The organism is Mangrovicoccus algicola (assembly GCF_014903745.1).
GTDB classification, from domain to species: Bacteria; Pseudomonadota; Alphaproteobacteria; order Rhodobacterales; family Rhodobacteraceae; genus Mangrovicoccus; species Mangrovicoccus algicola.
On the sequence record NZ_JACVXA010000021.1, the window covers coordinates 1 to 56571 of the forward strand.

Here is a 56571-nt window from a genome sequence, read left to right on the forward strand (position 1 = left end):
TTCCCGTGAGGGGTGAAAACGGATCTATCAGGCATCTCGGAGCCTCCTCTGCTGGCGCACCGGCGCGGGCCGGCGCCCCGATCTCCAGGGTTTCACGATGGCGGCGCCGCGGATCGGCGCCGCCGGAAGGTCAGACAAGCCCGACCGCGGTCAGGAAGGTCTTCAGCGTGGCCTGCTGGGTGTCGGTCAGCGGCCAGGCGGAGGGCGGGCGCGTGCCGCCGCAATCCGTTCCGGTGGCGATCAGCGCGGCCTTCACCCCGGTGACATTGGTGCCGTTGAGTTCCTCGGCACGGATGTCCTCGAAGGATTTCATCTCCGCGATCAGACGGTTCGCCGCGGCGTAATCGCCCGCATCCAGCGCCTTGTGGATGGCGACGGACCGTTCCGGCCAGACATTGATCAGCCCCGAGGTGAAGCCGCGCGCCCCGACGGCATAGAGCGGCGGCGCCCAGACCTCGGCCAGACCGCCGACCCAGACGATCGAGGGATCGCAGGCGGCGATGGCATCGGCCAGTTTCAGCGGGTTGGGCGTCGCCCATTTCACGCCCTTGACGCCGGGCAGGTCGCACAGCGCCTTGATTTTCTGCGTGCCGATCGCGTCATTGCGCAGATACAGCATGATCGGCAGCCCGCCGGAGGCCTCGTGCACCGCCCGGACGTAATCGACCGTGCCGCGCGGGCTGACGAAGGGATCCGGCGGCTGGTGGATCATCAGCGCCGAGGCGCCCGCATCGGCCGAAGCCTTCGCCAGGCGGCAGGCATCGCGAATGCCGCGGCCCACGCCCGCCAGAACCGGCGCGCGGCCGTCCACCATGCGGCAGACCTCTGCCGCCATGGTGCAGGCCTCGTCGGTGGTCAGCGCGTAGAATTCGCCCGTGTTGCCGTTGACCACGGGGATATGCACCCCGGCCTCCAGCGCGCGGTCGATGATCGGCTGAAGTTTCGCCGGAGCGATGTCCCCGGCCTCGTCATAGGGGGTGACGAGAATGCCCGAGATGCCGGTCAGCGCCTTGTCGAGATCGAATGCCATGTCCGGCCTCCTCAGAAGATGTCCGGCTCGCCCGCCACGCGGCCGAAATCGGATTGCAGGTAATCGAAGTCGCAGCCCTTGTCGGCCTGGGTCACGTGACGCGAGAACATCCAGCCCCAGCCGCGTTCGTATTTCGGCTCGGGCGGGGTCCAGGCCGCCTTGCGCGCGGCGATCTCCTCCTCGGGGACCAGCATGTCGAGCCTGCGGTTCGGAACGTCAAGGCGCACGATGTCGCCGGTCTTCACCAGCGCCAGCGGCCCGCCGACGAAGCTTTCGGGGGCGACATGCAGCACGCAGGCGCCGTAGGACGTCCCCGACATGCGCGCGTCGGAAATCCGCAGCATGTCGCGATGGCCCTGCCTGATCAGCGCCTTGGGGATCGGAAGCATGCCCCATTCCGGCATGCCCGGCCCGCCCAGCGGACCGGCATTGCGCAGGATCATGACATGGTCCGGCGTGACCTCCAGATCCTCGTCATCGACGGCCTTCTTCATCTCGGGATAGCTGTCGAAAACCAGCGCCGGGCCTTCATGCACGTAGTATTTCGGATCGCAGGCGGCGGGCTTGATCACCGCGCCGTCGGGGCACAGGTTGCCGCGCAGCACCGCCAGGGACCCCTCGTGATAGACCGGGTTCGACAGCGGCCGGATGACATCGTCGTTATAGACCTTGGCATCGGCGATGTTCTCGCCCAGCGTGCGGCCGTTCACGCCGATGCAGGTGGTGTCGAGCTTCTCCTCGATCTCCTTCATCAGCGCGCGCAGACCGCCGGCGAAGTAGAAATCCTCCATCAGGTAGCCCTTGCCCGAGGGGCGGACATTGGCGATCAGCGGCGTCGTGCGTCCCAGCGCATCGAGGTCGTCGAGGCTCAGATCGACCCCCGCGCGCCGCGCCATGGCGATCAGGTGGACGACGGCATTGGTCGAGCAGCCGGTCGCCATCGCCACGATGGCGGCATTCTGCACCGCCGCGGGGGTGATGATGCGGTCGGGGGTCAGGTCCTCCCAGACCATGTCGACGATGCGGCGGCCGCAATCGGCGCCCATGCGCTGATGCCCCGAATCCACGGCCGGGATCGAGGAGGCGCCGGGCAGGGTCAGCCCCATCGCGTCGGTGATCGCGGTCATGGTGGAGGCGGTGCCCATCGTCATGCAGACGCCGGGGCTGCGGGCGATGCCGCCCTGGATGCCCACCCATTCCTCGTCGGTGATGTTGCCAGCGCGGCGTTCATCCCAGTATTTCCAGGCATCCGACCCCGATCCCAGCCGGTTGCCCGCGTAATTGCCCGCCAGCATCGGCCCGGCCGGCAGGTAGATGAAGGGAATGCCCGCGCTGATCGCGCCCATCACCAGCCCGGGCGTGGTCTTGTCGCAGCCCCCCATCAGCACCACGCCGTCGAACGGGTGGGACCGGATCATCTCCTCGCATTCCATGGCCAGCATGTTGCGGTAGATCATCGAGGTGGGCTTGGTGAAACTCTCGTCGACGCTGAGCGAGGGCATCTCCAGCGCGAAGCCCCCCGCCTGGAACACGCCGCGTTTCACGTCCTTGGCACGTTCGCGGAAATGGCTGTGGCAGGAATTGATCTCGGACCAGGTGTTGAGAATGCCGATGACCGGCTTGTCCTTGAAATCCGCCTCCGAATAGCCGAGCTGCATCAGCCGCGACCGATGGCCGAAGCTGCGCAGATCATCGGGGGCGAACCAGCGCGCACTGCGCAGGCCGCCGGGATCCTTGCGATCCGCATCTTTCATGGAACACCCTCCCTTGGCGCGTCTGTCTTGCCATGATGTATGCGCTTCCATTTTCAAAGGTCAATGCGGTTTCCGCCGAACCATAGGATTTTTAAGCGCCGAAAATTCGAATCTTGACAGGTAAGACCGCGCCGTGATGATGTCCGTTGTATGCGCATTCATTGCGCTGCGGGAATGGTGAGGGGCCGTTCCGGCACTCGGGACATCCGGCCGCCCCGAGCGGTCAAAGGGAGGAAAGACATGACATTCAACCGCAGAACCCTGCTGGCTGCAGTTTCCGCCGCCGCGATTCTGGGCCAGCCTTTCGCCGCAGCGGCCGCCGATCTGCCGCGCAACATCCGCATGGTGATCGGATCCACCTCCACCGGCGGGGACACCTACCAGTCGGCGTCGATCGTGGCCGAAGCGCTGTCGGAAAAACTGGACGTGAACATCAAGGTGGATGCCGTGGGCGCCGTGAACGGGCTCAAGGCGCTGGAGCGCGACAGCCGCGGAACCACGATCATGCTGTTCCATGATTTCGCCTACCTGGCCGAGCTTTACGGCGGCAAGGGCTTCGTCAACCCGTTCGAGGAATTCAAGGTCGGCGCCACCATCGCGACCAATCCCGGCAATGCCTACCTGGTCGGCGCGAATTCGCCCTACCAGACCATGGAGGACATCCTGACCGCCGCCGCCGAAGGGGAGCGCGTGCGCGTGGCCATCCAGCCCGGCGGCGTCTCGGAAATCGGGTTCTCGGCGATGAAGAACGCCGCCAAGGTCCGGGCCCCCGGCTCGGAGGAAAACATCGTCGCGGTCAATACGGGCTCCCAGTCCGACAAGAACCAGGCGATGTGGGACGGGCTTGCCGATGTCATCAACGGCTCGATCCAGGCCAACGAGCAGTTCACCCAGCTCGACGGCGATGACCAGAAGGCGATGCGCTTCGTCTGGATCACCGCCTCGCCCGAGACGCTCCAGCAAGCGCCGGAGGCCGGCATGGGCCAGCTGACCCGCGACGACATGATGGACTATGCCAGTCCGGAAACCTCCGTCACGCTTGACGGCGACCAGGACTTCACCTTCGACAAGGAATTCTTCCTGATCTACAACAAGGACATGGACGAGGCCATGATCGAGGCCATCGACCAGGCCCTGGCCGAGATCTACCAGGACGGCGCCATCCAGGAGAAGCAGACCGCCGCGTTCTTCACGCCCAACTTCCGCCCCACCGCCGAGGCGGCCGAGCACCTGGAAGAGAAGCGCGAGACCTACAAGAAGGTCATCTCGGAAATCTCCGGCTGATCCCGGCATCATTGCGGGTCCCTGCCCCCGGCGGGCGGGGACCCGTGCCGCGCCGCGCCAGCGGGCCGTGCCGCCGCGCACCGCCCGGCCCCCTGCCCTGCCATGTTCCGGACCGAAGGAGACCGCCATGGGCAACCTCACCCATGTGACCATCAATTTCGACACCTCGCACCTGATCTTCCCGACGCTGATCGGCTGCATCCTGGGCCTTCTCGGCCTCGCCATCGCGATCCGCGACCGCCGGGCCATCGCCGCATCGGGGGCCCATTGGCGCGACATCCTGGGGCGCATGGACAAGCCGCGCTTCTTCGGAACGCTGGCCCTGACGATCGCCTATTTCTCGGCGATGGTGCCGGTCGGGGACATCTGGCCGAATACCGGCATGGGATTCCTGCTGTGCTCCATCCCGCTGGTCGCGGGCTCGGGGCTGCTGTTCATGCGCGAGCGCAGTTTGCGGAAGGCCGTGCCCCTGATGATCGTCGCGGTGGCCGCGCCGGTGCTGGTCTGGTGGCTCTTCACCGACCTCTTCTTCCTGACCCTGCCCTGAGACCCGGGACCCCCGCCCATGGACATCCTCGCCTTCATCTCCCCGCTTTTCGTGCTGCTGGTCATCGGCGGCACGCTGGTGGGCATCATCTTCGGCGCCATTCCCGGCATGACGGCCACGATGGCCGTCGCCGTCTGCCTGCCGGTCACCTACTCGCTGGGGCTGGAGAACGGCCTGGCGCTGCTTCTCGGCCTCTATGTCGGGGGCATCTCCGGCGGGCTGGTCCCCGCCATCCTGCTGGGCATCCCCGGCACGCCCTCCTCGATCACCACGACGCTGGACGGCTATCCCATGGCCCGTGCCGGGCATGGCGAGAAGGCGCTGCGGATCGGCATCTGCGCCTCGCTGGTAGGCGGGCTGGTCTCCCTGCTGATCCTCGACCTCTTCGCCCCCACGCTGGCGGATTTCGCCATCAAGTTCTCCTATGTCGAGAAATTCCTGATCATCCTGTTCGCCCTGTCGGTCATGGCCGCGCTCAGCTCGGACCTGCTGCTGGGCATCTTCTCGGGCTTTCTGGGCATCTTCATCTCGCTGATCGGCACCTATGACGTGACCAAGGGCGGCAATGGCGAATGGCGGCTGATCCCGCCGGGCACCAGCTACTGGCTGGAATCGGGCTTCTCGCTGCTGCCGGTGCTGATCGGGCTGTTCGGCCTCGCCGCCATCCTCGACGAGGCGGAGACCGGCATGAAGGCCGGGATGAGCCAGAAGGATGTCGATATCGGCAAGCATGAACGCTTCTCGCTGTCGATCTTCCGCGGCCAGTGGGTCAACCTGATCCGCTCCAGCTGCATCGGCACCTTCGTCGGCATCCTCCCAGGGGTCGGCGGCTCGGCGGCCTCGATCCTGAGCTATTCCAACGCCAAGACCTTCTCGCGCCACCCCGAACGCTTCGGCAAGGGCGAACCGGCCGGGGTCATGGCCTCGGAGGCGGGCAATAACGGGCTGACGGGGGGGGCGCTGGTGCCGCTGCTGTCGCTGGGCATTCCCGGGGATTCGACCACCGCGCTGCTGATCGGGGCCTTCACGCTGCAGGGCATCCAGGTCGGGCCGCTGTTCATCGGCAACAACCCCGTGACCTGGGACGCGATGATCTTCGCCATGCTGATCGCGAACCTGGCGATGTTCGTGCTGATGTATTTCGCCATCCGCTATTTCGCGATGGTGGTGACGATCCCCAAGCACATCCTGTTCCCGGTCATCCTGATGATGTGCGTGATCGGCGCCTATACCATCAATTACGGCATCATGTTCGATGTCTGGACGCTGCTGATCTTCGGCGTCTTCGGCTGGCTGATGACCAAGATCCGGCTGGAGGTCGCGCCCTTCATCATCGGCTTCATCCTCGGCCCCTCCGCCGAAGTCTACTTCGTCAAGACGCTGGAAAGCTTCGGCGACCTGACGGTGTTCTTCACGAAAAGCTGGATCGCGGTGCTTCTGTGGGTGCTGATCGCCCTCTCGGTCGGCGGTTCTGCCTATCTGCAGACCCGGAAGGGAAAATCCGCGCCCTGAGCCGCATCCCCCGACGCCCTGCCCCTTGCGGGGCGCTGCCGGGGCTGGAATATGACAGGCCATGACCGAGACCGGCAAAGACAGCAAACCCAGACGCGGCCGCCCCCCCGAAGGCGGGCCCGTCACCATGGCGACGATCGGCAAGCTGGCCGGGGTCAGCCAGGTGACGGTGTCGCGCGCGCTGTCGAACCCCGAAAAGGTCTCGGCCGCGGCGATGGAACGGATCCAGGAGGCGATCCGCGTCACCGGCTTCGTGCCCAATGCGCTGGCCGGCGCGCTGGCCTCTCGCAAGAGCTGCCTGATCACCGCGCTGGTGCCCTCCATCACGAATGTGGTCTATTCCAGCCTCCTGCACGGCTTTTCCGAGATCATGCGCGCCGAGGGCTACCAGCTGATGGTGTCCGAAACCGGGTTCAGCCCGGAAACCGAGGAGGCGCTGATCTTCACGCACCTGTCGCGCCGTCCCGACGGGATCCTGCTGACCGGCATCCATCACAGCGCGACGGCGCGGCGCATGCTGCTGGGCGCGGGCATCCCGGTGGTCGAATTCTGGGACATCACCGAAAGCCCGATCGATTGCTGCGTCGGGTTTTCCCATACCGAAAGCGGGCGGCACACGGCCGAAATGGCGCATGGCTGGGGCTATCGCCGGGCCGCCACCGTCGCCGCCGGGGACCAACGCGCGCTGCGCCGCCGCGACGGGTTCCGCAACCGGTTCGCCGAGCTTTCGGGACATGCCGACATCCCTGCCATCACCGGCGAGGCAGGCCCGGCCTCGCTGCAAAGCGGCCGCGCCGCGCTGGCCGCGCTGATCGAGGATCACGGTTTTTCCGGCGGGGTGATCCAGTGCAGTTCCGACCAGTCGGCGCTCGGCATCCTGACCGAGGCGCGGATCCGCGGGCTTCGCGTGCCGCAGGACGTGGCCGTGATCGGCTTCGGCGACCAGGATTACGCCGCCTTCACCGATCCGCCGCTGACCACGGTCAAGGTGGATCGCGACCGGCTGGGCCGCGCGGCGGCACGCGCGATGCTGACCCGGTTCCGCGGCGAGAGCGACCCCGATCGCGTCACGGATATCGGCTTCGAGCTGCTGCGCCGCGCCTCGGCCTGATGGCCGGACAGGACAAGTTTCAAACAAATTGACAACCTGGCCCTGCCTGCGCAGGATCGGCCCGAGCCGGGAGGCGCCGCGCCCCCGGGCAGGGAGAGAGAACATGACACGCAGGGCGCATGTCGCGCTCGTCACCTGTTTCAACGGGGACGAGACGGTCAATTACGAAGCCACCCGCGCCCAGGCGCGCCGCCAGATCGCGGCCGGCAACGACCTGATGGTCTGCGGCACCAATGGCGATTTCACCGCGCTGACCCATGACGAGAAGATCCGGCTATGCGCCGCCATCGCGGAGGAGGCCGGGGACAAGGTGCGGGTGATCGCCAATATCGGCTGTCCCGCCACGTTCGAGACATTGCAGCTGGCGCGCGCCGTGGACGGGCTGGGGCTGCACGGGATCGCCGCGATCACCCCCTATTTCATCGCCTGCACCCAGGCCGGGCTGATCCGCCATTTCAGCAGCCTCGCCGATGCGGTCACGACGCCGGTCTATCTCTACGACATCCCGGCACGCACCCAGAACCACATAGAGCCCGCCACCGCGCGGCATCTGGCGGGTCACGGCAATATCGCGGGGATCAAGGATTCCGGCGGCACCGAGGCGACGGTCCTGGACTATCTGCAGGTCGCCCGCGACATGCCGGGATTCGAGGTCTATTGCGCCCCGGACCACCTGGTCCTGTGGGGGCTGCAGGAAGGCTGTGCGGGGGTGGTCTCGGGGCTGGGCAACGTGGCGCCGGAGCTGCTGGCGCGGATCGTCTCGGCCTTCAACGCCGGCGACACGGCCGCCGCGCAGGAGGCGCAGCGCGTCTTTGCCGGGCTGCGCGCCGATCTCTACGCGCTCGGATTCCCGCCCGCGATGGTGAAACGCGCCCTGTTCCTGGCCGATCCCTCGGTGGGACTGTCGCGTCAGCCCGCCCTGCTGCCCGATCCGCAGCAGGATGCCGCCATCGCCGCGATCCTGGCGGCGCGCGGACTGGACTGAGCGCGCGGCCCGCGCCGCGGGGTCACGCCTCCGGCGGCATGCGCAGATCCAGGAGCCCGCCGCCGAAGAGCCGGTCGCGCGACCCTTCCAGGTGGCGGCGCATCCTGTCGCGCGCGGCCTGCGCGTCCCCGGCCTCCAGCGCCGCGAAGATCGCCGCATGTTCGGCCAGCACCTGCTCCAGCCCCTGCCGGCCGTCGCTCATCAGCGCGGCCCCATGCATCTTCATGCCCACATGGACATGCTCGCGCAGCGCGGTCAGCGTCGCCTCGAAATACTGGTTGTTGGCGCCCCGCGCGATGGCGGCGTGAAACAGGAAATCGGCATCCTCGCGATGCTCCAGCGAGCCGGTCGCGTCGCGAAGCCGCTGCAGCGCAATGCCCGCCTCCTCCAGCAGGGCCGCATTGCGCCGTGCCGCGGCCAGCCCGGCCGCTTCGGTCTCCAGCGTGATGCGGAATTCATAGCAGCGCTGGACATCGGCCAGGGTTTCCACGCGCGCGAAGCCCAGCGGCCCCGACGGAACGGCGCGCACGAAACTGCCCGCCCCCTGCCGGGAATGCACCAGCCCTTCGGCACGCAGGCGCTCCAGCGCGGCGCGCAGGACCGGACGCGAGACGCCGAATTCCGCGGCCAGCTGGATCTCCGGGGGCAGGCGCGAGGCGGCGGGATATTCGCCAGCGGCGATCCCGGCCCTCAAAGCCTGATAGACCCGCTCCGCCAGCGGTGCCCGGGACCTGCCCGTTCCCTCCGATGCCATGCTCATCCTGCCACCCGTTGCCTCTCCGGCTTAGACCGCGGGCGCCGCGCTGACAAGCTGGCACCCCGCCGCGCCGCGGGGCTCAGTGGCGGCTGGTATCGATCGGCAGGACGCTGGCCTGCTTGACCCGTTCGGTGGCGAATTGCGCGATGATCGCCCGCACCGGCAACGCGTCGCGGATCGCCTGCGCTGCCAGATCGAAACCGGCAATGTCGCGCACCACGAGGCGCAGAAGGTAATGCGTGGGCCCGGCAAGGCGATAGGCGTCCATCACTTCGGGCACCGCCGCGACCACCCGGGCGAACCGTTCCTGCCACGCGGCCGAGGCGTCCGGCGCCTCCACGGTGGCAAAGACGGTCAGGGCGAAGCCCATCGCCTCCGGGTCGACCACCGCGACATGCGCCCGGATCACGCCCCTTGCCTTCAGCTTCTGCACGCGCTTCCAGCACGGCGTCTGGCTGAGGCCCACCTCGGCGGCCAGCCGCCCGACAGGTATGGTCGCATCGGCCATCAGCCGGGCGACGATCTTGCGGTCGATCAGGTCGAATTCCATCGCAGCGTTCCTCCGCAGCCTGGTCACGGATCGAGCCTAGCACAAAAAACGATAAACTCTATCGTCTTTATCGGGTAAGGCGATATTCTGCTGGCACCCGCGCGCCGATCCCGTATTCTCCGCAGCGGACATGATCACGCAGAAGACGAAATACGCGCTCAAGGCGCTGATGGTGCTGGGCGATGCCGGCAAGGAGGCGCTGACGATCGAGCAGATCGCGCAGCGCTCCGGCGCGCCCAAGCGGTTTCTCGAACATATCCTGATCGAATTGCGCAAGGCGGGCTATCTGGCGGCGCGGCGCGGCCGGTCCGGGGGCTATCACCTGATCCGCGATCCGCGCAGCATCGCGCTCGGCGCGCTGTTGCAGCAGATTGACGGCCCCATTGCCCCCCTTCCCTGCCTGTCGCGCCGGTCCTACCAGCCCTGCGAGGATTGCGCCGACGAGGAAAGCTGCCGGTTGCGCCGGATCTTCGGGCAGGTCTTCTACAGCTACCTGGTGCTGATCGATTCCCTGACCCTCGATGACCTGCTGCAGCGTCCGGCCGCGGCGGAGGCGCTGGACCTGCAATCCCTGCCCGGCGGGGAATGACGTTCTCCGGCGGGGGCGAAGAACGGCGAATCCATTCCCTCGCGAAAAGACGACAATCACGGTAGATATTAACGTGTCGGCAGGGCGAAACCCGCCCGCCCCCTGCAAAGGAGACACGTGATGACCGCAAGACCGCCTGCCTCCCCCACCGGGTCCGCCCCCCGGATCTGGTCCCTGAGGCTGATCGACCGCCGCACCGGACGGCCCCATCGCTGCGGCGACGCCATCCTGACCGTGCTGGCGCGCGATCCGCGCATTGCCGCCGCCGAGATGCTGGAAGGGCGCAGCCTGCGCGACTGGCACGTCGAGATGCAGCCGCTCTGATCCGACCCGGGCCGCGACCCGGACCCGTTTTCCGACCACACCACACCCGGTTCCCCCGGGCGGCACGCCGCCGCCCGGCAGCCCCCCATGCACCCTTGGGAGACCCGAGATGAAAAAGCTTTTCCGCAACTGGCGCCCCCTGCGCCGCGACTGGGCCGCGCTGTGGCTTCTCGCCGGGACGGCGGGACTGGCGGGGCCGGGCCTGCGCGCCGAGGAGATCCTCAATGTCTCCTACGATCCGACCCGCGAATTCTACCGCGACTACAACGCCCTTTTCGCGGATTGGTACGAGGCGCAGGCCGATGATCCCGTTCGCGTCGAGCAGAGCCATGGCGGATCCGGCGCCCAGGCCCGCGCGGTGATCGACGGGCTGGAGGCCCAGGTCGTGACCCTGGCGCTGGCACCCGATATCGATGCCATCGCCGCGGCCACCGGCAAGATCCCCCCGGACTGGCAGGCGCGCCTGCCCCATGGCGCGGCCCCCTACAGCTCGACCATCGTCTTCCTGGTGCGCGAGGGCAATCCCGAGGGCATCCGCGACTGGCCCGACCTGATCCGCGACGGGGTGGAGGTGATCACCCCCAATCCCAAGACCTCCGGCGGAGCGCGCTGGAACGTCATGGCGGCCTGGGCCTGGGCGATGGACCGTCCCGGCGCCACCGAGGCCCAGGCAGAGGCCTATCTGAAGGCGCTCTTCGCCCATGTGCCCGTCCTGGACACCGGCGCGCGCGGGGCGACGACCACCTTCGCGCAGCGCGGCGTCGGCGACGTGCTGCTGGCCTGGGAGAACGAGGCGCTGCTGAGCCTCGCGGAACTGGGCGAGGACCGGTTCGACATCGTGCTGCCCTCGGTCTCCATCCGGGCCGAACCGCCCGTCGCGCTGGTCGAGGGAAACATCGGCTCCGAAGCGCAGCGCGCCGCCGCCACGGCCTATCTGGAGCATCTCTACAGTCCCGAAGCCCAGGCCATCGCGCTGCGCCACCATTTCCGCGCATGGGACACGTCGCTGGCCGATCCCGCGGATCTGGAGCAGTTCCCCGAGATCGGGATGCGGTCGATCGAGGAGTTCGGCGGCTGGGCCAGCGTGCAGCCGGCGTTCTTCGGCCCCGGCGGCGTGATCGACCGCATCCAGGGGGAATAGGCCATGGCCCTTCTGCTGCGCCGCACCTCGCCCCTGCCCGGTTTCCATGCCGGGCTGGCCATCTCCCTGGGCGCGCTGGGGCTGATCGTGATGCTGCCGCTGGCGGCCCTGCTCGGCCGCGGCGTGGCGATGGGGCCGGAGGCCCTGATCGGCCACCTGGCGCAGCCGCGGGTCATTGCCGCGCTATGGCTGTCCTTCCGCGCCGCGATCGGCGCGGCGGCCGTCTCGGGCCTGCTGGGGCTGATCCTGGCCTGGGTGCTGGTGCGCTACCGCTTTCCCGGGCGGCGCCTGCTCGATGCGGCGATGGATCTGCCCTTCGCCCTGCCCACGGCGGTGGCCGGGATCGCGCTGACGGCGCTCTATGCCCCCACCGGCGCGTTCGGCCGCGTGCTGGAGCCCCTGGGCCTGCGCATCGCCTATGCCGAGGCGGGCATCTGGCTGGCGCTGGTCTTCGTCGGCCTGCCCTTCGTCGTGCGCAGCCTGCAGCCGGTCATCGCCGATCTCGACCCGGGCCAGGAAGAAGCCTCCGCCACGCTGGGGGCCTCGCGCCTGCGCACGCTGCGCCACGTGGTGCTGCCGGTTCTGACCCCCGCGCTGACCACCGGCATGGCGCTGGCGCTGGCGCGCGGGGCCGGGGAATACGGCTCGGTGATCTTCATCGCCGGAAACCTGCCGAACCTCACCGAGATCGCGCCGCTGCTGATCGTGATCCGGCTGGAGGAATACGACTACGACGCCGCCGCCGCGATCGGCCTGGCCATGCTGGCCATCGCCTTCGTGCTGCTTCTTGCCATCAACGCGGCCCAGAGCTGGAGCCGCAGGAGGACCGGCCATGCGTGACCCCCTTACCGAACCCCGCCCCCCGGGGACCGACCTGCCCCCCGGCGGCGGCTTCGTCATCGCCACTGCCTGCGGGCTGCCCGGCATCCTCGGCGCCCTGGCCCTGTGGGGGGCGGGCGCGCCGCTTGCGGCAGTGCTGCTGGCCTGGCTGGGACTGCCGCCCCTGGTGATGGCGCTGGCGCTGAGCCTGTCGCGCCCGCCCCGGCCGCCCCGGAAAGCGCCCCGCCCGGCCGGAGGCCTGCATGTCTGACATCCTCCCGGCCGTCTGCGCCCCCGCCATCCGGGCCGGACACCCCCGCCCGGGCCCCGGCCCCGCAAGCGGACCGCCCGCGATGCGCCGCGCGCTGATCCTGGGTGCGGCCGCCGTGGCGGCCGTTCTGCTGGCCGCGCCGCTGGCGGTGATCCTGGCCTCGGCTCTGGCGGAAGGCCCCCGCGCCGCGCTGGCCGCCCTGGCAGAGCCCGCCGCGCGTTCGGCGATCGGCCTGACGCTGCTGGTCGCGGCGATCGTGATGCCGGTGAACCTGGTGGTCGGCATCGCCGCCGCCTGGACCGTCGCGCGGTTCGATTTCCGCGGCAAGGCGGCCCTCCTGGCCCTGATCGAGCTGCCCTTCTCCGTCTCGCCGGTGGTGGTGGGCCTGGCGCTGGTGCTGCTTTACGGATCGGGCGGCATTCTGGCCCCCGTGCTTGCTCCGCTGGGAGTGAAGATCGTCTTCGCCCTGCCCGCGATCGTGCTGGCGACGCTGTTCATCACCTTTCCCTTCATCGCCCGCGCGCTGATCCCGCTGATGCAGGAGCAGGGCGCCGCGGAGGAGGAGGCCGCGCTGACGCTGGGCGCCGGTCCGCTGCGCATGTTCCTGACCGTGACCCTGCCCAACATCCGCTGGACGCTGTTGCAGGCGGTCCTGCTGTGCAATGCCCGCGCGATGGGCGAATTCGGGGCGGTGGCGGTGGTCTCGGGAAAGATCCGGGGCCAGACCGCGACGATGCCGATCATGATCGAGATGCTCTATAACGAGTACCTCTCCACCGCCGCCTTCGCGATGTCCGGTCTGCTGGCGGCGCTGGCCCTGGTCACCCTGGCGCTGAAGGCGCGGCTGGAAGACGTGCGTCCCGGCGCCGCGGCCGCGCGCGGCCATCCCTGACCACCTCCCGCCCCCACCCTGAAAGGAAACCCGAGATGCAGATCGAGATCGACGGCCTTACCAAGGCCTATGACGGCACGCAGGCGCTGGCCCCGGCGCAGCTGACTGTCCCATCCGGGGTGCTGATGGCGCTCCTGGGGCCGTCGGGATCGGGCAAGACCACCCTGCTGCGGCTGATCGCGGGGCTGGAAACCCCCTCGGCGGGACGGCTGTTCTTCGACGGCGCGGAGGCGACCGGGCTCTCCGTCCAGGCGCGGCGCAGCGGGTTCGTCTTCCAGAACTACGCGCTGTTCCGCCATATGAACGTGGCGCGCAATGTCGGCTACGGGCTGGCCGCGCGACCCCGCCGCGACCGCCCGTCCCGGGCCGAGATCGCCGCCAGGGTGGACAGCCTCCTGACGCTGGTCCGGCTGGACGGGTTCGCAGAGCGCTTTCCCGACCAGCTTTCAGGCGGCCAGCGCCAGCGCGTCGCCTTTGCCCGCGCCCTTGCGATCGAACCGCGGCTGCTGCTTCTGGACGAACCCTTCGGCGCCCTTGATGCCGCGGTGCGGCGCGAGCTGCGCACGGGCCTGCGCCGGATCCATGATGAAACGGGGCTGACGACGATCTTCGTCACCCATGACCAGCAGGAGGCGATGGAGGTGGCCGATCAGGTCGCGGTCATGTCGACGGGCCGGATCGAGCAGGTCGGCCGGCCGGAGGACTTGCGCAACCATCCGCGCACGCCCTTCGTGAGGTCGTTCCTGGCGGCTGGCTAGATCATCGGGGAAAAAGGGAGCGCGGTGACCCAGGGAGGAGGAGGGGCCACCGCGCAATTCCCGAGGCTCAGGGAGGAGGAGGAGCCTTCGGAAACCTGTCGCGCATCGCTGCGCTGTGAGAGGGATATGCGTGTCTGCGCCGGGAATCGCAACACACGCCTCATCACAGCCGCGTTGCGTCTGGCGCATGGCTCCGCGCGGATGCCGCGCTATCCGAACCGGGCCAGTTCCTCGCGCTCGCGCACCAGCATCAGGTTCAGCGCCTCCGGCGAAAACGGTTTCATCAGGCCGGGACCGACGCTGAGATCACGGGCCCGGGCCATCAGGCCGGCCGCCACGACATTCGCCCCGTTCACGGCGGTCGCGAAACGCAGCCGCATCGGCCTGTCCAGCGCCGCGAGGGTGCCCAGCACCACGTCGAACCGGCTGTCGAAGAGATCCGCATCGATGAGAAGCAGGAGGGGATCCCCGGCGGCCCGCAGGCTCCGGGTCATCGTGTCCCCGTCGGAGAAGACCGCGCAGTTCCAGCCATGGGCCTCGCCGAAGGCCACCAGCACCGCGGCCACGCCGCTATCGGGTTCGGTTATCACCAAACAGGGCCGTTCGCTGGATCGGGATCCGCCGGGACGCCCTGCGAAGTCCTTGCCTCGAAGAAGCATGACAATTCCGTCTTTCCGGGATCCCGAAAGGCACCCCTGAACGCCGAAAATACCACCCCCGCCCCGGAACGGTCAATGTCATTTCCGGGAAAAGACACCGGTAAGCTTTGGTAATTAAACTACTTTCGCCGAAAACGTGCAGGTCTCACTCCAGCCGGTCCAGCGCGGCTGTCAGGGCGCGTTCGTGGATCGGCTTCGACAGGATCGTGTTGCCGCGGAATTCCTCGGGCAGCTGGGCCGCGCCGTAGCCGCTGGCGAAGACGACGGTCCCCCCCGCCTCCTCGACGCGGCGGGCAATCTCGAAACTCGTTTCGCCATGACCCAGATTCACATCGAGAATGGCAAGGCCGATTTCCTTGCGCTCCAGCAGTTCCGCCGCCGAACGAAGCGTAAACGCCGTCGAGACATCGGAAAATCCGTTCTCCGACAGCATGTCCGCCATGTCGATGGCAACCAGAACCTCGTCGTCGAGGCAGAGTACGGCACGGTCCTTCACGTCAGACCGGGCTCGGAGCAATCCGTGTGGCATTGTCGTAGGGCATCTCGATGGTGCATGTAAGTCCTGTGTCATTCCAGTCGAACGCGATCCGGCCCTCCAAGGTTCCCTCGATCATTGCATGGATCAAAGTGGTTCCGAAACCGTTACCGTCGGGTGGTTCGACCCCGCCTTTGGTGGTCTCTGTCCAGACCAGGCGCAGCTGGTCGCCCTCCCCGTCATCGACCCGCATCCAGCGGATATCCAGGTGTTCGCCCTTCTCCGAAAGCGCGCCGTATTTCGCCGCATTCGTGGCCAGCTCGTGCACGGTCAGGCCGATCGCCAGGCTCGCGCGGGCATTCAGGCGCAGATCCGGCCCGTGGGTGGAGATCGTCTCCGCGCCGTAGACATCGTGCAGCTCCGGGCGGAGCAATTCGGTGATCCGCGTCGACTGCCAGTTCTCGGCGGTCAGCAGCCCGTGGGTGCGCGCCATGGAGTCGATCCGCTCCGACAGGGTGCGCAGCACGAGCTGGGGATCGCGGCGGTCGCGCTTGGCCCGGTTTATCAGCGCCTTGACGTTGGCCAGCATGTTTTTCACGCGGTGCTGCAGTTCCAGCATGATGCGGCGCAGCTGGTCCTCGGTGGCGCGCAATTCGGATATGTCGCGCACATTGCAGCCGATCGAGTTGATGCGACCCTCGTCGGTAACCGGGTAGAAATCGACGATCCAGGATCGCACCCCCCCGTCGCCGGAGAGCGGCGGCGCCTCCATCTCCATGCCGATGACCGATGTGCCGTCCCTGGCGACACGCTCCAGCGCCGCGCCGACTTCCTCGGGGGCCTGGGGGAAGACCGTTTCCAGCCGCGCGCCGACATGGGCCTCTGCGGGGATCCCCGTCAGTTGCGCCAGCGTGTGATTCACGCGCAGGAAACGATGTTCGAGATCGAAGAGCGCCATGCCGATGGGACTTGCCCGGTACAGTTCCTCGACCTCCTGGAGCCTGCGCTGCGCCTCCTCGCGGGCGGTGACGGCCTCGGAGGCGTAGCTGCGCAGGTCGGTCACGTCGACCAGGGTGAAGACCACGCCCGAGGCGGATCCGGTCTCGTGGCGGCTGGGCGCGATGCGGGCGATCAGGTTGTGGGACCCGTCATGGGTGGACAGCTCCATCTCGTCGAGCTGCCCGGTCAGCAGCGCCGCGCGACACCCTTCCAGCAGATCGTCCGTGGGGACCATCGCGGCGATGTCCTCCAGCGGCCGGCCGAGGTCGCTATCGGCAAAGCGGAAGAAATCGAGCGCCCGCGGCGTGAAGCGGCGCAGGTTCAGCGCGTCGTCGAGAAAGACGGTCGGCAGCCCGGTGGATTCCAGGAACCCCGCCAGGTCGCCGTTCACCGCATTGAGCTGGGCGATGTTGGTCTGCAGCTCCTCGTTGATCGTCGAGAGCTCCTCGTTGGAGGATTGCAGCTCCTCGTTCATCGACATCATTTCCTCGTTGGAGCTTTTCAGTTCCTCGTTCGAGGTCTCGAGTTCCTCCACGGTGCTGCGGATGGTCTGGCGCGCATCGTCCAATTCGCTTTCCAGCGACCGGACATAGCCGTCATCCCAGCCGCCCCCGGCGGGGGTGAGGATCACGGTCTCGGCATCGCCCGCGCCCGCATGGTCGAACAGCAGGTACTTCTCGCCGGAAGGAAGGCGCCGCGCGGTCAGCACCATGCGCCGCAGCTCGCCGCGGATCTCGGCCGTCACCTCGACGCTGGCCGGGTCCGCAGGCTCGCCATCGAGATGGTTGAGCACGCGCCGCACGGCGCTGGCCAGGCTTTCCACGGCCAGCGACACCAGATCATATCGCTGCTCGCCGGAGGGAACCCGCAGGTAATCCTCCGCCCCCGGCGAGGCATAGCTGACCGCGTTGGACGAATTCAGGACCACATAGGGCGGCACATGGCGTTCCAGGATCGCGCGTTCGACCATCGCCCGCGGGGTGGCGCCGCTCAGCGGCGGGGTCATGTCGCTGCCCATGCGCGGCAGACCCTGCGACAGGCGCCCCATCGGCAGGTCAAGCGGCCGGGACAGCTGGTTGTCGCGGCGGAAGATGCGGGTGGTGGGCTCGAATTCCTCGAACCGTTCGGCCACCCCGGTCGGGTTCTCCGACAGGCCCAGCATCAGGAAACCGCCGGGGTTCAGCGCGTAATGGAACACGCTGGCGGCGATCTTCTGCAGCTTGGGCTCGAAATAGATCGTCAGGTTGCGGCAGGAGACCAGGTCGAGCTTGGAAAAGGGCGGGTCCTTGATCAGGCTCTGATAGGAAAACCGCACCATGTTGCGCAGCGCCTTGCCGACCTCGTACCCCTCGGCGGTCGGCACGAAATAGCTTTGAAGGTAATTCGGCGGCACCTCGTCGATGATCGAGGCCGGATAGACCCCGCGCCGCGCCTGGGCCAGCGCCTCGTCGTCGATATCCGTGCCGAAGATCACCACCTGCGGATGGGCGCTGACGCGGGAGAGTTCCTCGCTCAGCAGCATCGCCATCGTGTAGGCTTCCTGGCCCGAGGAACAGCCCGGCACCCAGATGCGCACCTCTTCGTCGCGGCCGCGCCCCTTGAGGATCTGCGGCAGCACGGCGGTGCGCAGCCGGTCCCAGGCCTCCGGGTCGCGGAAGAAGCCCGTGACGTTGATCAGCACGTCATGGATCAGGCGGCGGGCCTCGTCGCGATCCTGGATCAGCCGCTTCACGTAATCCGTGGGCGAGGTGATGCCCAGCACCGACATGCGCAGGCTCAGCCGCCGCATCAGGGTCGAGTGCTTGTAATGGGTGAAGTCATGCCCGGTGTGATAGCGGACATGCTTGAACACCTTGTCGATGAATTCGCGGTCGCTTTCGATCGCCGGTTCCAGGCCGGACTTGCGGTCGAAGAAATCGGCCAGCGCGTCGACCATCTCCTCGGTGCGCAGGATCAGGTCGACCGCGCCGGTGGCAATGGCGCTCTTGGGCATGCCGTCATAGCGCGACTGGCCGGGATCCTGGGCGAAGACCAGCCCGCCCGCCGCCTTGATCGCCTTGATCCCGTTCGACCCGTCGCTGCCGGTGCCCGACAGGACGATGCCCACGGCACGGTCGCCGCGGTCGCGCGCCAGGCTCTCGAAGAAGACATCGATGGGACGGCGCTGGCCGCGCGGACTGTCGAACCCCGCCAGCCGCAGGATGCCGTCCTCGATGGTCAGCGCCTGCCCGGGCGGGATCAGGTAGATGTTGCCCGGCTCGACCTCCATGTCCTGGGTGATGGTCTGGACCGGCGTCTCGGTGCGCTTGCGCAGCAGGTCCTGCAGCAGGCTCTCGTGATCGGGGTCGAGATGCTGCACCAGAACCATGGCGATGCGGTGCCCCACCTGCAGGCGGGAGAAGAGATCTTGGAAGGCCTCGAGCCCGCCGGCCGAGGCGCCGACCCCCACGATCACGGTCCGGGCATCCCGGTCTTCTGCTTGCCCTGCCGTGCTGCCGTCCATACCATCCATCCGTGAAGGCCCAATCCTGCCAACTAGAAGCGTATCTAAGCCAATGTCCATCACCCGCAAGTCACATGCGTTCATTCTGTCCGTCCGGATACCCCTGACCCTGGCCGACACGCGGCAACCCGACGCGCCGCTGGTCCTGGCCAACCCCGCCTTCGAGGAGCTGACCGGCTATCCCCTTGAAGAGGTGGAGGGCCATAACTGCCGGTTCCTGCAAGGCGGCATTCCCCAGCCCGAGGCCCGGTCCGAGATCCGCGCCGCCATCGAGGAGGAGCGCGAGGTGCAGGTGATGCTGAAGAACCGCCATCGCGACGGCACCGTCTTCGACAACCTGCTTTTCATGTATCCCCTGGGCGAGGGCCTGTTCCTTGGCTCCCAGTTCCGCATGCCCGCCACGGCCCGCATCGACAGCACGATCGCGCGCCACCAGGAAATCGTCGGCGTCGCCAATGCGCTGGCCGAGGAGATGGCGGGGCAGAGGCTGAAGATCAACCGCACCTCCTCCGATGCCGTGGCGCAGACGGTGCGTGCCTGGATGGCCAAGGGCTACTGACGGCCGCCGGAAGGGAACCATCGTCCCGCCCGGACGCGTTGTCCCGGCAGACCGCCGCAGGATCCCGCAGAAAGGCCGTCCCGCATGATCCCCACCTGGCTCACCCTCCTTGCATTGCTGTCCCTCGCGACGGGCCTGGCCAGTGCCGCGGCAATGCTGCGGCGATTGCGCGCGCATCCGCCGCGCATGAAGGTGATGGCGGCGGTGTGGCCGCTTTGCTGTCTCTTCGCCGGACCGCTCGTGCTGTGGTTCCATGCCCGCCACGGACAGGGGCACGCGGATGACGCGACGCCCTTCCCGGCCGTGGTCGCCAAGGGAACGCTCCATTGCGGGGCGGGCTGCACGCTGGGCGATATCCTGGCCGAGACCCTGGCGCTTCTGGTTCCCGCCGTGCTGGTGCCCTTCGGCTGGCCGGGCCTATTCGGCGCGCGCATCTTCGCCGTCTGGGGGCTGGATTTCGTCTTCGCCTTCGCGATCGGGCTGGCCTTCCAGTACTACGCCATCGCGCCGATGCGCGGGCTCGGCGCGACCGCCGGCATCCGGGCCGCGCTGAAGGCGGATGCCGCCTCGCTGACCGCCTGGCAGATCGGCATGTACGGCACCATGGCCGTCGCGCATTTCGCCGTCTTCCCGGCCGTGGCGCCGGGGGCGGAGGTCGGCGCGGCCGACCCCCTGTTCTGGTTCGCCATGCAGATCGCGATGGTCGCCGGGTTCTGCACCGCCTTCCCCGTCAATGCCTGGCTGATCTCGCGGGGGATCAAGGAACGGATGTAGCCGCCCGCATCGCCTGCCGCCGCGCGACGCGGGCGCGGATCGCCTCCAGGTCCGTGACCGGCGTCGCCGCGAAAAGCTGCCGCGTATAGGCATGCCGCGGATCGGCAAACACCGCCTCGCGGCTGCCCTGCTCCACCACCTCGCCCTTGTTCATCACCATCACCTCGTCCGCGAGGAAGCGCACCACGCTGAGGTCATGCGAGATGAACACGTAGGTCAGCCCGAACTCTTCCTGCAGCTCGCCCAAGAGGTTCAGCACCTGCGCCTGCACCGACAGGTCCAGCGCCGAGACGGGTTCGTCCAGCACCAGCAGTTTCGGTTTGAGCATGATGGCCCGCGCGATGGCGATCCGCTGCCTCTGCCCGCCCGAGAACATGTGCGGATAGCGGTTGAAATGCTCGGACCCCAGCCCGACCCGTTTCAGCATCGCCTCCGCCCGGTCCTGCCGCTCGGAGGCGGGCATGTCGGTGTTCAGCATCAGCGGCTCCATCAGCACGTCGCCGACCTTCTGGCGCGGGTTGAGGCTGCCATAGGGGTTCTGGAACACCATCTGCACCTTGGAGCGCAGATCGCGCGAGATCCGGCCCCTGCCGATGGCGACCAGCTGGCCGTCGATCTTCAGCGTGCCGCCCGTGGCCGGGTCGATCAGCGCGATGATCCGCGCCAGCGTCGACTTGCCCGAGCCGGACTCGCCAACGATGGCCAGGGTCTTTCCCTGCTCCACCGCGAAACTCGCGCCCTTCACGGCGCGCAGCAGCTTGGTCTTGCCGAACATGCCCGAGGAGATGACGTAATCCTGGGTCAGGGCCTCGCCCTCGACGACGATGGTCATTGGGGCATCTCCTCGATCAGGAAGTCCGACACGGTGGGCAGCCTGCCATCCACCGCATTCTCGGGCAGCGCCGACAAGAGCGCGCGGGTATAGGGATGCTGCGGCGCCTCGAACAGCGACAGCACATCGGCCTCCTCCATGCGGCGGCCCTTGTACTGCACCACGACGCGATCGGCGGTTTCGGCGACGACACCCATGTCATGGGTGATCAGGATCAGCCCCATCCCCTGCTCTTCCTGCAGGCGCATGAGCAGATCCAGGATCTGCTTCTGGATCGTCACGTCCAGCGCGGTCGTGGGCTCGTCGGCGATCAGCAGCCGGGGATTGGTGGCGATGGCCATGGCGATCATCACGCGCTGGCACTGGCCGCCCGACATCTGGTGCGGATAGCTTTTCAGGCGCCGCTCGGGTTCGGGGATGCCCACGGCCTCGAACAGCTCCAGCGCGCGTTTCTTCGCCTCGCGCGATGACAGCCCGGCATTCAGCCGCAGCACCTCCTCGATCTGGAACCCCGCCGTGTAGGACGGGTTCAGCGAGGCGATGGGTTCCTGGAAGATCATGGTGATCTCGCGCCCGATCAGGCGGCGGCGCTCGGCCGCGCCCATCTTCAGCATGTCGCGCCCGTCGAAACTCATCTCGTCGGCCGTGACCGTCGCCGTATCGGGCAGGAGCCCCATGACGGCCAGCATCGAGACCGACTTGCCCGAGCCGGATTCCCCGACGATGGCCAGCACCTCGCGGGCATCGACATGCACATCGATGCCGTCGACGGCGGTGAAGCTGCCCGTCGAGGTGGCGAAGCGGACGGTGAGGTTGCGGATGGTCAGCAAGGACATGGTCTCAGCTCCGCTTCAGCTTGGGATCGAGCGCGTCGCGCAGCCCGTCGCCCATCAGGTTGATCGCCAGCACCGAGACGAGGATCGCGAGGCCCGGCAGCGTCACCACCCACCAGGCGCGCAGGATGAATTCCCGCGCCTCGGCCAGCATCGTGCCCCATTCGGGCGCCGGCGGCTGCGCCCCCATGCCGAGGAAGCCGAGCGCCGCGGAATCGAGCACCGCCGCCGAGAAGGACAGCGTCGCCTGCACGATCAGGGGCGCCAGGCAGTTGGGCAGGATGGTGCGGAACATCAGCCGCGCCCGGCCCGCCCCCGCCACCTGCGCGGCGACCACGTATTCGCGGTTCTTCTCGGCCATGACGGCGGCGCGGGTCAGCCGGGCGAAATGCGGCTGGTAGACGATGGCAATGGCGATCATCGCATTGGTCAGCCCCGGCCCCAGCACCGCGACCAGCACCAGTGCCAGCAGGAGCGAGGGGAAGGCGAGGATCACGTCCATGATCCGCATCAGCACGGCATCGACCCAGGACCCGAAGAAGCCGGCAAGAAGGCCGATCAGGATGCCGCCGAACAGCGCGATGGAGACCACGACGATGCCGATGAACAGCGAGTAGCGCGCGCCGAAGATCAGCCGGCTGAGGATGTCGCGGCCGACCGCATCGGTGCCCAGAAGGTAGTCGGCGCTGCCTTCCGCGGTCCAGGCCGGCGGCACCAGCAGCGCGTCGCGATATTGCATGATCGGATCATGCGGCGCCAGCAGCGGCGCGAAGACCGCGGTGGCGACCAGCAGCGCGAAGACGATCAGCCCGGCCACGGCGCCGCGGTTCTGGCGGAAATAGAACCAGAACTCGGCGGCCATCCGGCGGCGGATCGTCCAGGAGGACAGGCGTTGGGGGGTCATGTCGGTCATTTGTGCCGGATCCTCGGATTGATCAGCCCGTAGGTCAGGTCGACGATCAGGTTCACCACCATCACGATGGCCGCGATCATCAGCAGGCCCGATTGCACCACCGGGTAGTCGCGCCGCGAGATGCTGTCGATCATCCACTTGCCGATGCCCGGCCAGGAGAAGATCGTCTCGGTCAGGATGGCGCCCGCCATCAGCACGCCGACCTGCAGGCCGATCGTGGTGATCACCGGGATCATCGCGTTCCTCAGCGCATGGACGGAGACGACGCGGCCGCGGGTCAGGCCCTTGGCGCGGGCGGTGCGCACGTAATCCTCGCCCATCACCTCGAGCATGGCGGACCGCGTCTGCCGCGCGATCACGGCCAGTGGAATGGTGGCCAGCACCACCGAGGGCAGGATCAGATGCGACACGGCGGAGGCAAAGGCGCCCTCCTGCCCCGACAGCAGGCTGTCGATCAGCATGAAGCCGGTGACATCGTCGAAATAATAGAGAAGCGAGATCCGCCCCGAGACCGGCGTCCAGCCCAGCGTGCCCGAGAAGAAGATGATCAGCAGCAGCCCCCACCAGAAGATCGGCATGGAGAAGCCCACCAGCGCCCCGGTCATCGAGATCTGGTCGAACAGGGATCCGCGCCGGATCGCGGCGATCACCCCCACCGGCACGCCGATCAGCGTGGCGATCAGGATGGCGCAGACGGCAAGTTCCACCGTGGCGGGAAACAGCGCCATGAACTCGTCGAAGACCGGACGCTTGGTCACCAGCGAGGTCCCCAGATCACCCTGGAAGAGCCCGCCGAGGAAATCGAGATACTGCACCAGGAACGGCCTGTCATAGCCCAGCTGCGCCGACAGCTCGGCATGGCGTTCCGGAGAGATCCCCCTTTCGCCGGCCATCAGAAGGACCGGGTCGCCGGGCAGCACCCGCACGAAGCCGAAGGCCACGACGGTGATGCCGATGAATGTGGGGATCAGGTAAAGCAGCTTTGCGAGAAGAAATCGGAGCATGCGCCCTCCATGCAAGCGGGCGCGTCCGAGGACGCGCCCGTGACTGGGTCAGGAAACCGGATTTACTCGGCGATGTCGACGGTTTCGAAGGTGAAATCGCCCAGCGGGCTCATCACGAAGCCTTCGACATCCGCCCGCATCGGGACATACTGGGTCGAATGCGCGATGGTTGCCCAGGGTGCCTGGTCCTTGAAGACGACCTGCGCCTCCTCGTAGAGCTTCGTGCGCTCGGCCTGGTCGGATTCCTGCTTGGCGCGGGTGATCAGGTCGGAGAACTGGTCGTCGCACCATTGCGCGCGGTTGGAGCCGCCATCGCCGGTGGCCGCGCAGCTCAGCAGCACCGCGAGGAAGTTGTCGGGATCGCCGTTATCGCCGGTCCAGCCCAGGATCACCGCGCCCTCGCGCGACGGATCGGTGGAGCGCTGCAGGTACTCGCCCCATTCATAGGAGACGATTTCCACATTCACGCCGATCTCGGCGAAATCCGCCTGCATCAGCTCGGCCGTGCGCCGCGCATTGGGCATGTAGGGACGCTGCACCGGCATCGCCCAGATCTCCATCTCCAGCCCCTCGACGCCTTCCTCGGCCAGCATCGCCTTGGCGGCCTCGGGATCATAGGCGTCATCCTCGATCGCGTCGTTATAGGACCACATGGTCGGCGGGATCGGGTTCTTGGCCACCTCGCCCGCGCCCTGGAACACGGAATCGATGATCGCCTGCTTGTTCATCGCCATGTTCAGCGCCTTGCGCACCCGCGGATTGTCGAAGGGCGCGACGGTGGTGTTATAGGCCAGGTAGGCGACGTTCAGCCCGGGCTGGCTGTCCAGCTTCAGGTTCTCGTCGGCGCGGATGTCCTCCAGGTCGGCGGGGGACGGATAGGGCATCAGGTGGCATTCGCCGGCCTTCAGCTTCTGCAGGCGCACCGAGGCATCCGGCGTGATCGCGAAGATCAGGTCGTCGATCTTGGGCGCCTCGCCGTAGAAATCGGCATTCTTCTTGTAGCGGATCACGGCATCCGGCTGGTAGGCCACGAAGCTGAACGGCCCGGTGCCGATGGGCGCGTTGTTGAATTCGGCCATGCGGTCCGCCTCGGCCAGGGTGTCGGCATATTCGGCGGAGACGATCGAGGCGAAGGGCATGGCGAGATTGGCCATGAACGGCGCCTCGGGGCGGGTCAGGGTGAATTTCACCGTCAGCTCGTCGATCTTCTCGATCGAGGCGATCAGGTCGCCCATCTCCATCGCCGAGAAATATTCATAGCTGATCCCGGGCAGATAGCCGTGCCAGGGGTTGTCGGCATTGCCCTGCCGGTCGAAGGAGAAGATCACGTCATCGGCGTTGAACTCGCGCGAGGGCGTGAAGGCGTCGTTGGACTGCCACTTGACCCCTTCGCGCAGGTGGAAGGTGATCTCCGTCCCGTCTTCGGACACGTCCCAGCTTTCGGCCAGGCCGGGCACGACCTCGGTGGTGCCCTTCTTGAACTCCACGAGCCGCGAGAAGATCGGATGCGCCGAGGCATCGAAGGTGGTGCCCGCCGTATAGGGGGCCGGGTCGAACCCTTCGGGCGAGGCTTCGGAACAATAGATGAAGGTCTTGGCGGCTGCCGGGGCGGCGGCGGCAAGCGCCAGCGCGGACACCGCGGCAAGGCGGCGGACAAAGCGGGGCATGGATGATCCTTTCACTCGCTGTTGGGGCGGGACACAGGCCCGGTCTTCCGGATGGACCGGCTGGTTCTGTTTCCCCCTGACGGTTTGTGTCCCGAATCCTGACCGGCTGGTCAATCTTTGTCGCAGCGTCAGAGGCGGAAAACACCGGCGCCGGGATCGATCCGCGCCGCGGCCGGCGCAAAACCGGGCGGGTCGCGCCCCGGACGGGCCCGCCCCCGGCCCCGGCGGGTTTCCGCCCGCCCCGCCCCCGGCGAGAAAGCCGCAGGGCGAACTGGCCGATGGGGGGAGGCGAAGCGCCCGAAGAGACTATATAAGGTATCCGCGCAGCCGCCGCAGCGCTTCCCTTACCGCAATTCCTGGAACGGACCCCCCGACCCGCATGGAGATCGTCGCCCTTACCGCCATAACTGCAGGCCTCTTTCTGGTGGTCGGCGTGTCCGAACCCCTGTCGGAGCGGCTGAGACTGCCCTTCAGCGTCATCCTGGCCATCGTCGGCATCCTGATCGGCCTGGGATCGGCCCTGTTCCTGCGATGGAACTTCGCCAACGAGCTGAACTTCATCGCCGAGAACCTGACCGATCTGCCGATCCGGGCGAATTCCTTCCTCTACATCTTCCTGCCGACGCTGATCTTCCAGGTGACGCTGGGCATGGACATCCGGCGGATCCTCGATGACTGGGTGCCGATCGTGCTGCTGGCGGTGGTGGCGGTGGTCATCTCCACGCTGTTCATCGGCGGCGCGCTGCACGGGCTGGGCATCACCTCGCTTTTCGTCGGGCTGCTGGTGGGCTCGGTCGTCTCGACCACCGATCCCTCGGCGGTGGCCAGCATCTTCCGGTCGCTCTCCGCGCCCAAGCGGCTGACCCGGATCATCGAGGGCGAGAGCCTGCTGAACGACGCGGCCGCCATCGCGCTCTTCGGGCTGTTCATCACCTTCGTCATGGTCGGCATGCCCGATCCCGACATCATGGGCGCGCTGCGGCAGTTTCCCTACCTCGTCGCGGGCGGCGTCGCGGTGGGCTGGGTCATGGCCCGGATCGGCGTCTGGCTGATGGCGATGTTCAACCGCTTCGAGCTGGCGCAGGTCAGCGTCTCGGTCGCCCTGCCCTACCTGTCCTACGTGATCACCGAACAGTTCGTCTCCGCCTCCGGCGTGATCGCGGTGGTGATCTGCGGGCTGACGCTGAACTTCGCCGGGCCCGGGCGGATCGACCCGGCGCGCTGGAAGAAGCTGACCGAGGCCTGGGACATCCTCGCCCACTGGGCCGGGGCGCTGATCTTCATCCTCGCCGCCATCCTGATCCCCGAACTGATGGCAACGGCGACCTGGATCGACGCGGTCTATGTCGGCGTCGTGGCCATCGCGGCCTTTGCGGCGCGGGCGGTGGTGCTGTTCCTGCTGCTGCCCGCGCTGACGCTGCTGCGGCTCTCGCCGCGGGTGGAGATGCCCTACAAGGCCGCCATCCTCTGGGGGGGGCTGCGCGGGGCGGTGACCCTGGCCCTGGCGCTGGCGGTGACGGAGAACGGCCGCATCCCCGATGCGACCCAGCGCATGGTCGGGATCCTGGCCACCGGCTACACGCTGTTCACGCTGATCGTGCAGGGGATCACGCTGCGCCCGGTCATCGGCTGGCTGAAGCTGGACCGGCTGTCGCCAATCGACATTGCCCTGTCCAAGCAGGTGGTCGCGGTGGCGCTGCAATCGGTCCGCGAACGCGTCGCCGTGGCGACCGAAAACTACGACCTGACCCGCGACATCGCGCGGGCGGAGGCCAAGGATTTCGGCGAGCGGCTGGACCGGGCGGTGACGGCGGCGGAATCCGAGCAGAACATCCAGGACCGCGACCGCATCACGCTGGGCCTGATCGCGCTGGCCGGGCATGAACGCGACCTGGTCGATCGCGGCTTCGAGGGGGGCCTGATGTCCCCGCGCGTCTACGAACAGGCGCGCTGGCTGGCGGCACAGGTGATGGAAGCCACCCGCTCGGGCGGGCGCTCGGGCTATCGCGCGGCCTATCGCGGCGGGCTGGGCTTCTCCACGTGGTTCCGGCTGGCCGTCGTGCTGGACAACCGCACCCGCATCTCCCGGCCCCTCGCCAAGCTGACGGCGAACCGCTTCGAGTTCCTGCTGGGCCAGAGGCTGGTGATGAAGGGGCTGCACGAATTCATCGACACCCGCATCCGGCGGATCCACCGCCGCCGGGTGGCCGAGTTGCTGCACGATCTGGTGGACCGGCGGATCGAGGCGGTCGAACAGGCGCTGGAGGGCCTGAAGCTGCAATATCCCGGCTATGCCGAGGAGCTGGAGCGGCGCTTCATCCGCCGCATCTCGCTGCGCCTGGAACAGCAGGAAATGGACGACCTGCTGGAGGAAGGCCTGATCGGACCCGAGCTGCACCAGACCCTGAGCACGCGCATCGAGCGGCTGATGCAGCGCGAGCGCGCCCGCCCGGTGCTCGACCTGACGCTGCGCCGGGCCGACCTGGCGCGGCAGCTGCCGCTCTTCGCGGAACTCGACGACAAGACCGTAAAGCGGCTGGGCCGGTCGCTGCTGACCCGCTATGCCGGGCCGGGCGAGGTGATCCGGCGGCGCAGCGACACGCCGCGTTCGGTCTTCTTCATCGCCTCGGGTGCCGTCGAGGTGCGCACCCCGATCCAGATCTACCGGCTGGGCCGCGGCGAGATGTTCGGCCAGATCGCCATGCTGACGGGACGCCGGTTCCGCGGCGATGTCAGCGCCATCGCACCCACCACCCTGCTGGTGCTGGACGAAGCGCGGTTCATGAAGCTGCTGCGGACCAACAAGGCGGTGCGCGGCGCGATTCTTGCATCCGCCGCGGACCGGGACCTGTCCGAGGCGAGCCTGGCACGGCTGCGGGCGCTGGTCGGCGAACCCGACCCCGACCCCCCGGGCGCGGAGCCCGTCCCGGCCGGGGAACCGGCGGATGCCGGGCAACCGGACCCGTCCGACCCGGAACGGAAGTGACCGCGCCGCGGCCAAGGCCCGTCCCGGCCACCGGCCGGCAAGGTCCCCGGCCGCGGCCGGATCGGGCCCGGGCGGACCTCGGGCGCCGCGCCGCGGGGCTTGCCCGCGCCCTCCCGCAGCGGCTAGGCTGGCCGCGTTTGCCCGCAGAGTGCCGAGTGACCCCATGACAGGATCCCCCAGATTGCTGCAGACCCTGTTCCTGTCGCTGGGCATCGCGCTGATGGCAGGCTGGATCCTGATCGTCGGCAAGGCGGTGATCGTGCCGGTCCTCGCGGCGGTGATCGCGGTCTATGTCCTGATCAACGGCGCCGCCTGGCTGCGGCGCTGGACCGTGCTGCGGCGCTGCCCGGCCTGGCTCCTGCAGATGGTCATCCTCGCCGGATTCGTCGTGGGACTTTTCTCCCTGGCCGCCGTGGTGGCAGTCACCCTGGAGGAGATGGCGGACCGCGCCCCGGCCTATCAGGCCAACCTGGAGACGCTGGCCGTGCGCATCGCCGAGGCCTTCGGCGCCGAGAGCGACCCGACCTGGGCCGACATCCGCCGCCTCGCCTTCGGCCAGCTGGACCTGCCGGCCCGCATCGGCGGCCTGTTCAGCTCGCTGACCAGCCTCTTGGGATCCGTCCTGATCGTCATCATCTATGCGGGCTTCCTGATGGGACAATGGGCCAGTTTTCCGCGCCGCATCGCCGAGGCCTTCGGCACCGGCGGAAACGCCGCCTGGATCCTGGAGATCGGCGGCGAGATCAACCGCCGCATCGGCGATTACCTGACCGTCAAGACCCTGGTGAACCTGGTGCTGGGCCTTCTCTCCTACGCCGTGCTCTGGGCGATGGACGTGGACTTCGCCCTGTTCTGGGCGGTCTGCATCGGCCTGCTGAACTACATCCCCTATCTGGGATCCTGGCTTGGCGTGATGCTGCCGGTGATCCTGTCCGTGGCGCAGTTCGGCGACATCTGGCGGACGCTGCTTCTGACGCTGCTGCTGACGGTGATGCAGATCTTCGTGGGCTCGGTCCTGGAGCCGCGATGGATCGGCCGGCAGCTGAACCTGTCGCCCTTCGCGGTGATCCTGGCGCTGTCCTTCTGGTCGGCGCTGTGGGGCATTTCCGGCGCGATCCTGGCGGTGCCGCTGACCAGCGTGCTGGTCATCATCTTCAGCGCCTTCCCCGGCACCCGGCCGATCGCCGTTCTGATCTCGGACGTGGCGCATTCGGCGCCGCCGCCGGAACGCAGAGAGGAAATCTTCACTTCTGGTCCGTAATGCGGGGAAGGGCTGCTCCGGGAACGGGCGGCCAAGCCGACCGGAGGACCGCCATGACCCGTTTCCGCCTGCTGATGCTCGTACCCGTCCTGCTCCTCCCCGGCTTCGCGGCCGCGCAGACCGTCGCCGTGACGATGAGCAACACCGACTGGACCTATACCCGCAACCTGGCGGATCACATCGCCGCCGCCCTGGACGCCGAGGGCGTGACGGATGTCACCATGATGAACGCCGCCGGCGACAGGCAGGCGCAGCTGGCCGCGATCGGGGACTTCATCGCCGCGGACGTGGACGCCATCATCGCCAACCTCCTCGCCACGGATGACGGCCTGCGGGTGTCGCGCATGGCCGCAGAGGCCGGGATCCCCCTGGTCTATGTCAATCTCGAACCGATCAACGGCACCGCCCTTCCCGAAGGGCAGAGCTATGTCGGGTCCGATGAAACGGAATCGGGCACGCTGGAATTCGGCTTCGTCTGCGACAGGCTCGAAGGAGAGGGCAGCGTCTCCTTCCTGATCGGCGACCTGGGCAGCTCCGCGGCGCGGGTGCGCACACAGGATTACTACGCGTTGCTGGAGACGCCCCGCTGCGCCGGGATCGACGTGATGGACGAAGGCTTCGCGAACTGGTCGCGCGACGAGGGACAGGCCCTTGCGGCCTCCTGGATCGAGGCCGGGCGCGTTCCCGATGCCTTCGTCGCCAATAACGACGACATGGCGCTTGGTGCGCTCGATGCCATCCAGGCGGCGGGACTGGACAAGGCCGAGATTCTGGTCACCGGCATCGACGCGACCGAAGTCGCGCTGCGCGCGATGGATGACGGCCTGCTCGACGCCACCGTGCTGCAGAATGCGGGGGGCCAGGCCGCGGCCGCCGTGGAGGCCGCGCTGGCGCTGGCGCGCGGCGACGCGGATGTGCCGCGGCTGATCTACGTTCCCTTCGAGCTGGTCACGCCCGCGACCCGCGGCGACCTTCCGGCAACCAACTGACAGGGGCGCGACATGACATCCCTACTGACCCGCACCGTCTCCGGGCTGACCTTCCGCATCACCGGCGCAATCACGCTGATCGCCGTCATGATGGCGGCCGCGCTGCTGGTCGCGGCGCTGATCCTGGACAGTTTCTCGAAGGAAATGGACAAGCTGGTCGATCAGGACGTGCCGGATCTGCTTTCAGCCGCCGAAATCATGGCCCGCAGCAACGCGCTGCCGCAGGGATTTGCGCAGCTGCTGATGGCCACCACGCAGCAGGAACTGGAGACAGCCGCGACAGGGGCGGCCGACGCGCTGGATGCGTTCTTCGATGTGGCCCGCACCCGCCCGCCGCGTCAGGCGATAGACCTGGCCGACCGGCTCTCCGCCCTGAAATTCGGGATGCTCAGCCTGGCCATGGCCCGCGAGGACGAGATCGCGGCGGCGGATGGCTTCGCGGAAGGGCTGGCAACCCTTTCCGGCATTTTCGTGTCCCTTGCCGGTACCGAACGCGCCGCGGGCATCGATTTCACCCAGATGCTCAGCCTCGCCTTTCAGGTCTCGCGCAGCACCGATGACGCCGCATTGCAACTCCTCGGCAGACAGCTTCAATCCCAGCTCGATTCTGCCGGATTTGCCCTGATGGTTTCGGATCCCGCGATCTCGGCGGATCTGCTTTCGCTTTCGGAGGGCGAGAGCGACCTCCTCGGCCTGCGCCGCACCGAACTGGCCGCCCGGGCCGAAGCCCACGACCAGGCAAGCGCCGCACTTTTGGCCGTGGAACGCCTCGGGGAAGGAGCGGCCGGGCTGGCGCGCGAGGCCCTGGAGGGACTCAATAGCGACGCCCGGATCCTGCAGGCCGATTCGGCCGCGGCGGAACGCGAATTGATAACCTTGGGTATCGTCGCCTTCATCATCGTCCTTGCCGCGGTGGTGGCGACCCAGCGGACGATCGTGCGGCCGCTTCAATCCCTGATCCGCCGCACCCGGAAACTTGCGGATGGCGACACCGCCGCGATGGACGGCGCCCGCCGCCGCAGCGGCGAGATCGGCGACCTGACAGCTGCGCTGACCGTCTTCCGCGACAACATCATTTCCAATCGCCGGCTCGAGGAAGAGGCCCGCCGCACGGCCGAAGCCCAGGAAGAACAGCGGCGCGAGGCCGAGAAACAGAAGATCGAGGCGGAGCGGGCCGAGATGGAACGCAAGGCCGCACAGGAACGCGAGGCGCTGGAACGCGACCGTGCCGCGCAGGAGGAAACCCAGCGGCGCGAGGCCCGCGAGGCGGCGGAACGCGAGGCCCGCCAGAAGGAACAGCAGCGTGTCGTCTCGATCCTGGCCGACAGTCTGAGCCGCTTGGCCGACGGCGATCTTGCGGCCAGCATCGACACGGCCTTTCCCGAGTCCTACGAGGCCCTGCGCGAGAATTTCAACCGAACGTTGTCGGCCCTGGCACGCCTTGTCTCGGTCATCCGCGACAGTTCCGGCAATATCCTGGCCTCTTCGACCGAGATCTCCAGCGTCACGGGGGACCTGGCACGCCGCACCGAAAAGACGGCCGCCACGCTCGAGGAAACCGCCGCCGCCGTGGCGCAGCTGACCGCAAGCGCATCCTCCGCCGCCGAGAATTCCCGGGCCACGGAAAAGGCCGCCCAGCAGGCACGCAGCGAGGCGCAGGCATCCCAGGATATCGTGCGCAGCACCATCGCCGCGATGGAGGCTATCTCGGAATCCTCCGACAAGATCAGCCGCATCATCCACGTGATCGACGACATCGCATTCCAGACCAACCTCCTGGCGCTGAATGCGGGCGTGGAGGCCGCACGGGCTGGCGAGTCCGGCAGGGGATTTGCCGTCGTCGCCTCGGAAGTCCGCGCCCTGGCCCAGAGGGCCTCCGACGCGGCGCGCGAGATCGGAACGCTGATCGGTCAAAGCAACGACAATGTCGCCGACGGGGTCAGCCGCGTCGCACAGACCGGAAGCGCGCTCGACGGAATCGTCGGGCTGATCGACAATATCGCCGAGAACATCTCGGCGCTGGCGACCACGGCCGACGAACAGTCGCTGAGCGTGAAGGAAATCAACACGGCCACCAACCAGCTCGATTCCGTGACCCAGCAGAATGCCGCGATCTTCGAGGAGACCTCCGCCTCCACCATGGACCTGACCCGGGAGGCCCAGATCCTGTCGGAGGAGGTCGCGAAATTCCGTGGCGACGCCGGTGCGGAAGAGGCGGGCCCTGACAGCCGCGCCGCCTGATCGCGCGCCGGTCCTGCGACCAAAGCCTGCCCCCGGAAGCTGCGCCGTGACCGGCTGCCCCGCGGCTATCTGCCAGGCGGGCGGTGACGCGATGACCGGCCACCATGACGTCCGCGACAAGCCCCGTTCCGGCGCCAGCCGCCGCCCGCCCGGGCCGCACCGCTTCCTGTTGATTTTGGTTTGCATCGCTGTAGCGTGAGGCGGAGCAAACAGGGAGGCTCTCATGCGCCGGTTCGGCTTGACCGCGATATCCGTCCTGGCGCTGGCCGCGCCACCAGGACTCTACGCACAGGAAACCGCGACTGACGCGCCCGCCATGAACGCCGACCCGGCAGCGGGAACGACGGACCCGGCCGATACGGCCGAAGGCGCGCGGCAAGCCGCAACGGCCGAGAGCGGCGAGGATGCGCAGGCCACGGACTCCGCCGCGGATCCGTTGCTGAGCGAGGCCGAGCTGGAACAGCTGGTCGCGCCCGTGGCGCTCTATCCCGACACGCTGCTCATCCAGATCCTGGTCGCCGCGGCGTCCCCCCTGGAAGTGGTGAAGGGGGCCCAGTTCCTGGAAAACAACGCCGATGCAGCCCCCGAGACCCTGAAACCGCAGATCGAAGCGGAGGGATGGGACCCCTCGGTGACCGTTCTCGCGACGGCCTTCCCCACGGTCCTGACCGAAATGGCCGATCACATCGACTGGACCGAGGCGACCGGCGAGGCGATGCTGGCCCAGACCGATGACGTGATGACCGCCGTGCAGGTGCTGCGCAACCAGGCCGTGGACTCCGGCGCGCTGGTTTCGGGCGAGGAACAGACGGTCGCCACCGATGCGGCGGACAATGTCGTGATCGTGCCGACGGATCCGGAGGTCGTCTATGTCCCGCAATATCAGCCCACGGATATCTGGGGCGGGGTTGGCGGCGCGGTGATGACCGGCGCCATCGCCTGGGGCACCTTCGCGGTGATCGACGAGATCTTCGATGATGACGATGACTGGGACGACTACTGGGGCTGCCGCAATTGCGGGGGCTGGGGCGGCGGACCGGTAATCCGCGATCCCGATATCGACATCGATGTCGATGGAAACGTCAATATCGGCAACCATATCGACATCGACCGGGGCAGCATCCGCGACCGCATCGACGAGGCCGGAGACGGCGGGGGGATCGGCTGGCGGCCGGATCCGGACCGCGTCGACAGCGCCCGCGACAAGATCGGCGACAAGTTGAACGGGGGGGCGACCACCCTGCCGACGGAACGGTTGCCGCGTCATGACGGGACGGGCGACGCGCTGCGCGCCCGCCTGTCCGAACGCAGCGGCGCGCCGGATATCTCCGCCGGAGCCGCCGCCGCCGCCGCGGTGGCGGCAGGCGCGGGCGCAGGCGCCCTCAGCCGGATCGACCGGCCTTCCAAAATCTCGCCGGCACAGAAGCGGGATGCCATCGCGCGCACCCACCAGGCCGCGCCCGCGTCGCGTCCAGCCGCCAGCCGGCCCGCGATCCACAAGCCTGCCGAGATCCACAGGCCCGCGACCGGCGGCGCCGCGGCGAAGAAACCCGTCGCCCTAAAGAAGAAGGCCGCCGCGCCCCGGGCGAAAGCCGCCATGGCGCGGGGGGGGAAGAGCGCCCCCAAGCACAAGCTGACGAAGAAGAGGTAAGCATGGCCCGCCTGACCCCCCTTGGCCCCGCCCTGGCGCTCGCGCTGGTTCCGGCGGCGGCCGCCCTTGCCGAACCCGCGGCCTACCAGACGCCGCAGGCCGCGCTGGAGGCCCTGATCGCGGCGCTGGAAAGCGGCAGCGACGAGGCGGTCCTGGCCGTCTTCGGGCCGGAAAACGCCGATATCATCCTGACGGGCAATGCCGCCGAGGATGACGCCAACCGGAACGCCGTGCTGGAGCAGTACCGCGCCGGGTACCGTTTCGTCCCCGGACCGGAGGAACAGCTGACGCTGGAACTGGGTCCCGACGGCTGGCCCTTCCCTATCCCCCTGGCGCAGCAGGCCGGGGAGTGGGCCTTCGATCCGGTGGCGGGCGAGGCCGTGATGCGCAGCCGCGAAATCGGGCTGAACGAACTGGACGTGATCGCGCTGATGGATGCCTATGTCGATGTGCAGGCGGAATTCAGGCTGCGGGACCATGACGGCGACGGGCTGATGGAATTCGCCCGCAGCGTGATCGCCGAGGATGGCGGCCGCGACGGGCTCTACTGGCAGGACGGGACCGGCCCGCTGGGCGCCGCCATCGCCCGCGCCGCCGCCGAAGGCCATGGCATGGACGGCACCGACCACCCGCCGGAACCGTATCTGGGCTATGTCTTCCGTATTCTCAATGCACAGGGACCGGCGGCCCCGGGCGGCGCGATGAGCTACCTGGTCAACGGCGCCATGCTGGCCGGCCATGCCCTCCTGGCCGTGCCCGCCAGCTATGGCGAAACCGGCGTGCACAGTTTCATGGTCGCCGAGAACGGGCGCATCCTGGAGGCCGATCTGGGGGAGGAGACCACGGCGGCGGCGGCGGCCATCACCGCCTATGATCCCGGCCCGGACTGGCAGCCGACGGACTGAGCCGGACGGTCCGGCCGTGGCGGTCCGGACAAATGAAGGAACGCCCGCCCTGCCGATCGGCGGGACGGGCGCGATTGCCGAAGGGAAGATCCCGGCGCCGGGCCCTTCCTCAGAAATGGACCGAACGGGCGGTGCCGGGTTTCTCGGTCGGCGGCGCGAACTTGGTCAGGTCGATGCCTTCCACCGCGGTCTTGTATTCCTCCGCGCTCGGCGTGCGGCCGAGAATGGCCGAAAGCACCACGACCGGCGTCGAGGCCAGCAGCGACTCGCCCTTCTTCTCGGCCGTGTCCTCCACCACGCGGCCCTGGAAGAGGCGCGTCGAGGTCGCCAGGACGGTATCGCCCTTGGCCGCCTTTTCCTGGTTGCCCATGCACAGGTTGCAGCCGGGGCGTTCGAGATAGAGGATGTTCTCGTACTCGGTGCGCGCATTGGCCTTCGGGAAGAGATCGTCGAACTCGAAGCCCGAGTATTTCTGCAGGATCTCCCAGTCACCCTCGGCCTTCAGCTCGTCGATGATGTTGTAGGTCGGCGCCGCGACCACCAGCGGGGCCTTGAACTCGACCTTGCCATTCGCCTTCTCGAGGTTCTTCAGCATCTGGGCGACGATCTTCATGTCGCCCTTGTGCACCATGCAGGAGCCGACGAAGCCCAAGTCCACCTTCTTCTCCGAGCCGTAATAGGAAATCGGACGGATGGTGTCGTGGGTATAGCGGCGCGACGGATCGGCGTTGTTGACATCCGGGTCGGCGATCATCGGCTCGTCGATCAGGTCGAGATCCACGACCACCTCGGCGAAGTACTTCGCCCCGTCATCGGGTTTCAGCGCGGGTTTCTCGCCCGAGCGGATTTCCTCGATGCGCTTGTCGGCCTTGGCGATCAGGCCCGCGAGGGTCCCGGCCGCGTTGTCCATGCCCTTGTCGATCATCACCTGGATGCGGTGCTTGGCCAGTTCCAGCGAACCGATCAGCGTCTCGTCATTGGAGATGCAGATGGAGGCCTTGGCCTTCATCTCGGCGGTCCAGTCGGTGAAGGTGAAGGCCTGGTCGGCCAGCAGCGTGCCGATATGGACCTCGATGATGCGGCCCTGGAACACGTTGTCGCCATGCTGCTGGAGCATCTGCGCCTGGGTGGCGTGCACGACGTCGCGGAAATCCATATGCGGCGCCATCTGGCCCTTGAAGGTGACCTTGACCGAGTCCGGGATCGGCATGGTCGCCTCGCCGGTCGCCAGGGCCAGTGCCACGGTGCCGGAATCCGCGCCGAAGGCCACGCCCTTGGACATGCGGGTATGGCTGTCGCCGCCGACGATGATGTCCCAGTCATCCACGGTGATGTCGTTGAGCACCTTGTGGATCACGTCGGTCATCGAATGATAGACGCCCTTGGGGTCCCGCGCGGTGACGACGCCGAAATTGTTCATGAAGGACATGAGTTTCGGGATGTTGGCCTGGGCCTTCTTGTCCCAGACCGACGCGGTGTGGCAGCCCGACTGATAGGCCGCGTCCACGGTCGGCGAGATCACGGTGGCCGCCATGGCCTCCAGCTCCTGCGCGGTCATCAGGCCGGTCGTGTCCTGCGACCCGACGATGTTGACCTTGACGCGCACGTCGGACCCCGCCAGCAGCGTCTTGCCCTTCGGCACGCCGAGCGCGTTGCGGTTGAAGATCTTCTCCACTGCGGTCAGGCCCTGGCCCTCGGCGGTGACTTCCTTGTTCGGCGCGAAGACCGGGGTCGGCTCGACGCCCAGCGTTTCGGCGGCGAAGGTCTGCAACTTCTTGCCGAAGACGATGGCATAGGAGCTGCCGGCCTTCATGAACTCGACCTTCTGCGGCGTGAAGGCGGAGGAGACATCGACCAGCTCTTCGGTCCCCGCCTCGTCCTTCAGCTTCATCGCCTTGGTGTCGATGGTCAGGACGGTGCCGGTGGCGACCGAGTATTTCTGTTCGAGAACCGGGTTGCCCTCGTTGTTGAGGACCGGCTTGCCCTCGCCGTCGAGCTTCTTGACCCAGTTCTTCAGGTCGAGCCCGATGCCCCCCGTAACGCCGACGGTGGTCAGGAAGATCGGCGAGATGCCGTTGGTGCCCGCCACGACCGGGGCGTAGTTGACGAAAGGCACGTAGGGAGAGGTCGGCTTGCCGGTCCACAGCGCCACGTTGTTGACGCCCGACATGCGCGAGGACCCCACGCCCATCGTGCCCTTTTCGGCGATCAGCATGACCCGCTTGTCCGGGTGCTGTTTCTGCAGCTCCTGGATCTCGGCCTGCGCCTCGGGGGTGATCATGCATTTGCCGTGCAGTTCACGGTCAGACCGCGAATGCGCCTGGTTGCCGGGGGACAGCAGGTCGGTGGAGATGTCGCCCTCGGCGGCGATATAGGTGACGACCTTGATCTCCTCCTCGACATCGGGAAGCTTGGTGAAGAACTCGGCCTTCGCATAGCTTTCCAGGATGTCCTTCGCGACGGCGTTGCCCGCGTCGAACGCGTCCTTCAGCCGCGCCATGTCGGCTTCGTAGAGGAAAACCTGGGTCTTCAGCACCTCGCCTGCCTTTTCGGCGATGGCGGCATCCTCCCCCAGGGCCAGATCCAGCAGCACCTCGACCGACGGCCCGCCCTTCATGTGCGACAGCAGCTCGAAGGCGAAATCCGGGGTGATTTCGGCGACGGCGGCTTCGCCGAGGATGATCTTCTTCAGGAAGGCAGCCTTCACGCCTGCCGCGCTCGTGGTGCCCGGCAGCGTGTTGTAGATGAAGAAATTCAGCGAATCGTCCCGGTGCTCGTTGCCGAGATCCTCGATCTGCGCGATGAGCTCCGCGACGAGGGCGCCGTCATCGATGGGCTTGGGATGCAGATCCTCGCCCTTGCGCGTTTCAATCTCAGCTAGGTAGTCCGTGTACAAGCTCATGACAGTCCCTACGAGTCGGGGGTGGATTACGCTTGAACACAGGACTGCCGCCACTTCCGGCGCGCCGTGACAAGCTTGCTGTATGCAATAGTGTACCAAAAACGCGGAAGCTGCAAGCGCGTTCTGCACCTGCAGCCCCTGCATATGTCGCAAGATGCCCCCTTTCGCGGGCCGCGGCGGTCTTCCGGCCCGGCCCCTACCCGGCCGCTGCCGGAGCCGCGGCCCGACCGGCCATCCAGCCATCGAGCGCCTCGGCCTGGGCCGCATCCAGACGCAGCCCCAGCTTGCCCCGGCGCCACAGCACATCCGCGGCGCAGCGGGCGTATTCATGCCGCATCAGCCATTCCACCTCGCGCTCGGTGAGGCTGCCGCCGAAGGACCGGCCAAGATCCTCCGGGCCCTGCGCCCCCTCGAACATGACCTGCGCCTCGGTCCCATAGGCGCGCACCAGGCGCCGCGCCCAGGTCTCGTCTAGGAAGGGGAACGCCGCGCGCAGCCCGTCGATCTGGTCCTGCACGCCATCCACCGGGAAATCCCCGCCGGGCAGGGGCGCCCCCGCGGTCCAGGCCGGGGCATCGACCTTCAGCACCTCGGCGATCCTCTCCAGCGCATGCTCGGCGAGGCGGCGGTAGGTGGTGATCTTCCCGCCGAAGACGTTCAGCAGCGGCGCGCCGGAGGTTTCGAGCTTGAGCGTGTAGTCGCGGGTCGCCGCCGTGGCCGAGCGCGCGCCGTCATCATAAAGCGGACGCACCCCGGAATAGGTCCAGACCACGTCCTCGCGCCGGACCGGCACCTCGAAATACTGCGACGCGAAGCGGCACAGATAGGCGGCCTCTTCCTCGGTGCAGACCGGGCGCTGGCCGGGGTCGGCATGTTCCTGGTCGGTCGTGCCGATCAGGGTGAACTCTTCTTCATAGGGGATGGCGAAGATGATCCGCCCATCCTCTCCTTGGAAGAAATAGGCGCGATCATGGTCATGCAGCTTTGGCACCACGATATGGCTGCCGCGGACCAGCCGCACGCGGTCCGGGGTCTCGACCTTCAGAACGTCCTTCAGCGTCTCGCCGACCCAGGGGCCGGCCGCATTGACCAGCATGCGCGCGCTGACCCGGCGGGTGGCGCCGGTGGTCACATCCTCCAGCGTCGCGACCCAGTGATCCGCGTCGCGCTCGGCCGCGATCAGCCGGGTCCGCGTCCAGATGCGGGCCCCCCTGGCCTCCGCATCGCGGGCATTCAGCACCACCAGCCGCGAATCCTGCACCCAGCAATCGGAATACTCGTAGGCCTTGGCGAACTTGTCCTTCAGCGGCTTGCCCGCTGCGTCGGTCTGCAAGTCGACATTGCGCGTCCCCGGCAGGACCTTGCGGCCGCCCAGATGGTCATAGAGGAACAGGCCGAACCGGATGAGCCAGGCCGGGCGGCGCCCCTTCATCCAGGGCATGACCGTCGAAAGCAGCCGCGAGGTCGGGGTCTCGCTCTCGAAGCGCATGTCCCTGTGATAGGGCAGCACGAAGCGCATCGGCCAAGAGATATGCGGCATGGCGCGCAGCAGCACCTCGCGTTCCACCAGCGCCTCCCGCACCAGGCGGAATTCGAAGAACTCCAGGTAGCGCAACCCGCCATGGAACAGCTTGGTGGAGGCGGAGGAGGTTGCCGAGGCGAGATCGTCCATCTCCGCCAGCCCGACCGACAGGCCGCGCCCCGCCGCGTCGCGCGCGATGCCGCAGCCATTGATGCCGCCGCCGATGATCAAGAGGTCGAGGTCAGGGGTCATGGGCGTCTCCGATCGCTTCTTGCCGCTGCGGCCCAGATGGGCCGTTGCCGCGGGTCTGTCAATTCGATATTTTCGTTAATGTTCGTTTTGGCGAAATTGAGGCGCGTTTTCGCGCGCTCTTGCGATCCGGGCAGCGCCCCGGCTAAGGTCGCACCCTGCCCCGTCCGATCCGCCCCCCTGCCCGGAGTCCCGATGTCCCAGAGCTTCCGCCATCCGCAGATCCTCGAGATTGCCCGCAGAGAAGGCAAGGTCACCGTCGAGGACCTGGTCGAGCGGCTGGGGGTCACGCCGCAGACGATCCGGCGCGACCTGAACGACCTGGCCGGAACCGGGCAGCTGGAACGGGTGCATGGCGGCGCCGTCCTGCCCTCGGGGACCGCGAATATCGTCTATGACGAACGCAGTCGGCTGAACCGCGCCGCGAAGGAGGCGATCGGACGGGCCTGCGCCGCCGAAGTCCCGCAGGATGCCTCGGTATTCCTCAATATCGGCACGACGACCGAGGCGGTGGCGCGGCATCTGCTGTCCCATCGCGGGCTCATGGTGATGACCAACAATCTCAACGTGGCCAACATCCTGATCGGGAATCCCGGGGCCGAGATCGTGGTGGCGGGCGGCAGCTTCCGGCGCAGCGACGGGGGGCTGGTCGGGCCGCTGACCCAGGCCGCGGTCGAAAGCTACAAGTTCGACCTGGCGGTAATCGGCTGTTCGGCCATCGATGCCGAGGGCGACCTGCTGGATTTCGATGCCCAGGAAGTCGGCGTGACCCGTACCATCCTGCGCCGGGCGCGCCGGGTCTTCCTGGTCGCGGACCGCTCCAAGTTCGACAGGACGGCGCCGGTGCGCATCGCCTCTCTCGCCGAGGTCGACCGGCTGTTCACCGACCGGCCCCTGCCCCCGGCCCTGGCGGGGCTGGACCTGCCCGTGACGATCACCGGATGACGCGCAGCGGACAGCTCCCCCGCGTCGGGAGGAGCCGGACCGCATGCCGGGCAGGGATCGCGCACCCGCAACGCCGCGCCGTCGCGCAGCGGCCGGATCCGCGGATCGCGGGCCAGAGGAGCCCGGCCAATGGCCGGCAAGCCCGCAAGCGACGCATCCCTGCCATGCCGGTCCGTCAGCGATCCGCAGCGGTATGGTGCCCGCCCCGGCCTGATTGGATCCGGCGCCTTCGATCCGAGACTAGCGGGAAAATCGCAGGGCCGGACCGCGGAGTTCTGAGAATATTCTAAGAGGCCGCCTGAAGCAGGAAGCCGCGGCTGCGGATGGTCACGATGCGCAATCCGAATTCGGGGCGGCGGGCCAGCTTGCGCCGCAGGTAACCGATATAGACATCGACGACATTCTCGGCCCCCGGCGCATCCCCGCTCCACAGCCGGTCGAAAATCTCGCCGCGCGCCGCCGGGCGTCCGTCGCTTTCCCAAAGCAGGCGCAGCAGGGCGAATTCCCGCTCGGTCAGGTCGATCCCGGCCGCGCCCAGCCGCAGGCGCCGCTGCGCCGGGTCGAGCCAGGGCCGGGCACCCCCGGGCGCCGTCTCCGTCGAACGGCGGATCTGGACATGCAGCCGGGCGGAGAGTTCCTCTAGATCGAGCGGCTTGACCAGGTAGTCCTCCGCGCCGGCCCGCAATCCGGCACTGCGATCCTCGATCTCGGCCAGGGCGCTGAGCATGACCACCGGAAGGGTGATCCCCTCGCGGCGCAGATCGGCCACCAGGTCAAGCCCGCTGTCCTGTCCCAGCATGACATCGATGACCGCGGCGTCGATCCCGCCGCCCCGCAACCGCCGCGCGGCGGGCTCCGCCCCCATCTCGATTTCCACGGCGAACCCCTTCAGGGCGAGCCCCCGCGCCAGCACGGAGGCGATGTCCGGATCGTCATCCACAACCAGGACGCGCGGGGCCTCTTGTCGGGGCATTCCGGCCCTGCCGGCTCAGGCCGCGGCGGCGGCGCCGAGCGCTGCCTCCGCCCAGTCGCGGAGCGCGGCCGGATCGGCCGGCACCGGCTCGGCGAGGTCCCCGGCGAATTCCCGGAAGGCCGCCATGTTGCGCGCGGAGACACCGACGATCACCGGAAGCCCCTCCATCAGCGCGGACCCGATCAGGTCGCGGAACCCCCGGCCTTCGGCCTCGTGCTTGCCGAACTTGTTGACCAGCAGGAGATCCGCACCAGCCTCCAGCCGCGATCCGACAAGCCCGACAGCCTGTTCCAGCGCAGCGGCATCCAGGCGGCAGCCCCGCGATCCGGTCCCCAGGGATTGCGAAATGCGCAGGCGCGGGCCCGCGGGCAGCACGGTCACATCCATGTCGCAGCCATCGTCCCGTGCCCGGTCGGTATTATGCTGGACCACCCCCGCCAGGCGGATACCGCGACCGGCCAGGTGATCGGCGAGATCGCAAAGCAGGCGGTCGCCGCTGCCCCTGCCCTCTGCCGTGACAAATCCGATGCGCATCGCCGGTCTCTCCGTCCTGCCCGGGGACAAGGATAGCGCCCTTGCCACCGGATCGCCAGTCCGGGAGGGCCGCCGCGCCAGGGAAGGCATCATGCATCAGGCGCATGGCTGAAATGCATTCGGCGTCATTGCATGCGCCGGAACCGTGCCCATATCGGGGTCAAGAGTTTCCGACGGTTCCTCCTCCTCCCTGAACCGCGGAATTCGGCGGCGGCCCCCTCCTCCTCCCTGGGGTCGCCGCTTTTTTTTGTTCCCCGCTCAGCGCACGCCCTTGGCCACGCCCCGCAGGACCTGGTCCATGTTGGAGCGGTCGACGATCGCCGGTCCGGTCCGGATCTCCTTGGCCGGGAGGTTGAGACCGAAATTGGCATGAGCGTTCAGCACGGTCACCGCGATCAGCCCCTGCAGGTATCCCTGCTGATCGACGGCGAAAAGCTGCGCACCCAGGCGGATGCTGGACAGCGATCCCTCGTCGAAATTCATGCTGCCGACCTGGACGCGCCCGGCCTTGCCCGCCCGGTTCACGGCGCGCAGCGCCGCCATGGCATCGAGATTGCCGACGGTGAAGATCCCGTCGATCTCCGGTTGCGCCAGCAGCCGGGCCTTGATCGCCGCGCCGACCTGATCGCGGTCGCCGAAACTGCCCGGGGCCAGGACCAGGGTTTCGCCCTTCGCCCCTGCCGCCGCCGCGCCATCGCCCAGCCCGCGGCAGTAATCGGCGATGTTCTCCAGCCCGGGAAGGGTGTTGATGCAGACCACGCGCCGCGCGCCCCGGCTTGCGAAATAGTCGCCGGCCATCCTTCCCGACAGGTAGTCGTCGCTGCCGATATAGGCCAGCGCGCCCAGCCGTTCTGCCGCCCGCGCGCCGCCTGCATTGTAGATCACGAGAGGAATGCCTGCGGCGACCACCTCGGCCAGGGCAGGGTCCATCAGCGCCGGATGCCAGTCGGGGGCGATCACCCCGTCGGCCCCGCGCCGGATGGCATCGCGGATCAGCGCCGCCGCATCCGCCCCCAGATCGTCGTAATCGGCCAGGCCCAGCCAGGTGACGCTGCCCTGTTCGGCCTCCACCAGGCGGGCGCCATCCTCCACGCCCCGGCGGACGATGGTCCAGAACGGGTCATCCTCCTTGCCGCCGATCACGAAGATATCCGCCGCCATGAGCGATCCGGTCCCGGCAAGGGACAGGATCAGGACAAGGGCGGCGGCAAGTCGCTGGCGGATCATGGCGCAAATCTCCTGCACTCAGGGTAGCGCCGCGAAGGTTACCGGATGCTGAACGCCTTCAGGCCCGCCTCAGCTTGGCCGGTTCCGGCCCGCCCCAGGCCCAGTCCAGCAGCTCGACCGTATGCACGACCGGCACGCCGGCGCGGGCGCCGATCTGGGTCATGCAGCCGATATTGCCCGCCGCGATAACCTGCGGCCGGAGCGCCTCCAGCGTGGCCGCCTTGCGCCGGCCCAGTTCCGCGGCGATGGCGGGCTGCATCAGGTTGTAGGTCCCGGCCGAACCGCAGCACAGATGCGCATCCGCCGGGGTCGACACCTCGTAGCCCGCGGCGGCCAGCAGGCGCCGGGGCGCCTCGGTCACCTTCTGGCCATGCTGCAGCGAACAGGCCGCGTGATAGCCGACCCGCAGGCCCCGGCGTTCCGGCGCGGGCAGATCCAGCGCGGCAAGATATTCGGTGATGTCACGCGCCTTTGCCGACACTTCCGCCGCGGGCGCCGCCAGCGGATCGTTGCGGAACATGTGCCCGTAATCCTTGACCGTGGTCCCGCAGCCCGAGGTATTGACGATGATCGCGTCGATCTCCGCGCCGGCGCCGGTCCAGGCGCGGATATTGGCCGCGGCAAAGCGGTGCGCCTCGGTCTCGCGGCCCATGTGATGCACCAGCGCGCCGCAGCAGCCCTCGCCCCGGGGGATCACCACCTCGATGCCCAGCCGTGTCAGCAGCCGGATCGTCGCCGCGTTGATATCACCGTCCAGCGCCTTCTGCGCACAGCCGGTCATCAGCACCACGCGGCCGCGGCGGCTTCCGCACGCCGGATGCACCTGCGGTTCGTCCAGCCGCGACGGCGCCGCGATCGGCGCCCCCGCCATGTCCAGCATCGCCCGCGCCCGCGCATCCGGGACCAGCCTGCGCAGGGGCCGCGCGAGCTTTGCGCCGAGCAGCGCCAGGCGGAACCGCCCCGGATAGGGCAGGATCCGCGCGAGGGCCCCCCGCAGCATCCGGTCGCGCCACGGCCGTTTCCAGGTCTTTTCGATATGCACCCGCGCCCGGTCCAGCAGATGCATGTAATGCACGCCGGACGGACAGGTCGTCATGCAGGCCAGGCAGCCGAGGCAGCGGTCGATATGGGTCACGGTTTCCGCATCCGCCGGACGGCCGGATTCCAGCATGTCCTTGATCAGGTAGATGCGGCCGCGCGGACTGTCCAACTCGTCGCCGAGCACCTGATAGCTGGGACAGGTCGCCGTGCAGAACCCGCAATGCACGCAGGCCCGCAGGATCTCGTTGGCCCGTGCCAGGCCCGGATCGCGCAGCTGGTCTTCGGTGAAATTCGTCTGCATCTTCTAGGCCTCCGGGGCAAAACGTCCTTCGGGATCGAACTGGCGCCGCAGCCCCGAGGCCAGGGCCGCCACCGCGGCCGGGTCGGGATGCAGCGCCGGGCCGGGCCCCGTGCCGCGCAACCGGGTGGCGTGGCCCCCCAGATCCGCCATCTGCGCGCGCAGGTCGGCGCCCGGCGCCATGGCGGCCCAGAGCAGCCCGCCCCCCCAGTCCAGCGTCACCGCGGCACCGGCTTCCAGAAGCCGCGCCGCCAGGATGGCGCCGTGACTGGCCCGCAGGCTGACCCGCCAGATATCGCGCGCCATGCCCGCCAGGGACCGGCCGTCGCGCAGCGCGGGCCAGGGATCTTCATCCACATGGACCAGCCCCGGGATCAGCCGCGCCAGTTCCCCGCCACGATAGGAGACGGAGGCGGCAAAGCCCTCGATGCGCAGCAGCACCCGCGCCCCGTCCCAGCCCGCGCCCGTCACCTCGTAGGGAGAGCCGAGCGCGCGGGCCAGCGCGGCGACCGCCCGGCCCGGGTCGTCGCAGGGCAGCGCCAGCGTCGCGATGCGCTCGGGGACCGGCAGCACCTTGAAGCTCAGTTCGGTCAGGACGCCCAGCGTGCCGCGCGCCCCGGCCTGAAGCCGCGCCAGGTCATAGCCGGTGACGTTCTTCATCACCCGGCCGCCATTGCGGACCCGCGTGCCAGCGCCATCGATGAACACCGCGCCCAGAAGGAAATCGCGGGCCGCCCCCGCCTGGACCCGGCGCGGACCCGAAGCATTCACCGCCACCGCCCCGCCGATCGTCGGTTCTCCCGTGGTGCCCAGAACGGGGCGGTGATCCATCGGCTCGAAGGCCAGGCGCTGGTTCCGCTCGGCCAGAACCGCCTCCACCTCGGAAAGGGACGTTCCCGCCTTCACCACCAGCGTCAGCGCGCCGGGCTGATACAGCACGATGCCGGAAAGCCCGGCCGTCGACAGGACCGGCCGGGTCGCGGCGGGGCTGCGCGTGCCGCCGCCCCGGATGGCCAGCGGGCCATCGGCCGCGCGGATCATCCCGGCCAGCTCGGCCTCGTCTTGCGGTGTCATCACGGTCATGGCCTGCGCCCCTCCGTCACCGCCAGCGGAAACACCTTTGCCGCGTTCAGCAGCCATTTGGGGTCGAACACGTCCTTGACCTTCAGCTGCGCCTCCAGGTCGTCGGCGGCGAATTGCACCGTCATCAGGTCGCGCTTTTCTACGCCCACGCCATGTTCGCCGGTCAGGCAGCCGCCGACCTCGACGCACAGCCGCAGGATGTCGGCCCCCATCTGCTCGCACAGCTCCAGGTCGCCGGGCTTGTTGGCATCGAAGAGGATCAGCGGGTGCATGTTGCCGTCGCCCGCATGGAACACGTTGGCGACGCCCAGCCCGTATTGCGCCGACAGCGCGCCGATCCGCTCCAGCACCAAGGGCAGCTCGGTCACCGGGATGGTGCCGTCGAGGCACATGTAGTCGTTGATCTGGCCCATCGCGCCGAAGGCGGATTTGCGTCCCAGCCAGATCGCCGCGCTTTCCTCGGCCGAGCCGCTTTCGCGGATCACCTCGGGGTCATGGCGTTCGGCTATCGCGCGGATCAGGCCCAGCTGGTGGTCGATCTCGGCGGGCGCGCCCTCCACCTCGATGATCAGCAGCGCCTCGACATCGGGATAGCCGGCATGGGCAAACGCCTCGCAGGCACGGATGCAGGGGCGGTCCATGAATTCGATGGCCACCGGCAGCACCCCCGCCTCGATGATGTCCGACACGCAGGCCCCCGCCACGCGCGAGGAGCCGAAGCCCATCAGGACCGGGCGCGCGCCCTCGGGTTTCGGCAGGATGCGCAGCGTGGCCTCGGTGACGATGCCCAGCTGCCCCTCGGAGCCGCAGATCACCGACAAGAGGTCCAGGTCGCCCGCATCCATGTACCCCCCGCCGATCTCGGTCACGGTGCCGTCCATCAGCACCATCGTGACGCCCAGCAGGTTGTTGGTCGTCACCCCGTATTTCAGGCAATGCGCGCCGCCGGAATTCATGCCGATATTGCCCGCGATCGCGCAGGCCAGCTGCGAGGACGGATCCGGCGCATAGAAGAACCCGTCCGCCTCCACCGCGCCGGTCACGCTGAGATTGGTGCGACCGGTCTCCACCCGGATGAGTCGGTCGGCATAATCCGTCTCAAGCACCCGTGTCAGGCGGGCCACCCCGATCACCACCGCATCCGCCGTGGGCAGCGAGCCCCCCGCCAGCGAGGTCCCTGCCCCGCGCGGCACGACCGGCACGTCCATCTCGTGGCAGAGGCGCAGCGCCGTCGCCACCTCGGCGGTGGAGCGCGGCAGCACCACCGCCAGCGGCGGGCAGCGATAGGCGGTCAGCGCGTCGCATTCATAGGCCAGCAATCCGCGCGGATCGTCGATCACCGTATCGGCGGGCAGAGCCGCCTTGAGCCGCGCGACGATCTCGGCGCGGCGTTCCATGACCAGCGGGCTGGGTCGCGGCAATTCCATGATTGTCCTCCCTGACCCGGCCAGACTGGCACGGCGTCCCGCGCCGCCGCCATGGCAGGGAGAAGGATTTTCACGATGCGGAAAGCGGCCGCCGCCCCCCCAGCCGGGCCGTCAGATCCGCCGCCGCCCGTGCGACATGCCCCCCGGCCTGGGCGAATTTCGCCGCAGGCAGCCGTGCCGAAAGCGCCGAGATCGAAATCGCGCAGGCCGCCTCTCCGGTCTCCGACCAGACCACCGCCGCGATGCAGCGCAGGCCCGGCGCATGTTCCTCGTCATCCACCGCGAAGCCTTGCTCGCGGATCCGCGCGATGTCCTCCATCGCGGTCTCCAGCCCGCGATGCGAATGCGAGGTCAGGGGATGAAACCCGGTGCGCGCGGCGAAATCGGCGATCTGGTCATCGGGCCAGGTCGCGAGGATCGCCTTGCCCATGCCCGAGCAGAAGGCCGGCACGCGTCCGCCCGGCGGCGAGATCGCGCGCACGATCTCGCGGCTTTCCACCTGGCTGAGCGTCACCAGGTGATCGATGTCGAGCACCCCCAGATTGGCGGTCTCGCGCGTCTCGTCGCGCAGGCGGCGCAGGAAGGGCATGGCGGGAGCGACGAAATTGCGCCTCTGGGCATAGGCGGCACCGACGGCATAGGCCTCCCGTCCCACATGCCACAGCGACTCCTCGGCATCGAATTGCGCGAAACCCTCGGATTCCAGCGTGGTCAGCAGCCGGTGCGCGGTCGAGACCGCAAGCCCGGCGGCGCGCGCCAGATCGCTGACCCGATGGCCCTCGTCGGACCGTGCCAGCAACCGCAGGAGCAGGAGCGCCCGCGTTACCGACTGAACCCCGCCGCTCTTGCCGTCCATTCCCGTGCCTCCCGTATCGCAGGATCCGCATTCCGCCATGCGGATATGACCCGCGGCAGGGCCCGCGTCCAGAGGTCAGACCGGCAGGTCGTGGAACCGGCGGCCGAAATAGGCCGATCCCGGAGCGGTGGGATCGGCGATCACGTCGAGCACCTCGCAGAAGATCACCTCATGCGTGCCGCAGACATGGCGGTGACTGACCCGGCAGTCGAAGGAGGCGACCGCGCCTTCCAGCACCGGGGCGCCGGAGGCCCCCCTCCCCCAGCCGGTTCCGGCGAACCTGTCCTTCATCTCGGCACGCCCGCCGAAGATCATCGCCAGGTCCCGGTGCCGGGGGCCGACCGTGTTGACGCAGATCGCCTCGTTGGCGGCAAAGGCCAGCATCGCGGAACTGGCCCGGTTGAGGCAGACCAGCAGGGTCGGGGGATCGTCCGTCACGGAACAGACCGCCGTTGCGGTGAAACCTGCCCGTCCGCCGGGACCGTCCGTCGTGACGATATTCACCGCGCCCGCCAGGCAGGCCATGCCGTCGCGGAACACTTCCCGCGAGACCAGTCCGGGCCGGTCGCTGCCCTGTTGCGCGATATCGCTCATCTCGGTCCTTCCGCTCTATCCGCTTTCGGGCACTCTAGCCCTCCTGCGGGCAAAAGGTCAGGGGGCGGAGCGCGAAAAATCGCGCACCCCGGCCCGGCGCCGTTGCCGCAGCCCCGGCTTCCGCCTTCCGCGACAGGGGCACAAGGCGCTAGAGCAGAGATCCCGACACTCGTCACCGGAGGTCTCATGACCGAACTCAGCCCTCTCGCCGCCGCCCTGGCCGCGGCCCATCTCGACGGTACGCGCATCGCGCCCGCCGCCGCGCCCGCCGATTTCGCCGAAGCCCTTTCCGTGCAGGCTGAAGTCAGCCGGCAATTGGGGCCGGTCGGCGGGTTCAAGGTCGCCCAGCGTCCCGGACAGGCACCGATCATGGCGCCGATCCGCGCCGAGCGCATCCTTGCCAGCGGGGCCGTCGTCCCGGTGGCAGATCGCCTGGGGATCGAGCTTGAAGTCGCTTTCGAGATCCTCACGCCCCTGCCGCCGGAAGCCACGATCCAGGAGCTCGCCGCGCATATCCGGCCACGCCCGGCGATCGAGCTTGTCGATACCCGTCTGGAGGGACCGCTGGCCGAGGACCCGCTGGCCAAGCTGGCGGATATGCAGATCAATGCCGGGCTGGTGCTGGGGGCGCCGCTCCTCGACTGGGATGGCCGCGATTTCGGCCAGGTCATGGCGCGCGTGAGGGCCGGGGAGGACATGATCCTCGACGGTGCTGCCGAGGTGCCTTTCGGATCGGCGCTGGCGACGTTCCGTGCCCTGGTGCAGGCCGCTGGCACGCATTGCGGAGGGTTGCAGCCGGGGCAGGTCGTCATCACCGGCTCGCTCTGCGGTCTGCCCTATTTTCCCTCCGGTACCGATATCGAGGGCCATATCGACGGGCTTGGCGAGGTGTCGGTATCACTGCGCTGATCCTTGCATGGCCGGAGCGAAATGCCCTGGGGGAAATATAAATTCCCCTAGGGAAACTTGGTCCCGGTTTTTCGGTGTTGCTGCCCGGGACCGGATCGAACGGTCCAGATGCAAATTTCCGGTCCTGTCTTTGCGAAGCATTCCTGCGAGATAGGCGCAGGGATCCCTGATTTCGCGGGATGCGGTTTTCTCGGTAATCAGTGCGATGGCCTGTATGGCTCTGCCCGGGCCTAGCTTCTGCACGGTTTGCCGCCAAAGCCGGTCGGTGATCCCGCTCATCCCGGCAACATGGGCAAGAGCGGAAATCATGTTGTCGGGGCCGGATCTTTCCGCATTGGCCTGCAGCAGGCGAAAGAAGGCGGGACAGGCGGCTTCCAGCATGTCGGCCGGGGCTGGGCTGTTTCGCTTCGGTTCGTCCGACGGCATCGCGGTAGTTACGGAATCTTGGTCTTTGATTGTATTTTCTATGTGGGTGTCATTTTCGGGCCCCTTGGGTGCCAGTTGTGCGTCAAGCTCTGCAAGAGCGGCGGCCAGCGTTTCGGCATGCGTCCGGATGGAAGGAAGCCCGCGGGGGGTCGCGGCGAGGGCAACGAGACGATCCGTCCATGCCTGCCGTTCGTCGGGACTGGCCAGCAGGGCAATCCGTGCCTGGATGGTCCGGTGAAGAGCCCGTGCGCGCGCGGTCAGCTGTCTCTGCTCTTGTCGTTCGGCGTCGTGGGCGCGGTTCAGCGCCGCCAGTTCGGATGCCCTAGCGGCAAGAGGGCCGAGATCGATCCCGCAGGCGTCGACAATGCGCCCGTCGGCATCGCGCCGTCCCCAGCGCTTGCCATTAGGACTGTCGCGAAAGCCGATCAGCCCGCAGTCGCAGAGCTTGCGCAGATGCCGCCGCAGCGCACTCAGCGACAGGCCGGTGCGGTCCATCAGCAGGGCATTTGACGGCCAGACGAGCGGTTGCCGACCTTCCTCCCAATCCTGCGGTGGGGAAAAGGCGCAAAGCGTGTCCAGCAGCATCAAGGGGCCGGGGCGCAGGCCCAGATGCCGGGCCGCACGCTTGGCGGCGATCAGGGCCTCGTGCTTGGCGACCGCGAGGGCGGTGCCCTCGCGGCTCAAGGCCTCTGCCCGCAGCAATGCCTCGTCCTGTCTGCGCCAGCCGCTGCGCGATGGATGACGCATGCAAGGTTCCATGGTCTCCGCCCTGTGCGGATACCCTGCCCCGTCCGGGGCCTGCCTGAAATGGATCATGACCTTTCGGCAGACAGCAGAAAACCAGCCGCCCGAAGACGTTTTTCGTTGTTCGACGATTTGGGGGCTGTTACTGATGCTATGTCAAACTTGGTCACGTCTTGGCGGACGCGATCAGCCTACAGCCCTCGGGACTTCGGTTCTGAGGGTTTTCTTTTGCCTGCGTCTCCTTTCTCTTCCTGCCTCGTTGAACGGGATGACTGCCGCCATCCCGCGGTTATGCCCCGGGGTTCTCTCGCTGGAACCTCTCGTAGGACTCCCGGATGACCTCCTCCAGATGGCTGTCCAGCCAGTCGGAAAAGGCCTTGCTCTGCCCTGCCCTCTTTACCGACAGGGTCACCGCGCTTCTGGCGCTGCGTATGGTGACGCCGGGAACCGGCATCGCCCGGCGCGTCTGATCCGGTTCCGTGCCGCGGCGGGTGATCTCGCGCAGCAGCCCGTCCAGCCGGTCGTCGGAACTCGCCGAGGCGGGGAATGCGCCGAGGATCGCGATGGCGGTCTCGGCATCGATGATCCCGCGGTCCAGGACCGTTGCCAGGCTCATCCATTTCGGCCGACCGGATCCCGGAGCGGGACCGATGGCATCGCCCAGCATGTCGGGCACCAGCCGCGTGATGCGCTCCAACTGGGACAGGGTGTTCTTGGAAATCGCCAGGGCCTGCATGATCTCGGCCCGGTCATGCCCCTGTTCGGCGATGGATTTGGCGAAACGGGCACGTTCGTAGAAGCTCAGCTCCTCGCGGCCCGCATTCTCCAGGCCCTTCGCCATCAGCGCCTGGCTGTCATCCATGGTCCGGATCAGCGCCTTGACCGGAAGCCCGGCCTCCTTGCACGCCAGTATCCGGCGGCGGCCGTAGATCACCTCGAAATGGCCGTCCTCGTCGGAGGAAGGGCGCAGGAGCACGGGGACCTGCTGGCCGGAATCGCGGATGCTCTGGGCCAGTTCGGCAATCGAGGCCTGCGCCTCGTCCGAGTTAACACCTGTCAACTCGACCCCGAGGCGATCCTTCGGCCCCCAGGGCAGGATCAGCCCGGTATCAATGTCCTGGATCCCGCCCAGTCCTGCGCGAACCGATCCGATCGTGCCCTTGGGCAGCGAGTGATGCGCGCGTCCGGCGGCGGGCTTGGCCTCTGCCGCGGCGGTGATCGCCGCCATGATGCCGGTCTTGTTCTTTCCCATTGCCATGTTCAGCGTCCCCAGGCGGCCTGGACCATGCCCGCGATTTCCGCCCCGACGGCGTCCATGCTGGTTCTGGCCCTGTCATAGGTCGTGCGGGTCATGTCCGACCGCGCCACTTCGTAGATCGTCATCTTCAGCATCGAGGCATCGCCGATGGCGGTGCTGCGCAGCCCCGTGGCGTGGATCACCCGGTCCTGGAACAGCGCGCGCATGAGGCTGACGATCTGCTGGCTCGGGATGTCCGACGGATCGTCGCGCGTGATGAGGAAGGAAAAGAAGTCGTGGTTCAGATTGACCCCGGTGCTCTCGAAGACTTCCAGATAGGCTGATGTCATCTCGATGAATTGCTGGGTCGAGGCCAGGTCGAGCATGCTGGGCGTCATCGGCACGATCACCGCGGTCGCCGCATAAAGCCCGGTCAGCGTCAGGAAGCCAAGCGCGGGCGGGCTGTCGATGACGACGATGTCGTAATCCTGCTCCACGGTGGAGAGCGCACTGGTCAGCCGGTCGAAGAAGGACACGCCGCGCCCGGCGCTGATCGCCGTCTCAGTCTCGAACTCGCTGAGGATCAGCCGGGCCGGGGCCAGGTGCAGGCCGGGGAAATAGGTTTCGATGATGCAGTCGCGCATCGGCACCGGGTCTTCGTAGCGGATCGCGTCGTAGATCGAGACGCCGTCGAATTCCAGTTCCGTCTGGATGCCGCAGAACCCCGAAAGGCTGCCCTGCGGATCCAGATCGACGGCCAGGACGCGATATCCCTGAAGGGCAAGGTAATGGCACAGGTGGATCGAGCTGGTGGATTTGGCCGATCCGCCCTTGAAGTTCATCAGCTGGATGACCTGCAGCTTGTCGCCCTCGCGGCGGCCGGGCATGTACTTGCCGGGCTTGCGCGATCCGGATTCCAGGATGCGGCGCGCCTCGCGGATTTCCGCGGCGGTGTAGAACCGGCGGCCGCCGCGGATCTCGCCGGGTTCGGGAATGCTCCCCTCGCTGTGGCATTTGCGCAGGAACTGTCCCGTGACACCCAGCAGCTCCGCCGCCTCGGTGGCGGAGAAGGTGCGCAGCGCCTTGCTGTAATCCGGCGCATAGGCCTGCATCAGATGGGTGGTCAGCGCCGTCTGTAGACGCGAGGCCATCTCGCGGGTAAGCTCGGATTGCGTGCCCGCCTGTATGGGAGCGGTCTCGATCATGGTTTGCGTTTCTCTGCCCACTGGCGCTTATTTGCGCAACTTGATCGACTATGGGCGCGATTCACCTCTGGAAGTCAAGTATAATCTATGGCTTGATTTTTTGCCCCTGCCGCCAAGCTGCCGCCGACTCGGCCGGAGGTCGCGACGTGCCGGGCGGCGCGAGGGAGTTAACAGCTGTTACGGGGTGGCGCCCCGACACCTGCCGAAGCCGCGGAGCGTAGGTCGGGAAAGGCGGAATTGCCAGCGGCAAGCCGCCTGGACCACGCGCGTGATGGCGACCGAATCTGGTAGGTTTTAGCCTACTTCCGTCGAAGTTGCGGGATGGTTTACCCAATGATAGTCTCGGGTCGAGCGCAGAGGGAACGGGAAGTTGCCTGTGTTCACGAGTGCCCGCCCCGGGAATCGTAGCGTCGTATCAAGTCATCGTTTCGATCTGTCGGAACGCGCATCCGCGCGAGGGGGAGGGTTTGTCCATGGCCGGGTTCGGTGTCATCCGCGACATCAGCCGAGAACTGCGCCGCCAGGTCTTCGAGGCGATGGAGACGGCGCCGGAGGTGGATTTCGGTCTGGACGGCGTGCTGGCCCGGCTCAGCCTGCAGCCCCCGACAGAGGGGCTGGACGCCGCCGTCATCGCCAGCCTCTATCTTTACCATGTCGAGGTCGACCGGCATCTGCGCAACCAGCGGCCCCTGCCCGACCCGGCCGCCGATGACCTGTTCCGCAATCCGCCCCTGCCCCTGCAGCTGCGCTACCTCTTCACGCCGGTCAGTGCCGAGGAGGAGACCAACCAGCTGCTGCTGGGCCGGGTGATCCAGCACTTCCATGACCATCCCCGGACAGCGCATCTGGAAGGAACCCCGCTGGGCGACAGCCATGGCGGGGCCAGTCCGGCGCTGCGGGTCCGGCCCGACCTGCTGACGCTGGAACAGCTGTCGCAGATCTGGAACGCCTTTTCCCAGCCCTACCGTGTCGCCGTGTCGCTTCTGGTCGAAGTGGTCGCCATCGACAGCGCCGTTCCGCCGGAACGCACCACCCGTGTCACCGAGCTGGCCCTTGCCGCGGGGCAGGGGCGGTGAGCGTCCTGCTGGCGGATAGCGCGCTGGCGGCGCGGCAGGTGATCGTCTCGGGGCGGCTGGTGGAAGGGATCACCGGGCGTCCGCTGCCGGTGCAGAAGCTGGATCTGCTGGCGGGGCAGGGCGCGTCCCGGATGGCGCTGGAGGCGCGGGCCATCCGCAAGCCCGGTGGCTGGTACGCCTTGCACCTGGTCCCCGGCCATCGCTGGCCCGGCTTCTCCGACATGCCCGATGTCACGCTGGAACTTGCCGTGACCCTCCCGGACCGGCCGCCGGTGGTGACGGATCTGACCCTGCCTGCTGCCGCGCTGCGAGTCGAGAGCCGGGTGCTGCAGGTCGGGACGACCCCGGTCACCGTCTCGCGCGTCGCGGGCGCGCCGTTCCGAATGGACCTGGAGCTGCCGCCGCATCCCGTCTCGCTCGCGCTTACCGTCATCCGCGATCATGACCCCGGCGCCCCGGTCGAAGGCGTGGGCGTGACCGTGCTGGGTGCGCCTGCTGCCGTCACCGACGCTGCGGGCAAGGCGCTGATCGCCGACATGCCGGTGCTGGAAACCGTCGTTGTCGCGCTGCAGCACGATGGCGGCATGACCCATTTTCCCGTCCGGCCCGATTTCACGCGCCGGCTCAATACTGTCACGCTCTCGCTTGGCGCGGCATAGCGCAGGAGGTTGCAGATGCCCGAATACCTAGCCCCAGGGGTCTATGTCGAGGAGGTCCCCTCGGCCAACAAGCCGATCCAGGCGGCCGGCACCTCCACGGCCGGCATGGTGGGAATGACCCAGAGAGGGCCGGTGAACCGCCCGACGCTGATGACCAGCCGGGGCGCCTTCGCGCGGAATTTCGGCGGATTGCTGGATCCCCTGACCTATTCCAGGGGGAGGGACGCGCTGCCCTACGCGGTCGAGGGGTTTTTCGGCAATGGCGGGGCGCGGGTCTACGTGACCCGCATCGTCGGTCCGGGCGCGGCGGAATCCACGCTCGCCCTGGTCGCGCAAACAGCTGTTAACGCCACGCCGGTACTTGCGGGGCAGGCGGGGCAGGGGGCGACGACGCTGCTGGTCGATGCGGCCGGGGCGCTTGGCGCGGATGACACGGTGCTGATTGCCGACGGCACCGGGTCCGAGATGGTGGCCGTGACGGCGGATCCGGTCGTGCCGCGGGCCGGGATCGCCGGATTGTCGCGCAGCTATCCCGCGGGGACGGAGGTGACGCTCCAGACAGTGACGCCGATCGCCGGAACGCTCACGGGCGACCTGGAGGCCGGAGCGGACAGTTTCGAGCTGAGCGATGCCGCGGGGCTTGCCGTGGGCCAGACGCTGGCGCTTGTCGATGACAGCGGGGATACCGCGGCCCATGAGATCCTCGAGATCGGCGGTCTGGCCGGAACGACGGTGAGCCTTGCCCGGCCGCTGGGGCATGCCCATGCCGCGGCCTCGACCCTCAATGCCGTGGCGGATTCCGGCGCGGCGCGCCCGACCGCCGAGGCCCATGGTGCGACCTCCGGAACGGTGTTTCTCAGTGCCGACGGGGCGGGCCTGGCGGCAGGCGCGCTGGTTCATGTGCAAAATGGCGGCGACGAAGAATACGGGTGGATCGCGGCCACCGCCGAACAGGTCAGCATTGCTGACCCTCTTTCCGGCCCTCACATGGCGGGCACCGCGCTGGTGCCCGCAGCGCCGGTGCTGAGCATCCACGCGATGTGGCCGGGCGGCTGGGGCAATGCCCTGCGCGTCACCGTCACGCGCAGT

The 56571-nt window shown here is 67.9% G+C and carries 50 protein-coding genes (1 of these 50 only partly in view); 25 read left to right on the forward strand and 25 right to left on the reverse strand.

Going from position 1 to position 56571, the window contains the following annotated elements:
• Positions 1 to 130: 130 nt before the first annotated feature.
• Positions 131 to 1030 (reverse strand): dihydrodipicolinate synthase family protein, encoded by a 900-nt coding sequence (locus tag ICN82_RS08890; protein ID WP_193181814.1) that lies wholly within the window; start codon positions 1028 to 1030, stop codon positions 131 to 133.
• Positions 1031 to 1041: 11 nt separating this feature from the next.
• Positions 1042 to 2784 carry an L-arabinonate dehydratase gene (gene araD, locus ICN82_RS08895; RefSeq protein ID WP_193181816.1) on the reverse strand — a complete coding sequence of 581 codons (1743 nt, stop codon included), beginning with the start codon at positions 2782 to 2784 and terminating at the stop codon, positions 1042 to 1044.
• 240 nt (positions 2785 to 3024) lie between these two features.
• On the opposite strand from araD, the gene ICN82_RS08900 reads away from it, so the two are divergent.
• From ICN82_RS08900 to ICN82_RS08920, 5 genes are all read left to right on the forward strand, one after another.
• Positions 3025 to 4068, forward strand: a complete 1044-nt coding sequence (locus ICN82_RS08900; RefSeq protein ID WP_193181817.1) for a Bug family tripartite tricarboxylate transporter substrate binding protein — start codon at positions 3025 to 3027, stop codon at positions 4066 to 4068.
• Positions 4069 to 4195: 127 nt separating this feature from the next.
• Positions 4196 to 4615, forward strand: coding sequence for a tripartite tricarboxylate transporter TctB family protein (locus tag ICN82_RS08905; protein WP_193181818.1), 420 nt, complete (start codon positions 4196 to 4198; stop codon positions 4613 to 4615).
• Between the two features lie 18 nt (positions 4616 to 4633).
• Positions 4634 to 6127 (forward strand): tripartite tricarboxylate transporter permease, encoded by a 1494-nt coding sequence (locus ICN82_RS08910; protein WP_193181819.1) that lies wholly within the window; start codon positions 4634 to 4636, stop codon positions 6125 to 6127.
• A 61-nt stretch (positions 6128 to 6188) separates the two neighbouring features.
• The gene (locus tag ICN82_RS08915; RefSeq protein ID WP_226898388.1) at positions 6189 to 7238 is read left to right on the forward strand and encodes a LacI family DNA-binding transcriptional regulator; all 1050 of its coding nucleotides are present in this window, start codon (positions 6189 to 6191) and stop codon (positions 7236 to 7238) included.
• 103 nt (positions 7239 to 7341) lie between these two features.
• The gene (locus ICN82_RS08920) at positions 7342 to 8223 is read left to right on the forward strand and encodes a dihydrodipicolinate synthase family protein (RefSeq protein ID WP_193181820.1); all 882 of its coding nucleotides are present in this window, start codon (positions 7342 to 7344) and stop codon (positions 8221 to 8223) included.
• Positions 8224 to 8245: 22 nt separating this feature from the next.
• Here ICN82_RS08920 and ICN82_RS08925 read toward each other — a convergent pair whose 3' ends face one another.
• Both ICN82_RS08925 and ICN82_RS08930 read right to left on the reverse strand, forming a co-directional pair.
• Positions 8246 to 8983 carry a FadR/GntR family transcriptional regulator gene (locus ICN82_RS08925; RefSeq protein ID WP_226898389.1) on the reverse strand — a complete coding sequence of 246 codons (738 nt, stop codon included), beginning with the start codon at positions 8981 to 8983 and terminating at the stop codon, positions 8246 to 8248.
• Positions 8984 to 9059: 76 nt separating this feature from the next.
• Positions 9060 to 9530 carry an Lrp/AsnC family transcriptional regulator gene (locus tag ICN82_RS08930; RefSeq protein WP_193181821.1) on the reverse strand — a complete coding sequence of 157 codons (471 nt, stop codon included), beginning with the start codon at positions 9528 to 9530 and terminating at the stop codon, positions 9060 to 9062.
• 130 nt (positions 9531 to 9660) lie between these two features.
• Here ICN82_RS08930 and ICN82_RS08935 point away from each other — a divergent pair, with 130 nt between their 5' ends.
• From ICN82_RS08935 to ICN82_RS08965, 7 genes are all read left to right on the forward strand, one after another.
• Positions 9661 to 10119: an RrF2 family transcriptional regulator gene (locus ICN82_RS08935; RefSeq protein WP_193181822.1), complete on the forward strand. Its 459-nt coding sequence runs from the start codon at positions 9661 to 9663 to the stop codon at positions 10117 to 10119.
• Between the two features lie 120 nt (positions 10120 to 10239).
• Positions 10240 to 10443 carry a hypothetical protein gene (locus ICN82_RS08940; protein WP_193181823.1) on the forward strand — a complete coding sequence of 68 codons (204 nt, stop codon included), beginning with the start codon at positions 10240 to 10242 and terminating at the stop codon, positions 10441 to 10443.
• 109 nt (positions 10444 to 10552) lie between these two features.
• Positions 10553 to 11584, forward strand: coding sequence for a sulfate ABC transporter substrate-binding protein (locus tag ICN82_RS08945; RefSeq protein ID WP_193181824.1), 1032 nt, complete (start codon positions 10553 to 10555; stop codon positions 11582 to 11584).
• Positions 11585 to 11587: 3 nt separating this feature from the next.
• Positions 11588 to 12424, forward strand: a complete 837-nt coding sequence (cysT, locus tag ICN82_RS08950) for a sulfate ABC transporter permease subunit CysT (protein ID WP_193181825.1) — start codon at positions 11588 to 11590, stop codon at positions 12422 to 12424.
• Positions 12417 to 12674, forward strand: a complete 258-nt coding sequence (locus tag ICN82_RS08955; RefSeq protein ID WP_193181827.1) for a hypothetical protein — start codon at positions 12417 to 12419, stop codon at positions 12672 to 12674. The genes cysT and ICN82_RS08955 overlap by 8 nt, the downstream gene beginning before the upstream one ends.
• An 82-nt stretch (positions 12675 to 12756) precedes the next feature.
• A complete protein-coding gene (gene cysW / locus ICN82_RS08960) occupies positions 12757 to 13566 on the forward strand; it encodes a sulfate ABC transporter permease subunit CysW (protein WP_226898393.1) in 810 nt (269 codons plus the stop codon).
• A gap of 35 nt (positions 13567 to 13601) precedes the next feature.
• Complete coding sequence (locus ICN82_RS08965; RefSeq protein WP_193181831.1) at positions 13602 to 14324, forward strand: sulfate/molybdate ABC transporter ATP-binding protein; 723 nt, start codon at positions 13602 to 13604, stop codon at positions 14322 to 14324.
• A gap of 209 nt (positions 14325 to 14533) precedes the next feature.
• Here ICN82_RS08965 and ICN82_RS08970 read toward each other — a convergent pair whose 3' ends face one another.
• From ICN82_RS08970 to ICN82_RS08980, 3 genes are all read right to left on the reverse strand, one after another.
• Positions 14534 to 14914, reverse strand: a complete 381-nt coding sequence (locus ICN82_RS08970) for a hypothetical protein (protein ID WP_193181833.1) — start codon at positions 14912 to 14914, stop codon at positions 14534 to 14536.
• 214 nt (positions 14915 to 15128) lie between these two features.
• The gene (locus tag ICN82_RS08975; protein ID WP_193181835.1) at positions 15129 to 15479 is read right to left on the reverse strand and encodes a response regulator; all 351 of its coding nucleotides are present in this window, start codon (positions 15477 to 15479) and stop codon (positions 15129 to 15131) included.
• A gap of 1 nt (position 15480) precedes the next feature.
• The gene (locus ICN82_RS08980) at positions 15481 to 18960 is read right to left on the reverse strand and encodes a chemotaxis protein CheB (RefSeq protein WP_193181837.1); all 3480 of its coding nucleotides are present in this window, start codon (positions 18958 to 18960) and stop codon (positions 15481 to 15483) included.
• 52 nt (positions 18961 to 19012) lie between these two features.
• Between ICN82_RS08980 and ICN82_RS21495 the strand changes: the two genes are divergently transcribed.
• Positions 19013 to 19519, forward strand: coding sequence for a PAS domain-containing protein (locus ICN82_RS21495; RefSeq protein WP_193181839.1), 507 nt, complete (start codon positions 19013 to 19015; stop codon positions 19517 to 19519).
• An 84-nt stretch (positions 19520 to 19603) separates the two neighbouring features.
• The gene (locus tag ICN82_RS08990; protein ID WP_193181841.1) at positions 19604 to 20293 is read left to right on the forward strand and encodes a DUF4396 domain-containing protein; all 690 of its coding nucleotides are present in this window, start codon (positions 19604 to 19606) and stop codon (positions 20291 to 20293) included.
• Here ICN82_RS08990 and ICN82_RS08995 read toward each other — a convergent pair.
• The 5 genes from ICN82_RS08995 to ICN82_RS09015 form a co-directional block, all read right to left on the reverse strand.
• Complete coding sequence (locus ICN82_RS08995) at positions 20277 to 21125, reverse strand: ATP-binding cassette domain-containing protein (protein WP_193181843.1); 849 nt, start codon at positions 21123 to 21125, stop codon at positions 20277 to 20279. The genes ICN82_RS08990 and ICN82_RS08995 overlap by 17 nt on opposite strands.
• Entirely contained in the window at positions 21122 to 21961 is an 840-nt protein-coding gene (locus ICN82_RS09000) for an ABC transporter ATP-binding protein (protein ID WP_193181845.1), read from the reverse strand. The genes ICN82_RS08995 and ICN82_RS09000 overlap by 4 nt, the downstream gene beginning before the upstream one ends.
• A gap of 4 nt (positions 21962 to 21965) precedes the next feature.
• Entirely contained in the window at positions 21966 to 22862 is an 897-nt protein-coding gene (locus ICN82_RS09005) for an ABC transporter permease subunit (RefSeq protein ID WP_407943754.1), read from the reverse strand.
• Positions 22863 to 22867: 5 nt separating this feature from the next.
• On the reverse strand, positions 22868 to 23875 hold the full coding sequence (locus ICN82_RS09010) for an ABC transporter permease subunit (RefSeq protein ID WP_193181849.1): 1008 nt from the start codon (positions 23873 to 23875) through the stop codon (positions 22868 to 22870).
• A gap of 62 nt (positions 23876 to 23937) precedes the next feature.
• Positions 23938 to 25542, reverse strand: a complete 1605-nt coding sequence (locus ICN82_RS09015; RefSeq protein ID WP_193181851.1) for an ABC transporter substrate-binding protein — start codon at positions 25540 to 25542, stop codon at positions 23938 to 23940.
• A 379-nt stretch (positions 25543 to 25921) separates the two neighbouring features.
• Here ICN82_RS09015 and ICN82_RS09020 point away from each other — a divergent pair, with 379 nt between their 5' ends.
• The 6 genes from ICN82_RS09020 to ICN82_RS09045 all read left to right on the forward strand — a co-directional run bounded on the left by ICN82_RS09020 (position 25922) and on the right by ICN82_RS09045 (position 35575).
• Positions 25922 to 28528 carry a cation:proton antiporter gene (locus ICN82_RS09020; protein ID WP_193181853.1) on the forward strand — a complete coding sequence of 869 codons (2607 nt, stop codon included), beginning with the start codon at positions 25922 to 25924 and terminating at the stop codon, positions 28526 to 28528.
• Positions 28529 to 28709: 181 nt separating this feature from the next.
• A complete protein-coding gene (locus ICN82_RS09025) occupies positions 28710 to 29789 on the forward strand; it encodes an AI-2E family transporter (protein ID WP_193181855.1) in 1080 nt (359 codons plus the stop codon).
• A 53-nt stretch (positions 29790 to 29842) separates the two neighbouring features.
• Complete coding sequence (locus ICN82_RS09030; protein ID WP_193181857.1) at positions 29843 to 30778, forward strand: substrate-binding domain-containing protein; 936 nt, start codon at positions 29843 to 29845, stop codon at positions 30776 to 30778.
• Between the two features lie 12 nt (positions 30779 to 30790).
• Positions 30791 to 33019 carry a methyl-accepting chemotaxis protein gene (locus ICN82_RS09035; RefSeq protein ID WP_193181859.1) on the forward strand — a complete coding sequence of 743 codons (2229 nt, stop codon included), beginning with the start codon at positions 30791 to 30793 and terminating at the stop codon, positions 33017 to 33019.
• A 223-nt stretch (positions 33020 to 33242) separates the two neighbouring features.
• Positions 33243 to 34670, forward strand: coding sequence for a DUF3300 domain-containing protein (locus ICN82_RS09040; protein ID WP_193181861.1), 1428 nt, complete (start codon positions 33243 to 33245; stop codon positions 34668 to 34670).
• Positions 34671 to 34672: 2 nt separating this feature from the next.
• Positions 34673 to 35575, forward strand: coding sequence for a DUF2950 family protein (locus ICN82_RS09045; protein ID WP_193181863.1), 903 nt, complete (start codon positions 34673 to 34675; stop codon positions 35573 to 35575).
• A 109-nt stretch (positions 35576 to 35684) separates the two neighbouring features.
• Here the strand turns inward: ICN82_RS09045 and ICN82_RS09050 are convergent, their stop codons facing one another.
• Both ICN82_RS09050 and glpD read right to left on the reverse strand, forming a co-directional pair.
• The gene (locus ICN82_RS09050) at positions 35685 to 38477 is read right to left on the reverse strand and encodes a bifunctional aconitate hydratase 2/2-methylisocitrate dehydratase (protein ID WP_193181864.1); all 2793 of its coding nucleotides are present in this window, start codon (positions 38475 to 38477) and stop codon (positions 35685 to 35687) included.
• A gap of 196 nt (positions 38478 to 38673) precedes the next feature.
• Positions 38674 to 40251, reverse strand: coding sequence for a glycerol-3-phosphate dehydrogenase (gene glpD, locus ICN82_RS09055; RefSeq protein ID WP_193181867.1), 1578 nt, complete (start codon positions 40249 to 40251; stop codon positions 38674 to 38676).
• Positions 40252 to 40443: 192 nt separating this feature from the next.
• Between glpD and ICN82_RS09060 the strand changes: the two genes are divergently transcribed.
• Positions 40444 to 41193, forward strand: coding sequence for a DeoR/GlpR family DNA-binding transcription regulator (locus ICN82_RS09060; RefSeq protein WP_193181869.1), 750 nt, complete (start codon positions 40444 to 40446; stop codon positions 41191 to 41193).
• Between the two features lie 286 nt (positions 41194 to 41479).
• Here ICN82_RS09060 and ICN82_RS09065 read toward each other — a convergent pair whose 3' ends face one another.
• The 8 genes from ICN82_RS09065 to ICN82_RS09100 all read right to left on the reverse strand — a co-directional run bounded on the left by ICN82_RS09065 (position 41480) and on the right by ICN82_RS09100 (position 49226).
• Positions 41480 to 42166, reverse strand: coding sequence for a response regulator transcription factor (locus tag ICN82_RS09065; protein WP_193181870.1), 687 nt, complete (start codon positions 42164 to 42166; stop codon positions 41480 to 41482).
• 15 nt (positions 42167 to 42181) lie between these two features.
• Complete coding sequence (locus ICN82_RS09070) at positions 42182 to 42700, reverse strand: DUF2478 domain-containing protein (RefSeq protein ID WP_193181872.1); 519 nt, start codon at positions 42698 to 42700, stop codon at positions 42182 to 42184.
• A 258-nt stretch (positions 42701 to 42958) separates the two neighbouring features.
• Positions 42959 to 43927 carry a substrate-binding domain-containing protein gene (locus ICN82_RS09075; RefSeq protein WP_193181874.1) on the reverse strand — a complete coding sequence of 323 codons (969 nt, stop codon included), beginning with the start codon at positions 43925 to 43927 and terminating at the stop codon, positions 42959 to 42961.
• Between the two features lie 58 nt (positions 43928 to 43985).
• Positions 43986 to 45269, reverse strand: a complete 1284-nt coding sequence (gene glcF / locus ICN82_RS09080; RefSeq protein WP_193181876.1) for a glycolate oxidase subunit GlcF — start codon at positions 45267 to 45269, stop codon at positions 43986 to 43988.
• A 3-nt stretch (positions 45270 to 45272) separates the two neighbouring features.
• The gene (locus ICN82_RS09085) at positions 45273 to 46340 is read right to left on the reverse strand and encodes an FAD-binding protein (protein WP_193181919.1); all 1068 of its coding nucleotides are present in this window, start codon (positions 46338 to 46340) and stop codon (positions 45273 to 45275) included.
• A 5-nt stretch (positions 46341 to 46345) separates the two neighbouring features.
• On the reverse strand, positions 46346 to 47776 hold the full coding sequence (locus tag ICN82_RS09090) for an FAD-linked oxidase C-terminal domain-containing protein (RefSeq protein WP_193181878.1): 1431 nt from the start codon (positions 47774 to 47776) through the stop codon (positions 46346 to 46348).
• 70 nt (positions 47777 to 47846) lie between these two features.
• The gene (locus ICN82_RS09095; protein WP_193181880.1) at positions 47847 to 48632 is read right to left on the reverse strand and encodes an IclR family transcriptional regulator; all 786 of its coding nucleotides are present in this window, start codon (positions 48630 to 48632) and stop codon (positions 47847 to 47849) included.
• Positions 48633 to 48707: 75 nt separating this feature from the next.
• Positions 48708 to 49226 carry a flavin reductase gene (locus tag ICN82_RS09100; RefSeq protein ID WP_193181882.1) on the reverse strand — a complete coding sequence of 173 codons (519 nt, stop codon included), beginning with the start codon at positions 49224 to 49226 and terminating at the stop codon, positions 48708 to 48710.
• Between the two features lie 186 nt (positions 49227 to 49412).
• On the opposite strand from ICN82_RS09100, the gene ICN82_RS09105 reads away from it, so the two are divergent.
• The gene (locus ICN82_RS09105; RefSeq protein ID WP_193181884.1) at positions 49413 to 50135 is read left to right on the forward strand and encodes a hydratase; all 723 of its coding nucleotides are present in this window, start codon (positions 49413 to 49415) and stop codon (positions 50133 to 50135) included.
• Here ICN82_RS09105 and repC read toward each other — a convergent pair.
• The 3 genes from repC to repA all read right to left on the reverse strand — a co-directional run bounded on the left by repC (position 50124) and on the right by repA (position 53747).
• On the reverse strand, positions 50124 to 51308 hold the full coding sequence (repC, locus tag ICN82_RS09110; protein ID WP_193181886.1) for a plasmid replication protein RepC: 1185 nt from the start codon (positions 51306 to 51308) through the stop codon (positions 50124 to 50126). The two genes, ICN82_RS09105 and repC, sit on opposite strands and share 12 nt — an antisense overlap.
• A gap of 286 nt (positions 51309 to 51594) precedes the next feature.
• On the reverse strand, positions 51595 to 52563 hold the full coding sequence (repB, locus tag ICN82_RS09115) for a plasmid partitioning protein RepB (RefSeq protein ID WP_226898391.1): 969 nt from the start codon (positions 52561 to 52563) through the stop codon (positions 51595 to 51597).
• Positions 52564 to 52565: 2 nt separating this feature from the next.
• Positions 52566 to 53747 carry a plasmid partitioning protein RepA gene (gene repA, locus ICN82_RS09120; protein WP_193181888.1) on the reverse strand — a complete coding sequence of 394 codons (1182 nt, stop codon included), beginning with the start codon at positions 53745 to 53747 and terminating at the stop codon, positions 52566 to 52568.
• Between the two features lie 473 nt (positions 53748 to 54220).
• Here repA and ICN82_RS09125 point away from each other — a divergent pair, with 473 nt between their 5' ends.
• The 3 genes in view from ICN82_RS09125 to ICN82_RS09135 are tightly spaced (at most 15 nt apart) and all read left to right on the forward strand, a layout consistent with a single transcriptional unit that may run on beyond the window.
• Positions 54221 to 54823: a DUF4255 domain-containing protein gene (locus tag ICN82_RS09125; protein WP_193181890.1), complete on the forward strand. Its 603-nt coding sequence runs from the start codon at positions 54221 to 54223 to the stop codon at positions 54821 to 54823.
• Positions 54820 to 55482, forward strand: a complete 663-nt coding sequence (locus tag ICN82_RS09130) for a hypothetical protein (protein WP_193181892.1) — start codon at positions 54820 to 54822, stop codon at positions 55480 to 55482. The genes ICN82_RS09125 and ICN82_RS09130 overlap by 4 nt, the downstream gene beginning before the upstream one ends.
• Before the next feature lie 15 nt (positions 55483 to 55497).
• Positions 55498 to 56571 carry the 5' end (the start) of a phage tail sheath family protein gene (locus ICN82_RS09135; RefSeq protein ID WP_193181894.1) on the forward strand. It continues 1359 nt past the right edge of the window, so 1074 of the gene's 2433 nt are visible here — the first part of the coding sequence; its start codon is at positions 55498 to 55500; its stop codon lies off the right edge, out of view.

What these genes read in the sequence shown, in the direction of transcription:
- ICN82_RS09085 (WP_193181919.1), bottom strand. Translation starts at nt 46,340, where the DNA reads ATGACACCGCAAGACGAGGCCGAGCTGGCCGGGATGATCCGCGCGGCC.
- ICN82_RS09095 (WP_193181880.1), bottom strand. Translation starts at nt 48,632, where the DNA reads ATGGACGGCAAGAGCGGCGGGGTTCAGTCGGTAACGCGGGCGCTCCTG.
- ICN82_RS09045 (WP_193181863.1), top strand. Translation starts at nt 34,673, where the DNA reads ATGGCCCGCCTGACCCCCCTTGGCCCCGCCCTGGCGCTCGCGCTGGTT.
- ICN82_RS08910 (WP_193181819.1), top strand. Translation starts at nt 4,634, where the DNA reads ATGGACATCCTCGCCTTCATCTCCCCGCTTTTCGTGCTGCTGGTCATC.
- ICN82_RS09075 (WP_193181874.1), bottom strand. Translation starts at nt 43,927, where the DNA reads ATGATCCGCCAGCGACTTGCCGCCGCCCTTGTCCTGATCCTGTCCCTT.
- ICN82_RS09125 (WP_193181890.1), top strand. Translation starts at nt 54,221, where the DNA reads ATGGCCGGGTTCGGTGTCATCCGCGACATCAGCCGAGAACTGCGCCGC.
- ICN82_RS09015 (WP_193181851.1), bottom strand. Translation starts at nt 25,542, where the DNA reads ATGCCCCGCTTTGTCCGCCGCCTTGCCGCGGTGTCCGCGCTGGCGCTT.
- ICN82_RS08945 (WP_193181824.1), top strand. Translation starts at nt 10,553, where the DNA reads ATGAAAAAGCTTTTCCGCAACTGGCGCCCCCTGCGCCGCGACTGGGCC.
- ICN82_RS08995 (WP_193181843.1), bottom strand. Translation starts at nt 21,125, where the DNA reads ATGACCATCGTCGTCGAGGGCGAGGCCCTGACCCAGGATTACGTCATC.
- ICN82_RS09020 (WP_193181853.1), top strand. Translation starts at nt 25,922, where the DNA reads ATGGAGATCGTCGCCCTTACCGCCATAACTGCAGGCCTCTTTCTGGTG.
- ICN82_RS08955 (WP_193181827.1), top strand. Translation starts at nt 12,417, where the DNA reads ATGCGTGACCCCCTTACCGAACCCCGCCCCCCGGGGACCGACCTGCCC.
- ICN82_RS09040 (WP_193181861.1), top strand. Translation starts at nt 33,243, where the DNA reads ATGCGCCGGTTCGGCTTGACCGCGATATCCGTCCTGGCGCTGGCCGCG.
- ICN82_RS08930 (WP_193181821.1), bottom strand. Translation starts at nt 9,530, where the DNA reads ATGGAATTCGACCTGATCGACCGCAAGATCGTCGCCCGGCTGATGGCC.
- ICN82_RS08900 (WP_193181817.1), top strand. Translation starts at nt 3,025, where the DNA reads ATGACATTCAACCGCAGAACCCTGCTGGCTGCAGTTTCCGCCGCCGCG.
- glpD (WP_193181867.1), bottom strand. Translation starts at nt 40,251, where the DNA reads ATGACCCCTGACCTCGACCTCTTGATCATCGGCGGCGGCATCAATGGC.
- ICN82_RS08940 (WP_193181823.1), top strand. Translation starts at nt 10,240, where the DNA reads ATGACCGCAAGACCGCCTGCCTCCCCCACCGGGTCCGCCCCCCGGATC.
- ICN82_RS09035 (WP_193181859.1), top strand. Translation starts at nt 30,791, where the DNA reads ATGACATCCCTACTGACCCGCACCGTCTCCGGGCTGACCTTCCGCATC.
- ICN82_RS09050 (WP_193181864.1), bottom strand. Translation starts at nt 38,477, where the DNA reads ATGAGCTTGTACACGGACTACCTAGCTGAGATTGAAACGCGCAAGGGC.
- ICN82_RS09090 (WP_193181878.1), bottom strand. Translation starts at nt 47,776, where the DNA reads ATGGAATTGCCGCGACCCAGCCCGCTGGTCATGGAACGCCGCGCCGAG.
- ICN82_RS09030 (WP_193181857.1), top strand. Translation starts at nt 29,843, where the DNA reads ATGACCCGTTTCCGCCTGCTGATGCTCGTACCCGTCCTGCTCCTCCCC.
- ICN82_RS09010 (WP_193181849.1), bottom strand. Translation starts at nt 23,875, where the DNA reads ATGCTCCGATTTCTTCTCGCAAAGCTGCTTTACCTGATCCCCACATTC.
- ICN82_RS08905 (WP_193181818.1), top strand. Translation starts at nt 4,196, where the DNA reads ATGGGCAACCTCACCCATGTGACCATCAATTTCGACACCTCGCACCTG.
- ICN82_RS08965 (WP_193181831.1), top strand. Translation starts at nt 13,602, where the DNA reads ATGCAGATCGAGATCGACGGCCTTACCAAGGCCTATGACGGCACGCAG.
- ICN82_RS08890 (WP_193181814.1), bottom strand. Translation starts at nt 1,030, where the DNA reads ATGGCATTCGATCTCGACAAGGCGCTGACCGGCATCTCGGGCATTCTC.
- ICN82_RS09105 (WP_193181884.1), top strand. Translation starts at nt 49,413, where the DNA reads ATGACCGAACTCAGCCCTCTCGCCGCCGCCCTGGCCGCGGCCCATCTC.
- araD (WP_193181816.1), bottom strand. Translation starts at nt 2,784, where the DNA reads ATGAAAGATGCGGATCGCAAGGATCCCGGCGGCCTGCGCAGTGCGCGC.
- ICN82_RS08920 (WP_193181820.1), top strand. Translation starts at nt 7,342, where the DNA reads ATGACACGCAGGGCGCATGTCGCGCTCGTCACCTGTTTCAACGGGGAC.
- ICN82_RS08935 (WP_193181822.1), top strand. Translation starts at nt 9,661, where the DNA reads ATGATCACGCAGAAGACGAAATACGCGCTCAAGGCGCTGATGGTGCTG.
- ICN82_RS08925 (WP_226898389.1), bottom strand. Translation starts at nt 8,983, where the DNA reads ATGAGCATGGCATCGGAGGGAACGGGCAGGTCCCGGGCACCGCTGGCG.
- ICN82_RS09060 (WP_193181869.1), top strand. Translation starts at nt 40,444, where the DNA reads ATGTCCCAGAGCTTCCGCCATCCGCAGATCCTCGAGATTGCCCGCAGA.
- repA (WP_193181888.1), bottom strand. Translation starts at nt 53,747, where the DNA reads ATGATCGAGACCGCTCCCATACAGGCGGGCACGCAATCCGAGCTTACC.
- ICN82_RS09065 (WP_193181870.1), bottom strand. Translation starts at nt 42,166, where the DNA reads ATGCCCCGACAAGAGGCCCCGCGCGTCCTGGTTGTGGATGACGATCCG.
- repC (WP_193181886.1), bottom strand. Translation starts at nt 51,308, where the DNA reads ATGCGTCATCCATCGCGCAGCGGCTGGCGCAGACAGGACGAGGCATTG.
- repB (WP_226898391.1), bottom strand. Translation starts at nt 52,563, where the DNA reads ATGGCAATGGGAAAGAACAAGACCGGCATCATGGCGGCGATCACCGCC.
- ICN82_RS09005 (WP_407943754.1), bottom strand. Translation starts at nt 22,862, where the DNA reads ATGACCCCCCAACGCCTGTCCTCCTGGACGATCCGCCGCCGGATGGCC.
- ICN82_RS08980 (WP_193181837.1), bottom strand. Translation starts at nt 18,960, where the DNA reads ATGGACGGCAGCACGGCAGGGCAAGCAGAAGACCGGGATGCCCGGACC.
- ICN82_RS09100 (WP_193181882.1), bottom strand. Translation starts at nt 49,226, where the DNA reads ATGAGCGATATCGCGCAACAGGGCAGCGACCGGCCCGGACTGGTCTCG.
- ICN82_RS08915 (WP_226898388.1), top strand. Translation starts at nt 6,189, where the DNA reads ATGACCGAGACCGGCAAAGACAGCAAACCCAGACGCGGCCGCCCCCCC.
- ICN82_RS08990 (WP_193181841.1), top strand. Translation starts at nt 19,604, where the DNA reads ATGATCCCCACCTGGCTCACCCTCCTTGCATTGCTGTCCCTCGCGACG.
- ICN82_RS09070 (WP_193181872.1), bottom strand. Translation starts at nt 42,700, where the DNA reads ATGCGCATCGGATTTGTCACGGCAGAGGGCAGGGGCAGCGGCGACCGC.
- ICN82_RS21495 (WP_193181839.1), top strand. Translation starts at nt 19,013, where the DNA reads ATGTCCATCACCCGCAAGTCACATGCGTTCATTCTGTCCGTCCGGATA.
- glcF (WP_193181876.1), bottom strand. Translation starts at nt 45,269, where the DNA reads ATGCAGACGAATTTCACCGAAGACCAGCTGCGCGATCCGGGCCTGGCA.
- cysT (WP_193181825.1), top strand. Translation starts at nt 11,588, where the DNA reads ATGGCCCTTCTGCTGCGCCGCACCTCGCCCCTGCCCGGTTTCCATGCC.
- ICN82_RS09000 (WP_193181845.1), bottom strand. Translation starts at nt 21,961, where the DNA reads ATGTCCTTGCTGACCATCCGCAACCTCACCGTCCGCTTCGCCACCTCG.
- cysW (WP_226898393.1), top strand. Translation starts at nt 12,757, where the DNA reads ATGCGCCGCGCGCTGATCCTGGGTGCGGCCGCCGTGGCGGCCGTTCTG.